The sequence below is a fragment of the Halobacteriovorax sp. JY17 genome (assembly GCF_002753895.1).
Classification (GTDB): domain Bacteria; phylum Bdellovibrionota; class Bacteriovoracia; order Bacteriovoracales; family Bacteriovoracaceae; genus Halobacteriovorax.
Window position 1 is genome coordinate 403,699 of record NZ_NJER01000002.1, and the last position, 57,671, is coordinate 461,369.

The 57,671-nt window shown below is 35.0% G+C and carries 50 protein-coding genes (2 of these 50 only partly in view); 28 read left to right on the forward strand and 22 right to left on the reverse strand.

Annotated features, from left to right (window positions below; all coding sequences use genetic code 11):
• The 3 genes from CES88_RS10230 to CES88_RS10240 form a co-directional block, all read left to right on the forward strand.
• Positions 1-397: the end of an MBOAT family O-acyltransferase gene (locus CES88_RS10230; RefSeq protein WP_290733998.1), read on the forward strand. 1,070 nt of this gene lie to the left of the window's left edge; the window shows 397 of its 1,467 coding nt (coding positions 1,071-1,467); the start codon falls outside the window, past its left edge; it ends in the stop codon at positions 395-397.
• 8 nt (positions 398-405) lie between these two features.
• Complete coding sequence (locus CES88_RS10235; protein ID WP_290734000.1) at positions 406-1,506, forward strand: hypothetical protein; 1,101 nt, start codon at positions 406-408, stop codon at positions 1,504-1,506.
• Positions 1,507-1,906: 400 nt separating this feature from the next.
• Positions 1,907-2,992 (forward strand): glycosyltransferase family 39 protein, encoded by a 1,086-nt coding sequence (locus CES88_RS10240; RefSeq protein ID WP_290734002.1) that lies wholly within the window; start codon positions 1,907-1,909, stop codon positions 2,990-2,992.
• Here CES88_RS10240 and rfbG read toward each other — a convergent pair.
• Genes rfbG through rfbH form a run of 3 tightly spaced genes read right to left on the reverse strand, consistent with a single transcriptional unit; the run spans position 2,989 to position 6,159 of the window.
• Positions 2,989-4,095: a CDP-glucose 4,6-dehydratase gene (rfbG, locus tag CES88_RS10245; RefSeq protein ID WP_290734004.1), complete on the reverse strand. Its 1,107-nt coding sequence runs from the start codon at positions 4,093-4,095 to the stop codon at positions 2,989-2,991. The two genes, CES88_RS10240 and rfbG, sit on opposite strands and share 4 nt — an antisense overlap.
• On the reverse strand, positions 4,080-4,856 hold the full coding sequence (rfbF, locus tag CES88_RS10250; protein ID WP_290734006.1) for a glucose-1-phosphate cytidylyltransferase: 777 nt from the start codon (positions 4,854-4,856) through the stop codon (positions 4,080-4,082). The genes rfbG and rfbF overlap by 16 nt, the downstream gene beginning before the upstream one ends.
• A gap of 13 nt (positions 4,857-4,869) precedes the next feature.
• On the reverse strand, positions 4,870-6,159 hold the full coding sequence (rfbH, locus tag CES88_RS10255) for a lipopolysaccharide biosynthesis protein RfbH (protein WP_290734008.1): 1,290 nt from the start codon (positions 6,157-6,159) through the stop codon (positions 4,870-4,872).
• A gap of 100 nt (positions 6,160-6,259) precedes the next feature.
• Between rfbH and CES88_RS10260 the strand changes: the two genes are divergently transcribed.
• Together CES88_RS10260 and CES88_RS10265 are read left to right on the forward strand one after the other, a co-directional pair.
• Positions 6,260-7,663, forward strand: a complete 1,404-nt coding sequence (locus CES88_RS10260; RefSeq protein ID WP_290734010.1) for an undecaprenyl-phosphate glucose phosphotransferase — start codon at positions 6,260-6,262, stop codon at positions 7,661-7,663.
• Positions 7,647-8,885 (forward strand): O-antigen ligase family protein, encoded by a 1,239-nt coding sequence (locus CES88_RS10265; RefSeq protein WP_290734012.1) that lies wholly within the window; start codon positions 7,647-7,649, stop codon positions 8,883-8,885. Before CES88_RS10260 ends, CES88_RS10265 begins: the two co-directional genes overlap by 17 nt.
• Here CES88_RS10265 and CES88_RS10270 read toward each other — a convergent pair.
• The 4 genes from CES88_RS10270 to CES88_RS10285 are packed head-to-tail and all read right to left on the reverse strand — an operon-like array spanning position 8,882 to position 13,050.
• Complete coding sequence (locus tag CES88_RS10270) at positions 8,882-10,339, reverse strand: oligosaccharide flippase family protein (RefSeq protein ID WP_290734014.1); 1,458 nt, start codon at positions 10,337-10,339, stop codon at positions 8,882-8,884. The genes CES88_RS10265 and CES88_RS10270 overlap by 4 nt on opposite strands.
• Positions 10,311-11,345, reverse strand: a complete 1,035-nt coding sequence (locus CES88_RS10275; protein ID WP_290734017.1) for an NAD(P)-dependent oxidoreductase — start codon at positions 11,343-11,345, stop codon at positions 10,311-10,313. The genes CES88_RS10270 and CES88_RS10275 overlap by 29 nt, the downstream gene beginning before the upstream one ends.
• Positions 11,342-12,238, reverse strand: coding sequence for a hypothetical protein (locus CES88_RS10280; protein WP_290734018.1), 897 nt, complete (start codon positions 12,236-12,238; stop codon positions 11,342-11,344). Before CES88_RS10280 ends, CES88_RS10275 begins: the two co-directional genes overlap by 4 nt.
• On the reverse strand, positions 12,238-13,050 hold the full coding sequence (locus CES88_RS10285) for a transketolase (RefSeq protein WP_290734020.1): 813 nt from the start codon (positions 13,048-13,050) through the stop codon (positions 12,238-12,240). Before CES88_RS10285 ends, CES88_RS10280 begins: the two co-directional genes overlap by 1 nt.
• A 91-nt stretch (positions 13,051-13,141) precedes the next feature.
• On the opposite strand from CES88_RS10285, the gene CES88_RS10290 reads away from it, so the two are divergent.
• The 3 genes from CES88_RS10290 to CES88_RS10300 are packed head-to-tail and all read left to right on the forward strand — an operon-like array spanning position 13,142 to position 17,149.
• A complete protein-coding gene (locus CES88_RS10290; protein ID WP_290734022.1) occupies positions 13,142-14,272 on the forward strand; it encodes a glycosyltransferase in 1,131 nt (376 codons plus the stop codon).
• Positions 14,256-15,950 carry a hypothetical protein gene (locus CES88_RS10295; protein WP_290734024.1) on the forward strand — a complete coding sequence of 565 codons (1,695 nt, stop codon included), beginning with the start codon at positions 14,256-14,258 and terminating at the stop codon, positions 15,948-15,950. The genes CES88_RS10290 and CES88_RS10295 overlap by 17 nt, the downstream gene beginning before the upstream one ends.
• Entirely contained in the window at positions 15,947-17,149 is a 1,203-nt protein-coding gene (locus CES88_RS10300) for a hypothetical protein (RefSeq protein WP_290734026.1), read from the forward strand. Before CES88_RS10295 ends, CES88_RS10300 begins: the two co-directional genes overlap by 4 nt.
• Here the strand turns inward: CES88_RS10300 and CES88_RS10305 are convergent.
• Positions 17,139-18,074, reverse strand: a complete 936-nt coding sequence (locus tag CES88_RS10305; protein WP_290734028.1) for a glycosyltransferase family 2 protein — start codon at positions 18,072-18,074, stop codon at positions 17,139-17,141. The two genes, CES88_RS10300 and CES88_RS10305, sit on opposite strands and share 11 nt — an antisense overlap.
• A 149-nt stretch (positions 18,075-18,223) precedes the next feature.
• Here CES88_RS10305 and CES88_RS10310 point away from each other — a divergent pair, with 149 nt between their 5' ends.
• The 6 genes from CES88_RS10310 (at position 18,224) to CES88_RS10335 (ending at position 24,446) form a co-directional block, all read left to right on the forward strand.
• Positions 18,224-19,168 (forward strand): glycosyltransferase, encoded by a 945-nt coding sequence (locus CES88_RS10310; protein ID WP_290734030.1) that lies wholly within the window; start codon positions 18,224-18,226, stop codon positions 19,166-19,168.
• A 61-nt stretch (positions 19,169-19,229) separates the two neighbouring features.
• Complete coding sequence (gene gmd, locus CES88_RS10315; protein WP_290734032.1) at positions 19,230-20,342, forward strand: GDP-mannose 4,6-dehydratase; 1,113 nt, start codon at positions 19,230-19,232, stop codon at positions 20,340-20,342.
• Between the two features lie 3 nt (positions 20,343-20,345).
• On the forward strand, positions 20,346-21,269 hold the full coding sequence (locus CES88_RS10320; RefSeq protein WP_290734034.1) for a GDP-L-fucose synthase: 924 nt from the start codon (positions 20,346-20,348) through the stop codon (positions 21,267-21,269).
• On the forward strand, positions 21,259-22,452 hold the full coding sequence (locus CES88_RS10325) for a DegT/DnrJ/EryC1/StrS family aminotransferase (RefSeq protein ID WP_290734036.1): 1,194 nt from the start codon (positions 21,259-21,261) through the stop codon (positions 22,450-22,452). Before CES88_RS10320 ends, CES88_RS10325 begins: the two co-directional genes overlap by 11 nt.
• Positions 22,453-23,442 (forward strand): glycosyltransferase, encoded by a 990-nt coding sequence (locus CES88_RS10330; protein ID WP_290734038.1) that lies wholly within the window; start codon positions 22,453-22,455, stop codon positions 23,440-23,442.
• The gene (locus CES88_RS10335; protein ID WP_290734040.1) at positions 23,439-24,446 is read left to right on the forward strand and encodes a glycosyltransferase family 10; all 1,008 of its coding nucleotides are present in this window, start codon (positions 23,439-23,441) and stop codon (positions 24,444-24,446) included. Before CES88_RS10330 ends, CES88_RS10335 begins: the two co-directional genes overlap by 4 nt.
• On the opposite strand, the gene CES88_RS10340 is transcribed toward CES88_RS10335, so the two are convergent.
• Genes CES88_RS10340 through CES88_RS10380 form a run of 9 tightly spaced genes read right to left on the reverse strand, consistent with a single transcriptional unit; the run spans position 24,436 to position 33,716 of the window.
• A complete protein-coding gene (locus CES88_RS10340; protein WP_290734042.1) occupies positions 24,436-26,349 on the reverse strand; it encodes a hypothetical protein in 1,914 nt (637 codons plus the stop codon). The genes CES88_RS10335 and CES88_RS10340 overlap by 11 nt on opposite strands.
• 13 nt (positions 26,350-26,362) lie before the next feature.
• Positions 26,363-27,373 carry a dTDP-glucose 4,6-dehydratase gene (gene rfbB, locus CES88_RS10345; RefSeq protein ID WP_290734044.1) on the reverse strand — a complete coding sequence of 337 codons (1,011 nt, stop codon included), beginning with the start codon at positions 27,371-27,373 and terminating at the stop codon, positions 26,363-26,365.
• Positions 27,366-28,214 (reverse strand): dTDP-4-dehydrorhamnose reductase, encoded by an 849-nt coding sequence (gene rfbD, locus CES88_RS10350; RefSeq protein WP_290734046.1) that lies wholly within the window; start codon positions 28,212-28,214, stop codon positions 27,366-27,368. Before rfbD ends, rfbB begins: the two co-directional genes overlap by 8 nt.
• Positions 28,211-28,756, reverse strand: coding sequence for a dTDP-4-dehydrorhamnose 3,5-epimerase (gene rfbC, locus CES88_RS10355; RefSeq protein ID WP_290734048.1), 546 nt, complete (start codon positions 28,754-28,756; stop codon positions 28,211-28,213). The genes rfbD and rfbC overlap by 4 nt, the downstream gene beginning before the upstream one ends.
• On the reverse strand, positions 28,753-29,625 hold the full coding sequence (rfbA, locus tag CES88_RS10360) for a glucose-1-phosphate thymidylyltransferase RfbA (protein ID WP_290734050.1): 873 nt from the start codon (positions 29,623-29,625) through the stop codon (positions 28,753-28,755). Before rfbA ends, rfbC begins: the two co-directional genes overlap by 4 nt.
• Positions 29,622-30,674 carry a hypothetical protein gene (locus tag CES88_RS10365; protein ID WP_290734053.1) on the reverse strand — a complete coding sequence of 351 codons (1,053 nt, stop codon included), beginning with the start codon at positions 30,672-30,674 and terminating at the stop codon, positions 29,622-29,624. The genes rfbA and CES88_RS10365 overlap by 4 nt, the downstream gene beginning before the upstream one ends.
• A gap of 58 nt (positions 30,675-30,732) precedes the next feature.
• Positions 30,733-31,932 (reverse strand): glycosyltransferase family 39 protein, encoded by a 1,200-nt coding sequence (locus CES88_RS10370; RefSeq protein WP_290734055.1) that lies wholly within the window; start codon positions 31,930-31,932, stop codon positions 30,733-30,735.
• A 3-nt stretch (positions 31,933-31,935) separates the two neighbouring features.
• A complete protein-coding gene (locus tag CES88_RS10375) occupies positions 31,936-32,907 on the reverse strand; it encodes a glycosyltransferase (protein WP_290734057.1) in 972 nt (323 codons plus the stop codon).
• Between the two features lie 44 nt (positions 32,908-32,951).
• Positions 32,952-33,716, reverse strand: coding sequence for a glycosyltransferase family 2 protein (locus CES88_RS10380; RefSeq protein WP_290734059.1), 765 nt, complete (start codon positions 33,714-33,716; stop codon positions 32,952-32,954).
• Positions 33,717-33,927: 211 nt separating this feature from the next.
• Between CES88_RS10380 and CES88_RS10385 the strand changes: the two genes are divergently transcribed.
• From CES88_RS10385 to CES88_RS10420, 8 genes are all read left to right on the forward strand, one after another.
• Positions 33,928-34,284 (forward strand): hypothetical protein, encoded by a 357-nt coding sequence (locus CES88_RS10385; protein ID WP_290734061.1) that lies wholly within the window; start codon positions 33,928-33,930, stop codon positions 34,282-34,284.
• A 17-nt stretch (positions 34,285-34,301) separates the two neighbouring features.
• The gene (locus CES88_RS10390) at positions 34,302-34,703 is read left to right on the forward strand and encodes a hypothetical protein (protein ID WP_290734063.1); all 402 of its coding nucleotides are present in this window, start codon (positions 34,302-34,304) and stop codon (positions 34,701-34,703) included.
• Positions 34,704-34,912: 209 nt separating this feature from the next.
• Positions 34,913-35,173: a hypothetical protein gene (locus CES88_RS10395; protein ID WP_290734065.1), complete on the forward strand. Its 261-nt coding sequence runs from the start codon at positions 34,913-34,915 to the stop codon at positions 35,171-35,173.
• Positions 35,170-35,400 (forward strand): hypothetical protein, encoded by a 231-nt coding sequence (locus CES88_RS10400; protein ID WP_290734067.1) that lies wholly within the window; start codon positions 35,170-35,172, stop codon positions 35,398-35,400. The genes CES88_RS10395 and CES88_RS10400 overlap by 4 nt, the downstream gene beginning before the upstream one ends.
• Positions 35,401-35,560: 160 nt before the next feature.
• Positions 35,561-36,196, forward strand: coding sequence for a hypothetical protein (locus CES88_RS10405; protein WP_290734069.1), 636 nt, complete (start codon positions 35,561-35,563; stop codon positions 36,194-36,196).
• Positions 36,193-37,029 (forward strand): nucleotidyl transferase AbiEii/AbiGii toxin family protein, encoded by an 837-nt coding sequence (locus CES88_RS10410; protein ID WP_290734071.1) that lies wholly within the window; start codon positions 36,193-36,195, stop codon positions 37,027-37,029. Before CES88_RS10405 ends, CES88_RS10410 begins: the two co-directional genes overlap by 4 nt.
• Before the next feature lie 40 nt (positions 37,030-37,069).
• The gene (locus tag CES88_RS10415) at positions 37,070-38,080 is read left to right on the forward strand and encodes a glycosyltransferase family 9 protein (protein WP_290734073.1); all 1,011 of its coding nucleotides are present in this window, start codon (positions 37,070-37,072) and stop codon (positions 38,078-38,080) included.
• Positions 38,073-38,957: a hypothetical protein gene (locus CES88_RS10420; RefSeq protein WP_290734075.1), complete on the forward strand. Its 885-nt coding sequence runs from the start codon at positions 38,073-38,075 to the stop codon at positions 38,955-38,957. Before CES88_RS10415 ends, CES88_RS10420 begins: the two co-directional genes overlap by 8 nt.
• A gap of 38 nt (positions 38,958-38,995) precedes the next feature.
• Here the strand turns inward: CES88_RS10420 and CES88_RS10425 are convergent, their stop codons facing one another.
• Positions 38,996-40,441 carry a Fic family protein gene (locus CES88_RS10425; protein WP_290734077.1) on the reverse strand — a complete coding sequence of 482 codons (1,446 nt, stop codon included), beginning with the start codon at positions 40,439-40,441 and terminating at the stop codon, positions 38,996-38,998.
• A 367-nt stretch (positions 40,442-40,808) separates the two neighbouring features.
• Between CES88_RS10425 and CES88_RS10430 the strand changes: the two genes are divergently transcribed.
• Positions 40,809-41,420: a transposase gene (locus CES88_RS10430; protein ID WP_290734080.1), complete on the forward strand. Its 612-nt coding sequence runs from the start codon at positions 40,809-40,811 to the stop codon at positions 41,418-41,420.
• A gap of 43 nt (positions 41,421-41,463) precedes the next feature.
• On the opposite strand, the gene CES88_RS10435 is transcribed toward CES88_RS10430, so the two are convergent.
• Positions 41,464-44,613 carry a DEAD/DEAH box helicase gene (locus tag CES88_RS10435; protein ID WP_290734082.1) on the reverse strand — a complete coding sequence of 1,050 codons (3,150 nt, stop codon included), beginning with the start codon at positions 44,611-44,613 and terminating at the stop codon, positions 41,464-41,466.
• 324 nt (positions 44,614-44,937) lie between these two features.
• Here CES88_RS10435 and CES88_RS10440 point away from each other — a divergent pair, with 324 nt between their 5' ends.
• From CES88_RS10440 to CES88_RS10445, 3 genes are all read left to right on the forward strand, one after another.
• Positions 44,938-45,618, forward strand: a complete 681-nt coding sequence (locus CES88_RS10440; RefSeq protein WP_290734084.1) for a response regulator transcription factor — start codon at positions 44,938-44,940, stop codon at positions 45,616-45,618.
• Positions 45,619-45,888: 270 nt separating this feature from the next.
• The gene (locus tag CES88_RS16650; protein WP_365992941.1) at positions 45,889-46,182 is read left to right on the forward strand and encodes a type II toxin-antitoxin system RelE/ParE family toxin; all 294 of its coding nucleotides are present in this window, start codon (positions 45,889-45,891) and stop codon (positions 46,180-46,182) included.
• A gap of 8 nt (positions 46,183-46,190) precedes the next feature.
• Positions 46,191-46,451: a HigA family addiction module antitoxin gene (locus CES88_RS10445; protein WP_290734086.1), complete on the forward strand. Its 261-nt coding sequence runs from the start codon at positions 46,191-46,193 to the stop codon at positions 46,449-46,451.
• 70 nt (positions 46,452-46,521) lie between these two features.
• Here CES88_RS10445 and rpoD read toward each other — a convergent pair whose 3' ends face one another.
• From rpoD to trmB, 3 genes are read right to left on the reverse strand one after another with little or no spacing between them, the layout of a single operon-like run.
• Positions 46,522-48,270, reverse strand: a complete 1,749-nt coding sequence (rpoD, locus tag CES88_RS10450) for an RNA polymerase sigma factor RpoD (RefSeq protein WP_290734088.1) — start codon at positions 48,268-48,270, stop codon at positions 46,522-46,524.
• Positions 48,271-50,193: a DNA primase gene (dnaG, locus tag CES88_RS10455; protein ID WP_290734090.1), complete on the reverse strand. Its 1,923-nt coding sequence runs from the start codon at positions 50,191-50,193 to the stop codon at positions 48,271-48,273.
• A gap of 6 nt (positions 50,194-50,199) precedes the next feature.
• A complete protein-coding gene (gene trmB / locus CES88_RS10460; protein WP_290734092.1) occupies positions 50,200-50,895 on the reverse strand; it encodes a tRNA (guanosine(46)-N7)-methyltransferase TrmB in 696 nt (231 codons plus the stop codon).
• Positions 50,896-51,167: 272 nt separating this feature from the next.
• Between trmB and CES88_RS10465 the strand changes: the two genes are divergently transcribed.
• Positions 51,168-56,642 (forward strand): VCBS repeat-containing protein, encoded by a 5,475-nt coding sequence (locus CES88_RS10465; protein ID WP_290734094.1) that lies wholly within the window; start codon positions 51,168-51,170, stop codon positions 56,640-56,642.
• Between the two features lie 712 nt (positions 56,643-57,354).
• Positions 57,355-57,671: the 5' portion of a hypothetical protein gene (locus tag CES88_RS10470; protein WP_290734096.1), read on the forward strand. 322 nt of this gene lie beyond the right edge of the window; 317 of the gene's 639 nt are visible here — the first part of the coding sequence; it begins with the start codon at positions 57,355-57,357; its stop codon lies off the right edge, out of view.

Consider the following 57,671-nt stretch of genomic DNA (forward strand, 5'->3'; position numbering starts at 1 on the left):
AGTATGGTCATGGTTGTCCTGGTTGATTACTTTTAACTTTATAAATATTGCTTGGGTGTTCTTTAGAGCAAAGAAGTGGGATGATGCCATTGATATTCTAGGCTCTATGTTTAGTTTGCAAAATGTTGTATTGCCAGAATTTTTGGCATCAAAGTTAGCATTTTTGTTAAATGATCATATTACGTTTGGAGACTCTTTGTTGAACTTGTCTACAGGAGTAGATTTAATTGTTTGGTTAGTTGCTGGATTTATTTTAATTATGTCTTTTGACAATTCTGTGAAAATGATTGATTCATTTAGAGTCAATAAATACAATATTGTGTTTACTATTATCCTCTTCTATATCAGCTTTTTTCATATTCAAAGATATTCAGAGTTTATATACTTTCAGTTTTAGGGGACAGAATGTTTAAGAATTCAGGCAATATGAGTTATTATTTCTTTGTAATATGTGTGATTAGCACAGCAGCTGTATTGATCACACTGTCTATATTTTTTATTATTAATGAAACATTCTCTAGTAATGATCCCTCTATATTTGAAGAGGCATTTGTATGGCAAGAAAAACATAAAGGTGTTGTAGGAATCACTGCAAATATAGCAAATCTTTATAAGCAGAAAATGACAGATAGAGTAATTGAGAAGAATAGCATTGATATTGTGATTTTAGGCTCATCAACACTTATGGGGATAAAATCAGACATGTTTGATAATTATAAAGTTTTTAATGGTGCAAAGAATGGGAATCCTTTAAGCGATTCAATAGCTAAAGCAAAATACTACGCTAAAGTTTCAGATAGTATAAAATATGTGATTATTGGTTTTGATTGGACCCTTAATTTAGTCAATAGAGAATACAAAGATATTAGTTACAAACCGGAAGGTGTTAAGCAAGAAAGAGTTGATTTTGTTGTTAAAATTAAAGATGCTGTTAGCTATCAGCGAATTAAAATTATACTGTCTGTCATATACGATAATATACTTAACGCTTCAAAGGTATACCAGTGTCCAACTGAGGATGGTATTGGTACAGATCAATTTTTCAAAGCTGATCGACCAAGGAGATGTCACGGTTTTAGATATGATGGTAGCTCTACGTTTGAAAATTATTCATCACTAACTATTAAAAAATGGGAAATATTACTTAAGGATAGTTTAAGTAAGTATAGAGAAGAATTATTTTCTTCAAAAGGCAAGGTGGAGTCAAGATACCTAGCAGATTTAAATGAAATAGATAAAGCTTTAAAAAGAAGAGGGGGCAAGTTAGTTATACTGGTGCCCCCACTGATGCCTGGTGCTACTCGCTTGATCTATGGATCAAGCGAGGGAGTATATTTAACAAAAATAATTGATAAATTATTGAAATATACAAAGAGAAATAATATTTTTACTTTTGATGCTTCTAGGTCTGAAGAATTTGGTTGCATTCCTGAAGATTTTTTGGATGAGCATCACTCATTTCCGTCTTGTTATGAGAAGATAGTCAAAGCTTTAAGCATTGACTAGTTGTCTCGGAATACCTAAGAAGTTTTACTTCATAACAGAATGTGGTCAATTTTTTCAGAGCAGGACGACTATTAACTAAGGGGTTGGGCAGTTGGTAAAACTATCCAGAACTTGAAAGGAGAGAAGGATTTATAATTGAAAGTCTTAGTATAAGTCAGTATTATTAAGTTCTTAATATACTGGACGATTCTAGGAAATTTATTTGCATCGAGTTAAGAATATTGATTTTATAATTTTGGGGATTTTGACACTCCTATATTCTTATGTTGTTGCAGCATCGACTACTTTTTATCAGCATACTGTAACGGTGCTATTTTCAGGGGTATTGTGCTTTTTTTTTGTGAGAGAGATCTTTTATAGGGAGTCTTGTGAGAAGTCCCTGCAGAGAGTATATCTTTTTATGATCGCTTTGTTTGTAGGCATTTTTTCGGGGTATTATTTCTCTGGAGCAAGTGCTGATCTTATATGGGCTGCTGATTCATATGCAGCTCACCTTCCAAAGTCTGATGAAGTTGCCGAAGCTATACGGTCTTTCTCTTTAGAGGGGTTAAGAAAGCCATTTGTTGGATACTATAGAACCATTCACATATTTACGGGGCTTGCTTTTACTGTTCTTAGAAACCCTATTGTCACTGGATTTGTGTTACTAATTTTTAAGATTATTGCACTATGGTCTATAATTAGACTTTCTCGTAAACTATTTGATGAAAAGGTCGCTTTAGTTAGTGCTTATCTTTACACCTTTGCTCCGTGTGTCTTATTCTTTAGTATAAACTTCTATAAAGAAATGTTTGTTCAGGCTTGGCTGGCTCTTTCTTTCTTATTTTTTTATGAAATTTTTGAAGAGGGTAAATATAAAAAAATTCCTTTTTTTGTATTTACTTTCTTTTTTCTCTCGATGGAAAGATCGTATGTGGCAATCTCAGTGTTGCCTGGTATGGCTTTCTATTTTCTTTCAATGGAGAAATTTAAAAAGAGTCATAAATTAGTTTTGGCGGGGGGCGTTGTTTTGATTACTTATACAATTAGAACCCTTTATTTTCCATACTTAGGTTTTGAGAATGTTTTTGCTTTCTTTAGAGAGAAGAGGGCTTCGTGGCATAATTATGACTATTTCGATCAAAGATATAATCTGGAACTAAACTATTTTCTATCTTGGATTAAACTATACTTTACACCGATCTTCACCCTTCAGAAATTTGAGCTGTTCTTTAACTATAGTATCCTTCTCACTTGGGGCTCATTTATTCATCAAGCTACTATGGCTCTTTTTTCAGTAGGTATATATAATCAGATTAAAACACACACAAAGAGAACACTTTTTTATGTAATCCCGTTCTTTGTTTATATGTGTGCATTTGCATACATCGGCTCATTCAGTGGAAGAACGAGAGATAGTTACTATCCCATAATTGTCATGTTTGCAGGCTATGGTCTGGTGAACAAGGTCGTACCTTTCCTTAAGAGACGAATGAGAAGAAGCTAAGTCCACGACAGTTTCTTCTTTTTAGCGATACGAATGTATAAATTTAGATCATTCTCTGTTGCGCACTGACCTTTTTCATAAAATTCTTTATACCAATCAATAGTCATCTCAAGAGTTTTCCTCGCATCAATTGCTGAACTCCAATTTAAAAGAGTAAGCGCTTTCGTACAATCGAGTTTCAGTAAAGAAGCTTCATGAAGCTTTTCTTTGGGCTCTTTGATAATGTAGTCGATGACACCCCAGTGCTCTTTTAATATTTCGACAACATTTTTCACGGAGAGGTCTTCACTTAGTGGTGGTCCAAAGTTAAATGCTTGTGCAAACTCTTGTCTTCTTTCAATGAGCTTTTGTCCTAGCAGTAAGTATCCTGAAAGTGGCTCTAGTACGTGTTGCCAAGGTCTAGTGGAGTGAGGACTTCTAATTTCGACAGGTTCTTTTCTTAGTGATGCCTTGATAATATCGGGAATAAGTCTGTCTTGGGCCCAGTCTCCACCGCCAATGACATTTCCAGCGCGAACTGTAGCAACAAGCATATTATGTTCAGAGAAATTATCTGGGTGAAAGTAGGAGTGAATATAAGAGCTGGTTAGAATTTCCATGGCAGCTTTTGAAGAACTGTAAGGATCCTTTCCGCCGAGTCTATCGTTTTCTCTATAGCCCCAAAGCCATTCATTATTCTCATACACTTTATCAGTTGTAATTGAGACAATACTTTGAACAGATGAGCACTTTCTACAAGCTTCATAGACTTTTAAGCTTCCGATGACATTTGTTTCATAAGTTTCGATTGGATCTTTGTAAGATAATCTTACAAGCGGTTGAGCTGCTAGATGAAAGACGATTTCTGGCTTGAACTCTTCAAAAGTCTTCTCTAGGAGTTCTTGATTTCGAATATCACCAATAACACTTTTAATTTTTAAATTAAGTAGATCGATGTGAGCGGGCTCGCTGGGGGCTTCAGTTGAGTAACCACAAACAATGGCGCCCATCTTCTCTAGCCAAAGAGCAAGCCAAGAACCTTTGAAGCCTGTGTGCCCAGTAATAAGGACTCTCTTGTCTTTGTAGATTCCTGAAAATAAACTCTTCTCTACCAAGTTTTCCACTTAGCCTCTCCTGAATTCCAAATATCAACTAATGTTTGCTTATCCGCTAATGTGTCCATACATTTCCAGAAGCCACGATGCTTATAGCAATTAACCTGATTTTCTCTTGTTAGTGTTTGAAGAGGAGTTCTTTCAAAAATTGTTTTATCACCTTCATTTAGATAATTCATAACTTCTGGTTGGCAAACAAAGAAGCCGGCGTTGATCCATCCAGCTTCTCCATCAGGCTTTTCGATAAAGTCCACTAGCTGATCTGTCTTGTCATCAAATTCTAAAACACCAAAACGACCACCAGGCTTAACCGCCGTCATTGTACACAGTCTTCCAGATTTCTTATGGCTTTCCACGGTCGCAGTTACGTCTACATCTGAGACACCATCACCATAAGTTAAAAGAAAAGGCTCATTTCCAATAAGTTCTTGGGCCTTCTTGATTCTTCCCCCGGTAAGAGTTCCGTCACCAGTTTCGAGACAAGTTACTTTCCAGGGCTCTACGTTTGAGCTAATAATTTCCATGGAATTATTTGTCATGTCAAAAGTCATACTACTTTGATTTAAAAAATAATCTGAAAAGTATTTCTTAATATAATTACCTTTATAACCACATAGAATAACAAATTCATTAAATCCATGAGAAGAGTAATGCTTCATGATGTGCCATAGTATAGGCATTTCACCAATCTCAACCATAGGCTTTGGACGAACTCCAGTTTCTTCACTTAAACGAGTTCCATAGCCACCAGCTAGAATTAATACTTTCATCGTTATTCCTTTTTTATAGTAATTTCTCTTTAAGTTTTGCGGCGATATAATCAAGATGTTCTGTATCAAGTCCAGGCCAAATACCAACCCAGAATGTATTATTCATAATGAAGTCTGTATTTGTTAATTCTCCAACAACTCTATAATTTGAACCTCTGTAGAGAGGTTGTTTAAGTAGGTTTCCTGCAAAGAGTTGGCGAGTAGCGATTTTATTTTCTTCTAGAAATTCAACTAATTCTTGTTTTGTTACTTTTGAATCTTCTCTAACGCTTATATTAAATCCAAACCAACTCGGCTCACAGCCTTTTGTGGCCTCAGGTAAGATTAGGACATTATCAAGTTCTAGAATTTGAGACTTTAGATAATTAAAATTGTCATTTCTCTTTTTAATAAATTTACTCAGCTTCTTTAATTGTGAAAGACCTAGTGCCGCTTGCATATCAGTCACTTTTAAATTGTAACCAACATGAGAGTAGATATACTTGTGATCATAACCGTGAGGAAGATCTCCAAGTTGCTTATCAAATCTCTTTCCACAAGTGTCATCTTTACCAGGAGGGCACCAGCAGTCTCTTCCCCAGTCTCTCATTGATTCTGCAATTTTCTTAAGACGTGGATTATTTGTTAGAACAGCTCCACCTTCACCCATAGTCATATGGTGAGCAGGGTAAAAGGAAACTGTCGCAATATCTCCAAACGTTCCGGCCATTTGTCCGTTGAACTTTGCTCCTGAAGCATCACAACAGTCTTCAACTAGCCAGAGGTTGTGCTTATCACAAAACTCTTTTACCGCTTGGACGTCAAACATATTTCCAAGAGTGTGGGCCATCATAACCGCTTTCGTTTTATCGCTTAGAGCCTTTTCAAGAAGACTGATATCGGCTTCATAAGTACCAAGTTCTACATCGATAAAGACTGGGACACATCCGTGTTGGATAATTGGATTTACAGTAGTTGGAAAACCTGCAGCAACAGTAATAACTTCATCGCCCGGTTTAAGTTGTCTATCCCCTAGGGCCGGAGAAGTAAGTGCAGCAAAGGCAACTAGATTCGCGGAAGATCCGGAGTTTACAAGAAGACAGAACTTCTGTTCCATATACGAGGCAAATTCTTTTTCAAATTGTTTATGGTATCTTCCGGCTGTGAGCCACATATCTAGAGACGCATCAATAAGATAGGCCATATCATCTTCATCCATGACTTTTCCAGATGCTGGAATATAGTTTTCACCAGGGATGATTTTCTTTTTGTCTAATTCTGCTTTAAAGAACTCTTTTGATTTCTCAATAATCTCATTACGCATTGTGCTGCCTTAAAATTTTAGGGTATATAGAAATGCTAATTTAGCAAAAGAATGCTAGTATTTTAAGCAAAATAAAGAAAAATGAGTATAAAGATAGAATATGAATAGTAGCTCAAGAAATGCCCTTTCAAATGGGATAAATTATATTGCACAATTTTTAGATATCGCAGGTCTGTCATTAATTTCAGTATTAGTGCACTGGTGGTACCTTGGTGGTACTAAATTAAGTAATGACTACACTTATTCAATTATTTTCACATCTTTTCTCGTCTTTTTAATTTTTCAAAATTTTGGTATTTATAGTTCTTGGCGTGGACGCAGTAAGTTAAAGCGGGTTCAGGTGATTACTGGAGGATGGTTTCTCTGTCTTGTCATTCTAGTCTTATTTACCGCTCTTTTAAAAAGTACTGCGAATTACTCGAGGGTTTGGTTCGTCACCTGGTCTGTTGGAACGCTACTTTATTTAAATCTCTACCGTTTTATTTTGGATTTACTTCTCAGGTATTCGAGGAGGAAGGGATGGAATCACAAGAATATTGTGATTTTTGGCGCAGGAGAGTTGGGGCAAAATGTTGCGGAACGAATCTCGAATGCAGATTGGATCGGCTTTAAAATTAAAGCTTTCTTTGATGATGATACTTTAAAAATTGGAAAAAAACTTTGTGGAGCTGAAGTACTTGATTCAAAGAAATTAGAGAGCTTTTTAAGAGAAGAAGACATAAAAGAGCTTTGGATTGCTCTACCTTTTAGAGATGAAGAAAGAGTTAAAGAACTACTATTTGAGCTGAGACATATGTCCATATCTATAAAGTTTATCCCAGATATTTTTGGCTTTAGATTATTAAACCAAAAGATTTCAGAAGTTGCAGGAATTCCTGTGTTACAAATTAATGGAACGCCCATTCAAGGATTTAATAGAGTATTAAAAGAATTGGAAGACCGCATTCTCTCTTTCTTTATTCTTATCGCTATTTCTCCGTTCTTATTCATTATTGCGATTGCAATAAAGCTAGAAAGTAGGGGACCGATACTTTTTAAGCAAATTAGAAATGGCTGGGATGGAAAAACCATAAAGGTTTATAAATTTAGAAGTATGAAAGTTGAAGACTCGGGTCTTGAGAAGCTTACACAAGCTACAAAGAATGATTCAAGGGTCACAAAAGTAGGCTCTTTTATAAGAAGAACAAGTCTGGATGAGCTACCACAATTTATCAATGTTCTTCAGGGGCGTATGTCGATTGTTGGTCCAAGGCCTCATGTTGTTTCACAAAATGAAGAGTACAAAGATCAAGTGAATCATTATATGCAAAGACATAGAGTGAAGCCTGGAATAACGGGGTGGGCGCAAATTAACGGTTTTCGCGGAGAGACGGATACTCTTGAAAAAATGTCTAAGAGAGTTGAGTATGATCTCTACTATATAGAAAATTGGTCTCTTGGCCTTGACTTAAAAATTATATTGCTGACTATTTTTAAAGGTTTTATCAATGAAAATGCTTACTAGTGAAAACACTCTCTTTAAAATGACTTACGCCTCAGTGTGGGCAATTGTTCTTTTTTCGTTTGTCTCTTTAAGTGCATCAGCTTTAAGTCATATACTGATTTTTATTCCAGCTCTCTATTTTACTTTTAAAACGTACAAAGAGGAAGGTCTCAATCTTTCAAAGAGTAATATTGCACTTCTTCTAACTATTCTTTTTGCCATTATCTCGATTATCTTTGCTCCCGACATTGCTAGAAAATTTAAGCAAGTGACAAAGCTTAAGTATATGCTCATTGGAGTTCTTGCAATCTATCCATTCATAGAACTCTTTAAGAAAATTACTAGAGATCAAGTTAGAAAAATGTTTAATACTTTTCTTGTTCTTCTTGCTGTCGGAAACTTGGCGGGAGTATATGCATTATTTAGTGGATATCATCCACTTAGAATGAAAGAGGCTTCTGACGGACTTAGAGCTGCGGGAATGTATGGAATGGCCATTACTTATGGCTATGGAATAGAGTTGATTCTAATTCTAATGCTCGCGATTACTTTTCTCTATAGGAAGAAGATCTCAAATATTGCTAATCCTGCGATCTTTTATATTTCAATGGGAACAACTCTGATCGGTTTCTATTTTGCTTTTGCTAGAGGGGCGCTGCTTGCTCTCATTATATCAATTCCTTTTATTTTCATTAGAAGAAATAGGAAAATCTTCTTGGGGCTGCTTACTGCTGGAGTCACCTTCATTGGGATTATCACTGCAATTGTTTTTACGACTAATGAAGATGGCGGTGGAAATAGATTCTTACTTAAAGCAAAAACTACTTCAAATATGATTAGATTATCTCAATATGAAGCGGCCTATAAAGGTTTTCTTGAAAAACCTTTAACTGGATGGGGTTATAGAAATTTTGAGCCCAATGCTTATGATATTAAAAAGAGAAATGGAATTGATTACGCTGAATTTTATGGGCACGCTCATAATAATTACTTAGAGTTTCTCGCTTCTACCGGAGTATTTGGTTTTATAAGCTTTTGTCTCTTTGTTCTTTTTTGGATCGTTGAAGCCTTTAAAAGAGGGGATGAGTTTTCAAATATTTTATTTCCATTTATTATTTCGTTTTCAATTTCAGGCTTATTTCAAAATACAATAAATGACGGTGAAAATATGTTTGTGATTATGTTCTTATACTCTCTAACTTATTCTCTTAGACCAGGACTAAAAATATTTGAAAGAGATTAAGGCCCTAGGACTTTATTTCTCTTGAAGAAGAAGAGTTGAGTTAGAATAAAGTAGACACCAAAGGCAGCAGTTATTCCAATGGAAAATAGAAGATCTGAATTTTGTCCGTAGAAGAGTGTTGCAAGATAATAAATTGATCCAAATATAATTGGAATGAAAATATCTCCTACTTTGATTGAGATTTTTAGAATTTTATTCATTTGAAAAATCATTGAAATCATCCCTAGAAAAGCTCCCGCAATTAATGAGATCGGAACTAAGTAGAAGTACGCATCATTGAATACATTTAATTGCACAAGTCCAACGCTAGATATCGCAGAAATAAACCCAGGAATAATAAGAGACTTAGTCTTATATTCTGTATGGGCAATGAGCGCGACATGATTAGTGATCATTCGAATTAAGTTTAAGACGGCTCCAAATATGAGAAAAACCCAAGCATTATAGAACTCCTCGCCAGAAAGAATTCGAATAAGAAAAGGGGAGAGGAATGCCATAAATATAGTTACAGAAATATACGAGGGGAGAGAGGCCCTAAAGAATGAATTCCATGCCAGTTCTCTAATATTTTGGTCATGTGTGTTGATTGAGTCAAAGAATGCTGGATGTAGTAATTGATGAAGTAGAGTTTCTACAGCAGTTGAAACTTTCGTCGATATGGCAATTCCTACAGCGAGAAAACCTAAGTATTCTAATGAAAGAAATCTCTCAATTATAAATCGATAAGACTCATTTGTGGCCCATAGAAAGAAAGTTGCAATAGCAAGAGGAAGAGTGAAACTTAGGACCGGTTTAATATCATTTTTATTAAAGCTAAATACTTTTGTGGGGCTTCTCTCTTCTTTGATTTTAGAAAAGAAGTAAACTCCAGAAATAAGGGTAAAGAGTATTTGTGAGAGGATTTGTCCAGAGAACCACCAAAGGCCACTCGTTTCAAATAGATTTATAAGTAAAATAGAAAAAATAATATTAAAGAGAAGCGTTAAATTACTAAAGACAACAAAAGATATTCTAAAGTTAAAGAGGTTAAGTGTTGGGGCAAAGAAAGTATTTAAAGTTGTAAAGTAGATCCCAAAACCTATGACTAGGATGAGATGGAGAGTATTTAGATTGGTTAGTATTCCCAAATATTTAGTACATATATAGACAATAGGAATGGAGAGGATAGAAATACCTATCAAATAAGCATTATATTTTAAAAAATTCTCAAATACTTTTCCTTCGCTTCTCCACTTATGCACATTTCTATTTATATAATTTCCAATTGGGCCAATTAAAGTTAATCCAAAATAAGAGAGTAGAGAAGTAAGTAAGTAGAATACACCCATCTCGCTACTACCTAAGTAAGTTGTAGAGACTTTTATCACAACAATCGACAGGAGAATCTGAATCACTCTTCCAATGGAGATGATGAGTAGGCTAGAGTTAATGTTTACTTCCCTTGTAGAATTCAATTGTTCTCTTGATGGCATCATTAAAATCAACTGAGGCTTCAATTCCGAATAGATCTTTTGCTTTATCTGTATTTGGTGCGTACTTATTAAAGTATTCACTTTTATTTTTAACTTTAATATTTACACTTGTTTTAGGATTGTACTTTGCTATCTCTCTAGCAAGACTTTCAATATTGATATTTTCACTTGAGCCAATATTTACAGTTTGATTCATCGTTGGGTTTGTGGAGAGATTGAGAATAGAGTTACATAAATCAGTCATATACATAAATGATCTAATCGCTTGTCCGTCGCTATTTACGATAATCTCTTCGCTTTTGAGCATATTTCTTATGAAGTTTCCTGCTGCAAAAGATCCTTCTAGTGGAATATATCCACCTAGAAAAGCAAAGCATCTGGCAATATTGAACTCAATATTTTCTTTGAGGCAGAAGTTTCTTATGATCTCTTCACTTTCTCTCTTCGCGCTACCGTAGGGAGTAAGTTCTGAGTTTGGATGAAAAACCTCATCAATATTTGGATCTAGGCTTGAACACGCCCCATAGACTGCGCCTGAACTTGTATAGACGATTCTCTTTATCTTATTTTCTTTGCAGAATTTTAATACAGCATGAGTATTTCTAAGCTCTAGGTCTTGATAGGACTCTTTATCGGTACAACTAGAAGTGATGACGTTAGCTGCACAGTGAATAAATATATCCGCAGGTTGGTTAAATTCTTTGAGGGACTCAAGATTTCCTTCAAAGAATTTCACACTAGGGTCTGCCACAATATCAGGAGAGTTCTCTTTGAGCTTTTCTATATTTCTTGTGATGGAGAGAATGGTGATTTTCTCTTTAAGAAATTGATTGGCATAGATTATGGAATAGATAATCCATTTTCCGAAAAACCCAGTCCCTCCTGTGAGAAAGATGGTTCTTCCTTCTAAGAGAGAGAACCATTCTTTAGACTTCAAATAAATTTCTTCAAGATCACTATCTGCAATCTTTAGGGAGTTTAAACTCATAAGATTTCAGTAAGCCTTGCTTTCATTTGTTCAATAGATATTCCATGTTCTGAGAGCGCATATTGATAAGTTCCCGCCTTTTCTATAAATGAACTATTTAGGCAGAAGTAGTCAATCTTTGGAAGTGGCTGATTGTGATCGACAGCTAAGTCTGTCACGGCACTGACTAGCCCACCTTTTCTTGTATGTTCTTCAAAGAAAATAATATGATCAAAGTCTTTAATCATTTCTAATAGATTTATTGAAAGAGGTTTTAACTTCATTACAGAAATATGTGAAATACCTCTCTCTTTTGCAAAGCTATGAACTGTTCCAAGCATTGCTCCTGAGGAGATAAAGCATACTTTCTCGTCGCTCTTATGTGTAAAGTAGGGAGCTGTAGAGCTTAATTCTTCTGTATTTACATTTGGATTGTCACATTTTCCAACTCTCAAATATGCAGGCATGTTTGAAGAGTAGAACTCATTGTAACAAATCCTCATTTCTTCTTTATCACCAGGAGCATAAATCTCAATATGTGGAAGAGGCATGAGAGCACCGATATCTTCAGCGCATAAGTGAGAATTTCCTAAGTGAGTATAGATTAGTCCAGCGCCATCTCCAATGAGTTTTATTGGAAGCTTTGGCAGGCAAATATCAAACTTGATTTGTTCTAATACTCGAATTGGTACAAAAGAAGCGAGTCCATAACACATAGGCTTGAATCCAACTTTTGCAAGACCCGCGGACATACTGACTAGTCCTTGCTCCATAATTCCTACATTTACAAATTGTTCTGGTCTACTCTTTCTTAATTCATCAAAGAGCGCATAGCCGTGATCTCCAGAGAGAAGGAGGAAGTTTTCATCGTTGACTGCAGCAGAAGAAATTAAGTTTGATAAAATAGTTCTCATTATTTAACTTCCTTTGAAGAGAGATCTTTAATTGCAAGAGTCTCTTCTTCTTTGGTCATTTTCTTGTAATGCCAAATATTTTCATTTTCCATATAAGAAATTCCGGCACCTTTAATTGTATTGGCGATAATAACTGTAGGTCTTTTTGAGTCGTTAACTTTTTTGAAACTATTTCTTATTTCATCCAGAGAATGTCCATCAACTGAGAAGGAGTCAAAACCAAATGAGTTGAATTTATCTTCAAGAGAATTTAAGTCAATAATATCTTCAGTAAGACCCATCGCTTGATATTTATTTGCGTCAACAATGACACAGAGGTTATCTAGTTTGTGATGTCCTGCAAATAAAATGGCCTCCCACATACTTCCTTCGTTTAGTTCTCCGTCTCCAACAATACAGAAAACTCTTCTCTTAGAATTTCTTCTTTGAAATCCGTATGCCATCCCAGTTGCCACAGGCAGGCCATGACCAAGACTTCCACCTGAAATTTCTATACCAGAAATATGATCTTCAGATAAACCAAAGAGTTCGGTTCCATCTTTTAAATAATTATCTACTTGATTATCATTGATCCATCCAAGCTGATAAAAAGCTGCATAGATTGCCATGACTCCATGGCCTTTAGAAAGAGCGAGGATATCTCTATTTTCATCTCGAGGATTTTCTTGATTATAATTAAGCTCCCCATCATAGAGGGCACTGATGATTTCAATAAGTGAAAGTGCACAGCCCAAGTGTCCAGACTTTGAGTCTTTTGAGAGATTAATGACATTCTTTCTAAGAGTATTGGGGGATAAATCTAATTTAGACATAAAAACCTTTTTTGATCTATAATTGTGTAGCATCATTCTATTAAATTAAATGTTATGAATCTAGTGTTATCTAGCTATTGCTGGGAAGAATATGAAAAGAAGGGTAGTTCAAATTGTTCGATCTCCTGTTGGGGGAATCAGAAAGCATATTCTTTCAATTATCGAAGGTCTAGGTGATGAATTTGAAATGTTCCTGATCACAGATATTTCGGATGCTGATAAGAGATATTTTGAAGATATAGAAAGAAAAAGTAATAAGTGTTTAAAAGTATTCAATTTAAAAATTCTGGATCAGCCTGGATTTAGAGATTTATTAAATATTTACAAAATATTGCAGATTGTTAAGCTGATTTCACCAAATGTCCTCCATGGCCATGGAGCTAAAGGAGGACTTTATGCGAGAGTGGTAGGTTTTCTTTTAGGGGTAAAGGTGATCTACACAGCTCACGGTGGATCTATTCATGATATGCATGGAAAAATAAAAAATAGAATTTATTCTATTGTCGAGAGAATTCTATATAAGTTTACAGATTTACTCGTTTTTGAGTCTAAGTATACGATGAAGCAATACTCTTCTAAAATTGGCCGAGAAACAACTGATGAGAAGTTTTGCTTAAACTATAATGCAATTGATTTTAAGGAAAATGTCTTAGAACTACAGTGTAGAGAGATTAATCCTGAGAAACTTATTGTTATTGGTGCATTTGGACTCTTACGCTTCATTAAAGGACATGACTTATTAATAATGGCAGTCTCTTCTTTAATAGAAAAAGGCTATAAGATTCAATTAAATATTTTTGGCTCGGGGGAGGAAGAGAAAAGCCTACTTGATCTCGCCAAGAGCTGTGGGATGTCTGATTTCTTTAAAATATTTAGAGAAGCAGATTCTGTTAATGTTGAAATGAGTAAATGTCACATCGTGGTCCATCCATCTAGATTCGAGTCCTTTGGCTACGTACCACTGGAAGCCCTTGTTAATGGTGCCACTGTTGTTAGTTCTCTTGAGGGGGGGCTTTTTGAAGTTATGGATGAAGGAAGATCTGGTTTTTGTGTAAAAGATTTAAGTGAGAATACGCTATCTAAGCAAATTGAAATGGCAATCTTAAACAAGTCAGAGAGAGAGAAGAAATTTAATCATGCTATTACTTACCTTTCAGAAATGTTTTCAACAACTATATTTTTTAAAAGGTTAGGAGAGATATATAATGATTGTAAAAAATAAGAAAATAGAAGTTACCTATGTTCTATTAGTTTCTATACTTTTATTTTTACCTTATTACATTAATTTAGATTTAGAGATTAAAAAGGATTGGGATTTGTGTAACTCTTGGTCCTTGTTGTTGAAGTCTATTGTCCTCGAATATAAGACTTTCCCTTTTATTGATCCATGGACAGGAGGAGGGAGTAGTCTACTCTCTAATCCAAACCTTTGGTTTTTTTCTCCTAATTTCTTATTAAATCTCATCTTACCTATAAACTTATCTAATATTATATCTTTAAATATTATGACAATTTTAGGTTATTTTGCTGCTAAGAAATATTTCTATTCCAAAGGAGTCAAAGGAGATGTTCTATGTCTTGTCTCTACTTTATTCATTTCTTGTAGTTGGTTTGGACTACACTTTGCTGAAGGTCATGTTCCATTTCGAGGATTTTTGTTATTTCCTTTGGTTTTATATTATTTGGAAAACTTAAATCCAAGGAACTTTTTCTTTCTATCTCTCTTGGAAGCCTTTTTTTTCTTAGATGGGGGAATGTATCCATTTATCTTTTCAATTGTGATCACTGGATTATATGTGATTTTTGGAATAGTTAATTTAAAAGAAACTCTAAACCTTTTTAAGAAAAATATACAATTAGTTATCTACTCATTTATTTCATTCTTTTTATTAGTATCTCCTAAACTAGTACCAATGCTTATAGATTTTGGAGATCGAGAGCCGCACTTCATTAGACCAATGATGACTTTAAAAGATATTATGAAATCTTATTTCTGGCCCTTACAGGTAATTAGCGATCCAGTTGAAAAGTCTTGGATGTTATTTCATGAATTTGGCAGTTATATCGGAATTCTCTCTCTCATCATAATTTTAGTTAGTTATTTAAAAAATAAGAAAATAATAGTGTTGAATAAGAGATTTCTATTACTTGGATTTTTACTAGTTTTAATGGGAACTGGTGCTTTTAAAGATGGGAATCCATATACTCTCTTAGAGCTAATTCCCTTAATCAATAATGCACATGTACCTACAAGGTACTTAGTTATTCTTATGATTTTTTACTTTTGGTTATTAGGCTTCTTTCTTCAGAAGATTTCTTTAAAGAAAGTACGCTACTTCTTAATGGCAATACTCCTGCTAGAGTCTATTTTCGTTAGAAGCTACACAACGATAAAAGCGTTTGAAATGGAATCTACAGAGGCACGAATTAATAAGTTGATAACAAAAACAGGTTTAAATAAGACAATTGAATATGGATATAAGCCAGATATATATTATATGAAGAATACATCTTCTAAAGATTATTATGATCCTGCTAAGCAGGAAAAATTTATTTATTCTAATCAGGATGGAGCTTATTTTGGTGGAATTAAGAAAAATAAAGATCAAGGGCAAGTGGAAATAATTAAATATGTTCCAAATCAAATAGTGTTTAAGTATCAGGGCTTGAATTCTGATAAAGTAACAATTAATGCAAACTTTAGTAAATACTGGTCGATAAGAAACTCTGACCAGGAGCTCCGCGAGAGTAATGGCCTATTATCAGTAGAGAATATTTCTGGGACAGGATTTGTAATATTAGAATATTCTCAGAGGTATATTTACTTTCTGATCTCTTTATATTTTTTAGGACTCTTTCTATATCTAAAAGAAATCTTCTATTATAAAAGGAAAATATGAACGAAAAGAAATTTAATCAAATAGCTTTAGTTGTATATATGTTGCTTGCTCTCATTTTTGTTCAAAAGCTTTCCTTAGTAATTCTAAGTATTGAGTGGGTTGATTATTTCAAACTAGAAAACTTTTCAACAATAGACGATATGAAGAACTTCTACATTAATCTTAGAACAGGGGTCTCTCCTGTTTTAAGTTTCTTTGAGATCTCAGAGTTTCTTCTAACTGGAAAGAATGACTTTATTCGATTTTATTTTAGTAGAGCTGTAATCATTTTGAACTTTATATTCGCGGCCTACCTATTTGGTAGCACTAAGTCCAAAAGTTATAGACTTATTATTAGTATACCAATTGTTTATGGAGTATCTCTGATTGGAGGTATGAACTACGATTGGTATTGGCCATTTTTCACACTTCTCTTTTTATTTTTTCTTAAGATTAGTGAAAATAAAAATCGGTATGTCGGGGTGATTATTTTCTTTTCCGGGGCATTCTTATCTTTTGCAGAACTTTCAAGACCGTTTGTAATTCTTACCCTGCCATTTTTTATTCTCTATGCGCACAAGAAGCTAAGAGCTAAAAACAAAAAAAAGCTTTTTATAATTTTCTTGTTGCCGATTTTTATTTTCAGTGGTGGGTGGAGAGTTAAGCTTTTCTCATATAACTCACCTCAGATTATTTGGTCAGACTATGGTGGTTGTAACCTTTTTGAAGCTTGGCCTGGTGTAGGGTATAAAGTTCCGTATTCGTATATAAATACAGATGAGGGAGCAAAGCTTTGCAAGGAAGGTAAAGAAAAAGTTTTAAAACATATGATAAGCAATCCTGGAGAAACAGTAATTGTTTCATTTAAGAAAATATGGAGTTTCATGAAGTCTAAGGCAAATTGGCATGGAATGAAGGAGGGAGTTAAGGTGAACTTCCTTTATAGATTAATTTTAAAAATACTTTTCTTTATTTTTGTAATTTCAGGTTTTCAATTACTTTATAAACTCTTAAGAAATCCTAAGCTGTTTTTGAGAGAGGATAGCTTAATTAAAGTACCAATATATATGTATTTCTTATTTCTTGCTATTCTTAATGATGGGTCAGAAAGAGCAAGATTTATTGTCTCTTTTTCACCGTTCCTTATTATGTTAAGTAATTTTGAGACATTTGAAGGGATATTTGAAAAAGTTAAATCTAAGATGAGGCTTAAAAGTTAATTCTCTCCCTTTCTATAACAAGAGGTCTTTTCTTAGTATTGGTTAGAGTCACTCCAATATATTCTCCAATAACTCCAAGGAAAATAAGTTGGATTGAAGAAATTAGGAAGAGACCAATTGTTATCGGGGCAAGACCGAGGGGGAATTTATCCCAGTAAATTAATTTATATACAAAGTAGATAATAGCCGCGAGAAAGCTTAGTGCCGCGGTTACGCCGCCAATTAAGGTCGCGAGCCTGAGGGGAACTTTAGAATGATTTACGAAGCCTAGAATAGCAAGGTCATAAAGTGTAAACCAATTATTTTTTGTAATACCTCTCTTACGAACTGGTTGATGGTATTCAATTATATCCCTCTTAAATCCAAGTTCAGCAATTAGACCTCTAAGATATGGATAAGGATCATTAACATCGCGTAGTTCATTCATAACTCTTCGATCATATAGACCAAAGCCCGTGAAGTTTTTTACTTGTTGAACATCTGAAAACTTATCTAATAGATTATAGTAGAGTGTTCTTAGTTGGTACATGATCCAACTTTCAGCGCTTGAAGTCTTAACTCCAACAACCAGAGGATTTCCATTTTCCCACGAGGAGATAAAGTTTTTAATTAATGCAGGAGGATCTTGAAGGTCGCAAACAAATAATATTACAGCATCTCCATTTGCTTGTAACATTCCATAGAATGGGGATCTTACATGGCCAAAGTTTCGCTCGTTAATAATAACTTTTAAGTCATGATTCACTCTCGCCATTTCTCGTAAAATTGCAATTGTTGTATCGGTTGAGTCGTTATCGATAAAAATATGCTCAAACTCATAGTTAGAAATTTTTGAAGTGACTTCTTTAACTTGCTTATATACTTCAGCTACATTCAATTCTTCGTTATAGCATGGTGTAACTATTGATATTAACTTCTTACTCATGATTGACCTTGTCACACTTGGTGATCTAAGAATAGGGTTCGTTTCATATATATTATAGTTAAATATACGTTAAATAAACATTTAGGCTCTAGTATTTATAAGAGCTAAGTTATTTCCTTAAACCCCTTTTTTAATATATTATTACAACAATGAATAAGCTAGTAACAGTTTGCGTCCCAACATTTAACTCAGAGGCTTCGATTTTCGATACTTTGGAATCGATCAGCAAGCAAACATACTCTAATATTAGAGTTATTATTTTTGATAATTGCTCATCTGATAATACTCTTACAATTGCTGAGAGTTTTACAAAGAAAATTAAAAATTTTGAAATACGAATGTCTTCTGAGAATTTAGGTGCAGAGGGAAATTTTACAAGATGTCTACAGGTTGCGGATTCTGATTTTACTGCGATTTATCACGCTGACGATATATACGCAGAAAATATAGTTGAGAGACAAGTACAGGCATTCATTGATACTCCGAAGCTTCTGGCCGTTAGTACTCATGCGAATGAAATTGATCATAGTGGAAAGAAAATAGGAGAAAGGTTTCTTCCTGAAGAATTAAGAAAGAGTGAGTTAACAGTCCTAGGGTTCAAGGAGCTTTTAGAGCTTACTTTAAAATATGGAAATATTGTTACTTGCCCCAGTGTTATGGTTAAAACTTCTATTTATAACCAAGATATTAAAACCTGGAATGGTTCAAGATATAAGAGTTCGGCTGACCTTGATATTTGGTTGCGAATTGCTAAGCTTGGGTGCTTCGCAGTTATAAATCAGCCTTTAATTGATTACCGTGTTGCAGATATAAGTACAAGTTATAGAATGAAGAAGAATAGAGTCGTGCGTCATGATATGTTTCTTGTTATTGATGAGTACTTTGACAAGGCTGAAAACGAGAGGCTTTCGGACTTTTATGACTTTCTGTGTCTGAAAGATCTTGCTCTTAGGGTTTTGAATGGATCAAAAGAGCGTTTGAGTCCTCTAGGGGTTAAATATTTTCGAGTAGCGCTGTCTAGTTATTGGCACAGTTCCTTTTATTTGAAGATTCTTGTTATTTGGATAGCGCGTATTCTAAGGTTAGTTAAATAGTTTTTTATTTCTATTATCAAGAGAAAACGTTATATTATACGCTCATAAAAAAGGATATCTCATGAGTAAAATAGCGTTGATTACAGGTGTCACAGGACAAGATGGCGCCTACCTTTCAGAATTTCTATTGAAAAAAGGTTACACAGTTCACGGAATTAAGAGAAGAAGTTCTCAGTTTAATACTGATAGAGTTGATCATATCTTTGAAGACGTTCACTCTGAAAGTTCGAAGTTTCACTTGCACTATGGTGATATGACGGACTCAATGAATATTACTAGAATTATTCAAGAAACTCAGCCTGATGAAATTTATAATTTAGCGGCGATGTCTCATGTTCAAGTTTCTTTTGAAACACCTGAGTATACAGCAAATACGGATGCTCTAGGACCTTTGAGGATTCTTGAGGCTGTACGACTTTTGGGAATGACAAAGAAGACTAAAATTTATCAAGCCAGTACTTCTGAATTATATGGACTTGTTCAAGAGGTTCCTCAGAGAGAAACGACACCCTTCTATCCAAGGTCTCCATATGGAGTCGCAAAACTTTATGGCTATTGGATAACAGTAAACTATAGGGAGGCCTATGAGATGTTTGCTTGTAATGGAATTCTCTTTAACCATGAGAGTCCAATTCGTGGAGAGACATTTGTAACGAGAAAGATTACAAGGGCCGCTGCCAAAATAGCACTTGGCTTGGACAAGAAATTATATATGGGTAATCTAGATGCAAAGAGAGATTGGGGACATGCAAAAGATTATATCGAAGGTATGTATTTGATGCTTCAACAAGATACTCCAGAGGATTTTGTTCTTGCCACAGGTATCACTACGACAATTCGAGACTTTATCCACAAGGCTTTTGGGGAGCTTGGAATTGAACTTGAGTTTGAAGGATCAGGTGTGGAAGAAGTTGGTAAGGTGAGGAAATGTACAGGTGATTTTAAATTAGAAGTTGGAGCCGAGGTTGTGCACGTTGACCCTAGATACTTTAGACCAACTGAAGTTGAACTTCTTATAGGAGATCCTACAAAGGCCCAGAAAAAGCTTGGTTGGAAGCCAAAGTACGATCTAGATTCTCTCGTAAAAGAGATGGTTCAGAGTGATTTAAAATTGATGCAAAAAGATCGCTACCTTCAAGAGGGTGGTTATGAAATAAAAAGATATTTTGAGTAACGTATGAAGCTTTTAATTACTGGTGGATCAGGAATGGTGGGTCGCAACCTTCTTGAAAATACCAAGATACAAGAAAATGAAGTTCTCTCTCCAAAGAGTTCCGAATTAAATCTATTAGATATTGATAGCGTTAAGAGTTATTTAGATAAGAATAAACCTGATGTTATTATTCATTGTGCAGGTAGAGTTGGTGGAATACAAGCTAACATAAAAAATCCCGTAAGCTTCTTGGTTGAAAATATGGATATGGGTAGAAATCTTGTCATTGCGGCAAGAGATGCGAAAATTAAGAAGTTGATTAACTTAGGTAGCTCTTGTATGTACCCTCGCGAAGCCTCTAATCCCCTGAATGAAGATCTTATTCTAAAGGGAGAGTTGGAGCCAACAAATGAAGGCTATGCATTAGCAAAAATAGTTGTAGCAAGATTATGTGAGTATATCAGTAAAGAAGATAGTAGTTATCAGTATAAAACAATTATTCCATGTAACCTATTTGGTAGCTACGATAAATTTGACCCTGAAAACTCTCATATGATTCCAGCGGTTATAAGAAAAATTCACGAAGCAAAATTAAATAAAGAGTCAAGAGTTGAGATATGGGGAGATGGAAAAGCCCGAAGAGAATTTATGTTGGCCTCTGAGCTCGCAGATTTTATCTCATTTGCATTAGAAAATTTTGAAAAAGTCCCAAATTATTTAAATGTAGGTTTAGGTTATGACTACTCTATAAATGAGTATTATGAGGCAATAGCAAGCATAATCGGTTGGAATGGTGAATTTTTTCATAACTTAGATAGGCCAGTTGGAATGAAGCAAAAAGTTGTAGATATACAGCGCCTCACAGATCTTGGATGGAAATCTAAGGTAAGTCTAAAGTTGGGCGTAACCAAAACATATGAGTTTTTTATGGAGAATTATGGAAACTGAAAATAGCTTCCCGCTGGCACTGTCGAGCTGGGATCATGAAGAAATTGACGCCATTAATGCAGTTATTAAGTCTGATAGATATAGCATGGGTCAATATGTTGAGCAATTTGAAGAAGATTTTTCAAAGTATATTGGAGCTAAATATTGCGTGATGGTTAATTCTGGATCGACGTCAAATTTAATTGCAATTGCAAGTTTATTTTATAGAAAAGAGAATCCACTGAAAAAAGGGGATGAAGTTATTGTTCCTGCCGTTTCATGGTCGACAACTTATACTCCTTTGCAACAGTACGGTCTAAAGGTTAAATTTGTAGATATTGATAAAGACACACTTAATTACGATTTAGATGCATTAAGCACTGCTATAAGTGACAATACTAAATTAATTGTCGCTGTTAATTTACTCGGAAACTCAAATGATTTCGATAGAATTAATGAAATCATTGCTAATAAAGACATTATTATTTACGAAGATAACTGTGAATCATTAGGGGCAAAGTTTAATGGTAAAATGGCCGGAACTTTTGGATTACTAGGTGGATACTCGACATTTTTTAGTCATCATATGTCTACTATGGAAGGTGGTTTAATAACTACTGATGATGAAGAACTCTATCATATTATGCTGTCTCTTAGATCACATGGTTGGACGAGACATTTGCCAAAGGAAAATTTAGTAACAGGAACGAAATCAGATAACCCATTTGAGGAATCATTTAAATTTGTTCTACCTGGTTATAATGTAAGGCCAGTCGAAATGAGTGGTGCTATTGGAATTGCTCAGCTCAAAAAATTGCCAAAATTTATTGAAGAACGCAGAGAGAATGCTAATTACTTTAAAGAGCAGTTTTCAAGTTCGAAGTATTTTCATATTCAAGCTGAAGTCGGGGAGTCCAGTTGGTTTGGATTTGCTCTTACACTTAAGGATGATACTCCTTTTGAGAGAAGTGAATTAATAGCATTTCTTGAGAAGAATAAAATAGAGTGTCGTCCAGTTGTAACGGGGAACTTTACAAAGAATGAGGTAATTAAATATTTTGATTACGAAATTCATGGTGAATTAAAGAATGCTGATAGAGTAGATACAAAAAGCTTCTTTGTTGGAAATCATCATGTTGACATGAAAAAAGCAATTGATCTACTACAAGCGAAAGTAGAAGAATTTGTAAATTTAAAGTTATAAATGAAGATATTATTTGTAGATATTGAATATGATTATGGAATTAAGTCTCGTGGTAAGAACTGTATCGGGCAAGATGGTTTTAAGAAGACGTTAGAGAATCTTGGTCATGAAGTCATTCCTTTTTATTATGATAAATATCTTAATAATACGAAACCTCTACAGGAGGCTCTTTTAAAAAAAGCAGATCAGGTTAAACCTGATCTTATCTTTTTTATAATTTTCAGGGATCACTTTGAAGTAAGTACGTTAAAGAATTTAAAAGAAAAGTATACTACAGTTAATTGGTTTGGGGATGATTCTTGGCGTTTTGATAACTATACTTATAAGTATGCTAAGAGCTTTAGCTGGTGCATAACAACAGATAAGTTCTCGATACCAAAATATAAAAAGCTTGGAGTGGAGAATGTGTTTATGAGTCAATGGGCCGCTATTGATCAAAACAAACTACCTGAGTTCACTGGTTATAAGTATGATGCTACTTTTGTTGGAGCTAAGCATCCATATAGAAAATGGTTTACTGATCAATTGAGAAAGCGTGGCATAGATATTCAATGCTTTGGGTTTGGCTGGGAGAATGGTTCCTTGACTAGCGAGCAAATGAATCAGATGTTTATTGAATCCAAAATTAACTTAAATCTCTCTAATAGTAATAGTTTTGATCTTAAATATCTTTTAGCAAATCCTCTAAATATTGCTCATACTATAAAATCAAAAAAAAGCATGAGTCAGATGAAAGCAAGAAATTTTGAAATAAATTTCTTTGGAGGATTTCAATTAACTAATTATGCTCCAGGGATAGAAGACTATTACGATATAGGTCGAGAAGTCGCTTGTTTCAGCGATTTAGATGAGGCTGAAATGCTAATAAAGTACTACCTTTCTAATGATTCTTTAAGAGAGAAGATTAAAGAGGTTGGCCATTTGAAAGCAAAGAATGAGCATGGCTATATAAATAGATTGAGAGATTTTTTTGAGGAGCTTTCAAGGTGAAGAAGGCTACAATTGTTGTCTCCGCTCCCTATATGGGTAATAGACTTTTTGATTTAGGTAATAAATCTCTCAACAGAGACGACTGTCTAAGGGCCTTCTTTCTTTTAAAAGAAGAGTTTAAGCTAAAGGGTTATGACTTATCTACTCAGGATGTAAATTCAGAGATTGAGTCAGAAGTTGTCATTTATAATGAAATGCCAAAAGACTTTTCAAATGTAGTTAAAGAGAAGTCATATCTATTGATTTTTGAATCAGATATTATTAGACCAGATAATTGGGATCTAAGGAAGCACGATCAATTCAAGAAAATTTTCACCTGGAATGATGATTATGTAGATAATGTGAAGTATTTTAAAATGAATTTTCCTAATACATTTCATTATACTAATCCTGAGAAGTGCCTTAGAGAGAAGTTTGCTGCTCTCATATCAGGAAATAAAACATCTAGGCATGAAAGAGAGCTTTATTCTGAAAGATTAAAAACTATTCATTGGTTTGAGAAGAATCATTCTTATGATTTTGATTATTATGGATTTGGATGGGATCAGTATAATTTTGGTTCCCAAGTTATTGGTAAGATATTGAAAAAATTGGGAGCTTATAAGTTTTTACCAAAGAGAACAACTTGTTCATACAAAGGTCTAGTAGATAGTAAATTCGAAACCTTAAGAAGATATCAATTTAATATATGTTATGAGAATGGATACGATATAACAGGGTATATAACAGAGAAAATTTTTGATGCACTATTCGCGGGCTGTATTCCTATTTATTGGGGAGCTCAAAATATTAGAGCGTTTGTACCTGAAAACTGTTTTATTGATAGGCGAGTATTTTCAACAAACGAAGCTCTTTACTTACATCTTAAGAGTTTAAAGTATGAGTCGATTCTTAAGTATCAAGAAAATATTCTTGCTTATTTAAAGTCAGAAGAAGCAAAGTTCTTTTCTAGTGAGTACTTTGCAAAAAACTTGTCAAAAAAAATACTTTGTCTTAAAAGTTAGATTTTTTTTGATAAAAGTGAAGAAGAGATAATATCGATAAGTAAAAAACTATTAAAATAACTCCTGTCTTTGGAAGATAAGTGAGTTTGATCACATACTTTCCTGGAGTGTTAAGAAGTAGGCCTTGAAATATGTGATTCATTTTATAAATTTTAGATTCCTTTCCATCTACTAAAGCGCTCCATCCACTTTTGTTATTTTGATTGATGATGATCATTCCTTTAGACATGGTTTCAATAGTAAAGAGGAGAGAGTTTGGTGATAGCGAAAAATTACTTATTTTGTAATTAGATTCGGCGCACTTGGTTATGCTACTTTCATTATTTGTTAAGAATGATTCTTTCGAAGGATTTATTTGAGAAATTTTAGCATCCACAAAATCATTATCTGATTTGAAATCTTTTCTTTGAATATTGCTCTCTAGGTTTATGTTGCATGAAAATCTTACAATTTTACTGTTGAATGGCATATCTTTCATGCGCCAGTAATATTCAGAGATAGTATTATTATAGCCATGAGAGATCGGTATTTTCTTTGATAGCCAAGAATAGTCATTATACTCGAACTCTGGAGCATTATTTAGAACTCTTGAATTTTCACTGAGTACTGGTGAAGCTTTTAATCGATGCTTTAGCTCTTTAGGAAAATCTTGAATACTCTTTCTTCCACCATTTGACTCTCTCTGTATTCCTAGTTTTAAAGTGATTGAGGTAATAGTAATGAGAATAATGAAAGATGCAATTGCTTCTTTCTTTTTAGAAAGACAGGAGAGAAGTTCTTTTAATCCATAGGAGGATAAAATAATGGTCAAGAATATTGCTATGTGAAGATTATAAAATACCCAGCGAAAAGATGAGATAATTGGAATTCTTGACGTAAAGGCAAGTATCATTTTTTCATTCGAAGAAAAAAGCATTGATACAATAATGGATATAATTAAAAAAAGTATAGTCTTTTTTTCTTTATTAATTCTTCTAAGTGAAATGAGTGTAAGGGGAAGAACTATTAATGAATAGTAGGAGAAGTTAAGAGCGCCCCATGTGGACTCTCGAAAAGAGAAAAAACTTTTTAAAATTGATGATAGGGATAGTCCGTGAGTCACATTACCCGACAGCTGACGCAGTCTTGGCTCCTTAATAATGAGATCTCCTGTAAGTTCACTATATTGTTTAATAAAATCGAGAGTTCCTTCAAGATTTAATATTAAGAAAAAGATAGTCGGAATTAGGAAAAGGGGCATCTTTTGTAAAAGGAAGAATTGGAAAGACTTCTTATTTTTTTTGGTAAAGTAAAGAGCAACGACAAGATTAAATAAAAAGAAAATGGTGATGTAGTAAAAGTATCCCTTTACTGTTAAAGAGGCGATTATACATGCTTGTAATAGTACTTTGAAGAAAGTTTTTCTTTGCTGGTCTAGATTAAAATAAGTAAGCCAAACGAGGAGGGCCAAGGAGTAGATGAAGCTGATTTGTCCAACAACTGGAGGAATCATAACTAAAGTGCTCATTAATCCTATATAGTTGGAAATATTCTTAGAGAAATTTAGGTTTTGAAATAAGAGTTTTGAACCATAGAAGAATAAGAATGCACCAATTATAATATTCACTTCAGCTAGGTAAACAGGAGAAATGAAGAGACTTAGCAGGAGTAAGCACAGGTCAATTGGTGAGTATAAAGAATTTGTAAAAAAGCTACTTGCTAATAGAGGAGTTCCTGACAATACAAAAGGATTCCAGAAGGCAAGGATGCCACTCTTTAATGAATCGGAGAGGTATATAAAGTTTGTGGTGATAACATCAAACGTATCCCAGTGCGTATAACTCTTTCCCACTATGACACTAAGAAAGCTGATGAGAATCAGAATTAAACAGACTGGTGTTGAGAAATACTTTAACTTATTCATCTTGGGCCAATAGTTAATCTAGATACCAATCAATTGAAAGAGTTATCCCTTTGTTGAAAGAGTGTTGGAAGCTCCATTCTAGATGTGACTTTATTTTAGTTGCATCAATAGCATAACGTTTGTCATGGCCAGCTCGATCTTTTACAAAAGTTACGAGCTCTTCGTATTTCATACCACTTTCTCGTGGTTTTAACTGATCAAGCCTAGCACATATCTCACCTACAACCTCAAGGTTAGTTTTCTCGGCGTCGCCTCCAATATTGTAAGTCTCTCCAGATCTTCCTTTGTGAAAAACTAGATCAATTGCTGAACAGTGATCATCAACATAGAGCCAGTCCCTGACATTCTTTCCATCTCCGTAGATTGGAATTGGTTCTTCAGCTAAGGCCTTTCTTATAATTGTAGGAATGAGTTTTTCACCGTGTTGTCTTGGGCCATAGTTGTTAGAGCAATTAGTGGTGACAACATTCATACCATAGGTATGAAAATAGCTTCTAACAATCATATCTGATGAAGCTTTAGAAGCTGAGTATGGAGAGTTCGGGGCGTAAGGGGTCTCTTCTGTAAAGTAGCCCGTTTCTCCTAGAGTTCCATAGACTTCGTCTGTAGAAATATGATGAAAGCGAGACTGCTCATGGCCAGGCTTAATTTCAAAGGGTGCGCTCATCCAATACTTTCTCGCCACATCTAAAAGTGTAAAAGTACCATTTATATTTGTTCTAATGAAAGCATCGGGACCTGTAATTGAGTTGTCCACATGAGACTCTGCTGCAAAGTGGATAACTCCGTTTATATGATACTTATTAAAAATATCTTCAATAAGTGGACGATCACAAATATCACCTTTTATAAAAGTGTAATTAGGATTACTTTCAACTTCTTTTAAATTATTTAAGTCAGCGGCGTAGGTTAATAGATCGAGGTTAATAACTTTGTAATCACTATATTTATTCAAGAAATTGATAATGAAATTTGAGCCAATAAATCCAGCTCCACCTGTTATTAAAATAGATTTTTCAGTCATTTTTTAATTCCTTAATACAGCTTGCTAGAGCTTCTTTCCAATTTCTAATTCTAATGCCTTTTGACTCTATCTTACTTACATTTAAAAGTGAATATGCTGGTCTTTTGGCCGGTGTTGGATAGCCTGAGGTTGGAGTTGGAAGTATTTTCGTTTTAGCATCAATGGATTCCATTATGGCCTTTGAGAACTCAAACCAGCTACACTTTCCACTATTTGAAAAATGGTAAACTTCATTCTTACACTGATCAAAGTCTTGAATACATTCTATTATCGCTGATGCTAAGTCTGGAGCGTAAGTGGGAGAGCCTATTTGATCTGAGACAACAGTGAGTTGATCTCTATCAGATAAATTGATCATAGTTTTTAGAAAATTAGACCCAAACTCTGAAAAGACCCATGAAGTTCGAATGATTATATACTTACAGCCAGAGGATAAAATACCTCTTTCTCCCTCTAATTTAGAAGCTCCGTAGGTATTAATAGGGTTTGGTTCTTGGTCTTCTTTAATTGGAGTATTGCTAATTCCATCAAAAATATAGTCAGTAGAAATATGGATAAGATTGATGTCATTTTCTTTACATAGTTGGGCAATTTTCTTAGGCGCATGAGCATTAATTAAAAATGCTCTGTCTTTTTCTTTTTCAGCGTTATCAACGGCAGTGTAGGCGGCGCAATTAATAATAAAGTCATTCTTATGGCAAGACTTAAAAAAATCTTGAAGACTGCTTTCATCTGTAATATCTAAATCACTTGAAGTTAGAAACCTTGTCTCTATATTTCTAGGAATAACTTTTTTAATTGATTGACCGAGTTGTCCATTGGCCCCAAAGATATAAATCATAATCTCTCTTTAAGGCCATTAAAACTTGGCAGAATTTGATCTTTTTCTGATAAGGAAATATCAGATTCTGGAATCAACCAATCGATAGCAATACTTGGATCATTAAAAATAAAACCAGCTTCACTTTCTTTATTATAGTAGTTATCAACTTTATATTGAAAGATTGCCTCTTTAGATAGAACTACAAAGCCGTGGGCAAATCCTCTTGGAATAAAAATTTGCTTGTGATTTTCTTCGGAGAGCTTCACTGATAGATACTTTCCAAAAGTGGCAGAATCTGGTCTTAAGTCAACTGCTACGTCTAAAACCTCTCCCTTAGTGACACGGACAAGCTTTGCCTGAGCGTGATCTCCCCGTTGGAGGTGCATACCTCTTAAAGTTCCATAGGTAGAGAAAGATTGATTATCTTGTACAAATTTAGTGGTAATTCCATTTTCTAGAAAAGATTTTTCATTATAGCTTTCAAAGAAATGACCTCTCTCATCTTCAAAAACTCTTGGAGTGAAAATCACAAGATCCTTTATAAAAGTAGTCTCGATCATTTGCTCTCCTTTAAAACTCTTAGTAAGTGTTGACCATAATCACTCTTTGATAATTGCTGGGCCATACTTTCAACAGCTTCGGCAGTTATCCAACCCTTTTTAAAAGCAATTTCTTCAAGACAGGCAATTTTTAGTCCCTGCCTCTTCTCAATTGTTTGAATGAAGTTAGAGGCTTCAAGCAGTGAAGAGTGTGTTCCAGTATCGAGCCATGCGATCCCTCTTCCTAGAAGCTCCATCTCTAAATCACCTCTTTCAAGATAGGCTTGATTAACAGAAGTTATTTCAAGCTCTCCTCTTTTTGACGGCTTAACATTTTTTGCAATTTCAATAACATCGTTGTCATAGAAGTAGAGTCCAGTGACAGCGTAATTTGATTTAGGCTCTAATGGCTTTTCCTCAATGGAAATAACTTTCCTTTCTTTATTAAACTCAGCAACGCCATATCTCTCTGGATCATTTACATAGTAACCAAATATTTTAGCTCCCTTAGTTAACGTAGAAGCATTTTCAAGTTTTGTCGTTAATCCATGGCCATAGTAAATATTGTCACCAAGGATTAAGCAAACTTCATCATTTCCAATAAAGTCTTCTCCAATGATAAAAGCCTGTGCTAATCCATCAGGGGAGGATTGCTCGGCGTAGGATAAATTAAGTCCTATATTAGATCCATCTCCTAAGAGATTTTTAAAGTTTGGAAGATCTCTCGGTGTCGAGATGATTAAAATATCTTGAATTCCAGAAAGCATTAAAACTGAAAGTGGATAGTAGATCATCGGTTTGTCATATACGGGAATTATCTGCTTTGAAATAGATAGTGTTGCTGGATGGAGACGAGTGCCAGAGCCTCCTGCTAGAATGATTCCTTTCACTTAATCTCCTTTTGTGAGCAATCTTTCTCTGAGATTCTAAAGAGTAGCTCCATTTCTGGTGACCATTCTTTTGCTAGAGGAGATTCCATTTTTACTGATTTTGGTTGTTTGAAAATGATCTGTTCGCCAAAACTTGGTCTTACTATGATCATGTCTTTCTTTCTCTTATTCTTTGGAACAGTCTCTCTCGAGTCATGCCAAGTAATACTTTTTACATTTAAAGAATTTAAGAATTTAGTGCTATAGTTTTTTTTATTTCCAACAATGTGCAATTCTTCTTTTTCAGGAAGATCAAAATTATCTCCAAGTCTTTCTATTCTGTCTCTCATGAATTCTGGATGCTTGCAGAAAATTGTTAGCATCTTTGTTTTTGCAAAAGCCTTCTTTTCTCTATTCCAGTACTTGTTAAATTTTTCAGCAGGACGAATTCTTCTCATGATTTCTTCTTGCTTGAGTTTATGTTGCTCCGCTGGGCGAACGTGACCGTAGTGGAATAAATTTACATCACTATCAATTTGTTTTGTAAATTTATCAAAGCCTTGAGCGTCTCCGTAGCAGACAATAGGTGACTTAAGTTTAAAGAGTCTAATTTCAGCCGGCTGCCATCTCTTATTTGCAGCAATATGGTAGTGATCTTTCCAAAAGTGCAAAAACCTTAACCTGATAGCATCGGCACCTTCAGCGATGGCCTTCTTGAGATCTTCTTGGAGTTGTTGATACTCAGCTGGGTGAATAATTTCATCACAGTGAAGAAATAGTGCCCAAGCATCATCTTCTTCTCCGTGAACTTCTCTCAACCTATCAAGAGCGACATTGGCCTGTTGGGAAAAGATCTTCCCCCCGTCTCCCATGTACTTATCTTCCCAAGTCGTATCAATGACCTCTACATTTGGAAGAGTTCTTACATTTTTGCCAGTATTATCATCAGAGTCCCCAAGAGCAAGGTATATCTTCTCTGTGAGGTTTCCCATAGATTCAAGCATTTCCATATAGGGGTAATCTAATCGATCGACCCCGCGCATAAATGTAAAACCATATATTTTAGTCATAAACACCTTATTTCTATTTTTATTTATACTATCTCATTCAAAATAAGTTGTTAATTTATTAATGAGGATAGAGGGCCTCATTGCCAATAGCTTTAAAAATACTAATAGACGTTAGTATGAGAAAAGTTATGGCAGAAATAATATGAAATCTTGTCTCTTTCGCACTTAGTTTTTCTTTGAAGTTATTTAGTATGAACATGATACAAACTGAAGAGACAAGAAAGTAGGATGGATAAATATATCTACTTGCTGTTCTACTAGAAATTGAAAAAGTAAGAACGTAAATTAATGCAGCAGAAAGAAGCGAGTAGTAAAAGTTTCTTTCTCGTTTTGTGATACTAAGAGAGAACTTATTCTTTACCATTATAATAATGGCCACTAGTGACCATGGAAGAGAGTAGCTTAACAGTCTAGAAAAGTAGTATCCAAATGCTTTTATATTTCCAAGTAGCGGGATGGAACTACTTTCTTCGCTAAATGATCTACCGAGAAGTTGAACTTTTATATATTGCTCAAAGAAACTTACATGAGTTAATTTTTTAAAGACAAGTTCATAGACTAGGGCGGTTAGTAAAACTGAAGAGCTTATGAGTACTAGTGTGCTACATTGTGAAATCTTAATCGGTCTATTTGTAAGAAAGTAAATTGCAAAGATAACAGGAATGATCGGAAGAAAAGCGATTCCTTTTATAAGAAAACAAAATTGAATGCTAAAGAGAATAAGTAAGAGGTATTTCTTATTTTCGTTGAGCTTTACTACTCCGTATATTGCCATTAAAACCAGGAGTAGAAGGGCCGGTTCGTGATTTGCTCTCATTTGATAATTTAAGGAGACTGGAGTTATCTGGACGAGAATGGTCATCAGTGCCGAAATATTTCGAGGAAAGTATTTACAGGCAATAAGAAAAATAAAAAATAGTGATAGAGCTTTATAGAATGAATTTACAAAGTAGATCGAATGTTTTTCAGAGTATCCCAGTTTTGCGAGTAGTACGGGAAGGATGAACTGTCCTGTTAGATGATCTCTTACATAAGGGGTTTCTGTTTCAGCGTACCAAGAGTAGTCCCTCCATTCTAGGGCAAGGAATTGACTAAGTGGTTTTGAGTTGAGTTGTGCAGTAAATCTACTATAAAGTCTAGAGTCATTTTCTCTGGCAACATAATTTGCTTTTACAATGAAAATAGAAATGAGCAGTAGTGATAGTGTCCACGCAATAAGTGGTTTGTTATTTCTTAGATTTATTTTACTAAAATTCATTTTCTAATACTCTAGTAATGTTTCTGGACTTTGATTCAATTGCCAAGTCGGGTTTGACTCATGTAGGTTTTCGCCACTCAAAATTCTTTCATAGAGCTTTAAGTACTCATCAGTTAATTTTTGAATGGAGAAATTTTCTTCAACATACTTTCTAATGGCATCTCTATCAAAGTTATTCGTTTTAGTTCCAACCGCTTCTAGTAGTTCTTTCTTATTGTGACAAATTGTTCCACTCACTTGCGTAATGATCTCTGGGAGAGATCCATACGGACTCCCAAAGACTGGCATTCCCATGGCCATGGCCTCGATGATAGCGATACCAAATGGCTCATGCCATCTAACGGGAAAAAGAAAAGCGTCACACTTTCTCATGATTTCAAGTTTTTCAACTCCTCCGACCATGCCGTGGGAGTGAATATATCTAGAAGGGAGGAGAGATCTACCTCCGGCGATATGAAGGTGCTTCTTTGATTTCTTGCACACACTTATGCAGTGTTTGAGATTTTTTACACTCCACGACCCTTTGGCAAGAAAGAGAAAGTTTTCAAATCCTTTTTCTTTTGCTTCGTAAGGATATTCTGTGAAGTCTAGAGCATTGTGGATAAATACACTTGATCCATGATTTTCTGCATGCTTCTTAGAGACAAAGACAGAGTTCTTCGAGAACTTCTCTCCAATTTGACCATTGCATTGCATATTTATAATTGTAGGAATTTTTGATTTTGGTTCGTAGTTATAAGTTAGGTGAATGAGGTCGTAGTCACTTTCTTTTAGTGAGTCGAGCATCTCTTTTGGATCTCCCTCGCAGGTGATGAGTTTGATTCCATATTCTTCAACTTGTGATTCAGGATGCCCGATGAGCGTAACTTCATGACCACGCTTGGCCAGCTCTTTCATATGCCAAAAGAGAATTCTCTCAATACCACCATACTTCTTAACAGGAAGAATTCCCTTATGTTCAAAAACTATCTTCATCTTTTCCCGCAAGGTACCACGTACCTAATGTTATGAGTTGTGCGTTAATTTATTCTCTTACCATCCTGCAGATCTTTAAGTTTAGAGTACTTAAGAAGTGCGGAGAGAGAATTGATACAGCAAATGACAAAACCGTACTTTCCGTCGAGAAAACCTCGCTTTAAAAAGTAATCTTTAAAAAACTTCAAAAGAGGACGAGTCATAATCTTAAAATTATTAGACCTCTTTCCATTCTTATAAGCTGCCATGGCCGCAATTGTTGTAAATTTATTTGTCTGATTCACATGATCTGTAATTGAATCGTAGCTATAGTGAAGAAGGTTGCCTTGGAGCTTTTTGATATTTGCACCTTCGTTCATCGAAATAATATCGTGAGGATTTGTCCCGCTCCACTGTCCCTTGGTTCTATCTAGAAGTCTTAGCTTACTATCAGGATACCAACCACATCTGTAAATCCATTGATCGACATAGTGGGTAAGTCTATTGAAGTAATAACCATCGGCTTCAAAATTATTCTTAATCGCCGTTATTTGCTCTCTAAGTTCGTCGTCCAGCGCTTCATCTGCATCAAGAGAGAGAATATGATCGTAGGTCGCACTCTTTAAGGCAAAATTCTTTTGTTCAATATGACCAAGAAACTTATTTTGAATCCACTTTACGTTAAACTCTTTGCAGATCTCTTCCGTCTTATCCGTTGAAAACGAATCCACGACAATAATCTCATCGACGACACCGCCGAGGGATTCAAGGCACCTTCTGATATTATGCTCTTCGTTTAATGTGATGATAACTGCTGATAACTTAACCATATGTAATTACTATATCAAAAGAGGAGTCATTGTTCTTTATAAATATTTGATCAATTGGCATGTAAAAATTGAAAAGCCAATGCCCAAGCTCATGAATTTTTAAATAGTTGGCTTGAGTCGTGATGGTTCTTAATTGTACTCGTGGTGTTTATTGAGTTTCTTATATGTTTGCAGTTATGCAAACTCGTGTTAGTATGTTAAGGATTACATTTTGAAAGAAATAAATACGATTATAAGAGAGTTGGAGAAAAGGGTAATAATTGACGGTAATAGAATTACAAGGATTGCTTTTGATCTTAAGCATATTAACTTCGGGTGGGATAAAAATAGAAGAGATTACAAGACTAAGCAGAGAAGTTTTTTAACGGATATAGACGTTTTATATTTTATAATTCATTTAAATAACTATGAGATTGATAAGGAAGGGCTTAATAGAATTTTACTTCCTAGTGGTGTTTTAAGATACATCTTTAAGGTATGGGATGAGGAAGTTAGTTATCGAATGGTAATTGATATACGAAAAGTGAGCAATGAACTGGCAACAATCGTAACAATATATAGAAAGTGAATCATAGAGAGTCAAAAATGAAAGATAAAAAGAAAGAATTATTAAATGATATTGAATTCGAGGCCGTGAATTCTTTTGATGAGGAGGAGTGTGAGAGAGAAGTCTTTGAAGGAAAGCTTATACCTTCTGAGGTTCATATTTCAGATGATCTTTCAGTTAACTATAAAGTTGCATTATGTAAAACGGTAATTTCATTTAAGAATAGGCACTCTCTAAGTCAGAAAAATTTATGCGATATTCTGAGTAGTGATAAGTCTACAATTAGTCTCGTTTGTTCCTACCAAATAAGAGGGAGACTATCTGAAACTAGGCTCTTTAAGCTCGTGCAAAAAGTTGTTGCTTATGAAAATAGCTATACGGCCTTCGATGAATTGAATGAAAACTTAAAGGAAGCAACACCTCTACATAAAGTTGGATAGCTCTATATGATGTAACTGAAGACTTCAAAAGCATTAAACATTAAATTCGAGATATCTTGTTAACTTATTTTCTATAGTAATTGTAAAAATCTGACTTCCTTGACTGAAAAGTATAATGTTTTTAGCCGGTTGCTGGTCTATAATGTGTTGAAAATATGAAGATGTTTTACTTAGGTATTTACTAGTTTTGAGATATGTGAGACAATGAGATGAAGAGGGTTTGGATAGTATATTGTGAAGAAAAGAATAGATTATTAAAATCTAAGAAAGAGAGAAGAGCTAGCTTTAAGAATGTGATTGAACAAGTTGAGGCCGGTGATTTTCTCGTTGTTGCTAATACAAGCAAGAATCATCCGAATCAAGAATGTTTCTTAGTGTTAATTGAAGATTATCCATTCATAGCTCCATTTTGCCAAAGGGCTGACGTCATTCAATTGATTACATTATTTCCTGATAGGAGATTCAAATGAACAAGAAAAAGATAAATAGTTTAAGAGAACATGCAGAGGGAAATAGTTATAAAGTCTTAGAGGATAGAACTATAGATCTTAGAGATGCTCTTGCTGACGATACTGTCACTATCAGGCTTCCTAGAGAGCTTAAGCAACTCTTAAAAGATAGGGCCGCAAATCTTCGTATGCCTTATCAGCGGTATATAAAGTCTGTTTTGATTGACGCCCTTAAGAAGAGCTCATGAACTCTGTCAATCACTTAAATGTTTGAATTTATATTGAAATATTGGCTCATACTAACTTAAAGTGTCACTAGGTGACACTTTAAATTGACTTTAACACTGTGTCTGATATTCTAGTATCTATATATAGTGTCACTTATTGACACTTTGTTATGGAGCTGGAATGAGTGTTCTTAGTGAAGTTTATAAAAAATTAGAAACAAATATTCTTCCATTGAGTGTTATTAACTCAGCACTAAGTCATAAAACCACTGATGCTAGGAAATCATTATTAAAACGAGCATGCCAAAAAGGTGATCTTATTCGAGTTCGAAAAGGACTATACTTGCTTGGAGAAGAAAAGGAGCTTTATTGCTCATCTGTGATTGCGAATTATCTAGTTGATCCGTCCTATGTGAGTCTGGAGTCTGCCCTCTCTTTTTATGGATTAATTCCGGAAGCAGTTTATACAACAACGTCAGTTACAACGAAATCTTCCTCTTCTATTAAGACTCCTGTTGGGCAGTATTCATTTTCACACTTAAAAACTAGTTACTTTAACTTTGGCTTCTACCGAGTTAGAGATGGTGAGTATAAGTATCTTGTAGCAACGCCTTTAAAGGCATTGATGGATTATATTGTCCTAATGAAGAAAAAATACTCTAGTGTTGAAGGTCTTGTTGAAGACCTGCGTTTTGATTTTGATGAGTTTTTAACTTATAAGAAATTTGTCAATAAAGAAAAAGTAAACGAAATGTTGAAAGTATATAGGAGTTATCGACTCCAGGTCATTCTTAAAGATATTAGGAGTAGACTATGAATGAAATAGTTACTGAAAGATTGAGTGAGTATAATATTAGATCTGCAGAAGAAGAGCAGAATGCGATTAAAGAAATTACTCAAGAGATTATACTTTTTGCACTTTCAAAAACGAGCTTTTTTGATAGGGTCCATTTCTGTGGGGGAACTGCACTTCGAATTATTCATGGGTTAAATCGCTTTTCAGAGGATCTTGATTTTACTATGAGTTCCAATGACTCTGGTTTTCAATTTAATGACTATATGGATGAGGTTCTACTTACTTTGAAGCAGTATGGGCTTGATATGATGGTTAAAAAGGCCAATGATGATAACTTTGTTAAGTCTAGAGAACTCAAGGAAGACTCTGATAAGTGGATGATATCTTTTCCGGAAAATAAGAGACTTAAGAAGATTATTATTAAGCTTGGGATAGACACAAATCCTCCGGCCGGATCAGAGGAGGTTAAGTCTTATCTTGATTTCCCAATCTTACATCAAATCAATACAGGCTCTATGGAAACATTATTTTCAGGGAAAATTCATGCACTCCTTTGCCGAAGATATGTAAAGGGAAGGGATTGGTATGACTTGCTTTGGTATATTAAAAAGAAGGTCGATATTAATTATGAGCTGTTGAAGAATGCTCTTTTCCAGTCAGGTCCTTATCAAGAGAGCAGTTTGGTGAAAGTTGATAGGAATTTTGTTGTAAGAGAGTTAGGTCAAAAAATTAAAACATTAGATTGGAAAGAAGTTAGAAGTGACGTTGAAAGATTCTTGAAGCCTGAAGAGCTTGATTCTCTCAACCTTTGGAGTGAGGACTTATTTTTGAGCAAAATTCAAAAAATTATTTAAAGCATTAACACAAGTAGGCTAATTGATTATACTTAAGAATATGACATATCGAACAATTCTCGTTGTGAAGAATAGGGCCATGGGGGATTCCATTATGGGTCTTTCAGCACTTCAATATATTAGAGAACTTTATCCAGAGGCAAAGATTATCTACGCGATTCCTTCGTGGATAACTCCGTTATATAAGAATGTCGATATTGAATGCGATCAAGTTATAAGCTGTGATTTAAAAAATGCTAAAGACTGGGTCGCTCTCTTTAAGAAAATGAGAGCTTTAAAACCCGATGTTATTTTTGAAATGCATCTGGCCGGAAGAACATTCAAATTTTTTAATACTTATTCAAAACTATTTAGAACTCCATACTTCTTTCACGACCATCACTCCAAAAAGTACCACGTACCTAATGGTATATTAGACCAAGGAGTCATTAAGCCAGTGATTCAAAGAGATTTGGACGGAGTTTATTCCTGCTTGAGTAAGAAAGAAGAAATTCCAAATTTCTTAAATTACACTCCAATCATAAGTGCCGAGAAGGCTAAGAAGAAAAGGCTGGTTCTCGGAGTAGTGGCAACAAGAGCAACAAAGATGTGGCCCTTGGATTACTATGTTGAACTTGCAAAAATTTGTTCAAAGAGTTTCCCAAACTTAAGTATAAAAATTCCTCTTTCAAAATCAGAGGGTGATCTTGAAATTAAAGAGAGACTCGAAGAATTAAATATTAATGACTACGCAGAAATTGTACATATCCCGCTCTCACAATTACCAAGGTTTATTGGAAACTCAAAACTCTATGTTGGAAATGATACTGGGCTTAAACATTTGGCAATTGCAACAGGCGTAAAATCTTATACTCTCTTTGGGCCAGAGCCTCCAAATGAGTGGCATCCATACGATGAAAAAGCGCACCCTTATTTTTATAAAGACCCACTTGAGTGCAGGACTCGTACGGCGCACTACTGCGGGCTTTCAAATTGCTCGAGTATGATTTGCCTAAATGAGTTTATGCCAAGAGATGTATTTGCAAGAATTGAAAAGGATTTAAATGACTAAGCTCATATCAGGAATAACCTTTATTAAGAACGGCTTAACACTAGGTTATCCAATTAAGGAATCCATCGAAAGTATTGACCCTATCTGCGACGAAGTCATTATAAATGTTGGTTTCAATAATAAAGAATTAACTGATGATGACGGAACTTGGGATTACCTTACAGGGCATTTTAAGGGTGAGAAATATATCTTCTTAAAAAGCTATTGGGATCCGGCCATGACTTCAAAAGGCCTTATTCTTTCTGAGCAAACGAATATCGCTCTCGCCAAAGCAACGGGGAAGTATTGTCAGTATATCCAAGGCGATGAGTGTCTTCATGAAAAAGATCTGGCGCTCATAAAAGACGAAGTGGATAAAATGGAGAAAGATCTTAGTTATGATGGACTCGTTTTTAATTATATTCACTTCTATGGAAATGTTAATGTTCAAAAAGTAACGAAGAAAACTTACCGACGCGAACTTCGCTTAATTCGAAACGGTAAAGGAATTAAGTCTTGGTTAGATGCACAGGGCTTTAGAAATGCAGATAATTCTAAAGTTATTTGCAAGCAAGTAGATGCCTCTGTTTATCACTACGGTTGGGCGAGAGCAGAGCAGGTCATGCAGGCCAAAACAGTTGCTTTTGATAAGCTTTATCATGGTGATAAGAAGAAAGATCAATCTTTCAACTATGAAAGAGTTTGGGGGCTTCGGCCTTTTACAAAGTCTCATCCAGAAGTGATGCAAGAGTGGATTGAAAAGAATAAGAACGATCTTGATATTCTGTCTCTTCCGTATAAATTCCACATCAAAGATTTAAGGCTTATGCTCAGTGATCAATTTGAATACTTAACAGGCATTAGACTTGGCGAGTTCAAAAACTTTAAACTCAAATAACTAAAAGGTACCACGTACCTAACGTTATGAGATTTGCGTTAAGTGATTATTTTTCCTTCCTGTGGTTCAATAAACCAATTCTTATTTTGAAGCTCTTTTTTAATTTCTTGATAATTGCTAAAATCGAGATTTGAAAAATGAAGAGCTCTAAGAAACATATTGCAAATAGGTGAAGTTCTTCCTTTTCGAGATAAAGTTCTAAGTGCGCCAATATAATCCTCCCTGTAGACGGTAGGTATAATTAAGGAAGGATAGTTATTTGAAAGAAGCTCTCTATTTAGAATTATGCGAGAAGTCCTCCCATTACCGTCGTTGAATGGATGAATTTCACTAACAATGAAACTGAGAAATACAGCTCTTGAAATTGGCTCTAATATTGTTTGATATATTTCAAAGGCCCGTCTGAGCGTACCCTCAACGTAATCAGGCGCAACAAAATATGTATTCCCTGCTTTGTTTGGCTTTACTTTAAAATCTCCAGGGCTCTTATCATCCCTCGTAGACAATATTCTTCTATTAACCGTCTGTAGATCATTTATAAAGTCACTAGAATTGTCAGGAGAGGATTTCATGAAGTTCATATCAGAGCAAACTTCAAAAGTACCAAGGATATCGTGTGAGTCTTGGACTCTGTTTTCGATCTCTTTCTTATCAAAAATAATTTCCTCAGCCTCCTCAATTAAAAACTCTGTACCTTCTATATAATTTGAAAAGTAGCTCTCAAAGAAAGATTTATTTTCGATGTGTTCAATACTCGTAAATTGATGAGATATTTTAGGATAGGTCAATGTCTCCATGTGCGAGGCTAAATTCATAAAAAGAGCGATTCTATCAGTGTCTATTGGAAGACCTTTTGCTCTACTTATTGCTTTCGGACTTTTGAGGTCTGTAGTATTTGAGCCAAGTAGAGAACCTATGATTTTATCAAGCTTTTTAAAAGATTGAGAAAGGTTTAGCTCTACTGAAATTTCCTTTGCCTTATCCCTAAATTCATTCAATCCATTTTCACCTGTTTGCTTTAATAGTTCTTCGAGTTTTTCTTCTATATTTTTTTGATCAAGATAGCGATCATCTTCTGGCATTGATCTCGAAGTAATAAGTAGCTCCAAAAAAGCTCTTTCTTTACACGCAATATTTGCTCCCATTAAAGAATTTCTATTACCTGAAGATTCGACAACACCACGAATATGTTTGAATTTTATGCCACCAATTTCTATTAATTTTGTATTCTTTGAAACTAAGAAAATGTAACCTTCTGGAGAAGGTTTAAACTCTATAGCTGTTCTGTAACTGACCACGGATGATTTAAAACAATTTGAAACTATAATGGGCCAAGAATATCTCATTTTTTCTTTGAGTAATTGATCGTTCATAACACTAGTGTAGAGGCCTGTGTATATCTTTCGAATTTTACCTTCTGAGGATAACTTTCTTCTAAGAGTAGACGAACCAAAGTAAAAATCTTCCAACACAAAAATAGACATAAAAAACCTTTTCACATAAATATAGACTCATAGTAGCACTTATTCATAAATTCATACATATAAAAGTAAAAAGTACCACGTACCTAACGTTATGAGATTTGCGTCAGTAACGGTAAGTCGTTGTAATTACTTGAGGGGCGCCTGTCAAAAATCCTGACGGCCATTGAAGAACTTACAAGAAAGGTCTTGGGAGTAGCTTATTCTGCTATATTTAATACATCGAAAGGTTGATGCCTTTTGAATCTCTCCCCCTATTAAAAAGCAGACCTAACGGTCTGCTTTTTTGTTTTCGTTTCACCAATGAAAAACTCTTCATTAAATCGGCGGAATTTAAGACAGAAAAAATAATTCGAATTATATCCTTCAAATGCCTCGTAAGAAGATCATCCGAACACATCTTTTTCCCTACCATGTAACCATCCGAACGAATAATAAGGAGTGGTTCAAAATTCCTTTACCTGAAGTTTGGAAGATTACTCAAATTGCACTTGATAAGTGCTGTCAAAAAGTCCCAGTAGATGTTCATGCTTTTGTTCTAATGAATAATCATTACCACATGATTTTATCTACTCCTAGTTCGGACCTTGATCTTTTTATGAGGCACTTCAATCGAATGATTTCAGATATGATCAGTCGCCGAACTGGAGTTATCAACAGAAAGTTTGGTGGTCCATATAGATGGACAATTATTGATAATAGAAAATACGCTTTCAATGTTTTCCGCTACGTTTATAGAAATCCTGTGAGAGCAGGGCTTTGCAAGAGGGTGGAAGACTATCCCTTTAGCTCTTTGAATGACGATAGAGATTTTTCTTATACGACTTTTCTTGATGAGCAGCGAGAGAGTCTGATCAATTTCTTTAATAAGAATGCAAGAGAAGAAAGAGTTGAAGATATACGCAATGCTCTTCGAAAGACTTATTTTAAGCCGGCCTTGGACAAAAATACGTTAAGACCCAAGAAGATTTTAGAATATTAACGCAAGTCTCATAACATTAGGTACGTGGTACCTTTTAGGCCTTTTAGGAGAAAAGGTCTTCGAAATCTTTCATGGAGAGTTTTCCTGTAAAGAGATCTTCGTCGTCGTCGGGTAGAAGATCTTTGAAGAGTTGTTTTTTCATCTCTTGGAGTTTTAAAACTTTCTCTTCTACAGAGTCTTTAATGATAGGTCTATAAACAGTGAGTGTGTTTTGCTGACCAATTCTGTGGGCCCTATCAATCGCTTGTGATTCAACGGCCGGGTTCCACCAAGGATCCATTATAAAAACATAGCTTGCTGCAGTTAGGTTGAGTCCAACACCACCGGCCTTAAGTGATATTAGAAATACGTCACTCTTTCCACTTTGAAATTCATCAACTTGCTGTTGTCTCTTTTTGATAGACTGACTTCCATCGATTCTTGAAAGTCTCCAATGTCTATCTTTTAAAGTATTCTGAATAAGGTCTAAGTAAGTTGTAAATTGACTAAAGACAATCGTCTGATGCCCTTCTTCAATAATTTGCTCTAATTGTTCAACTAGAAATTCAATTTTTGTAGAAGCGATAGACTTGTAATTTAGATTCACAGTAGGTGATTGCCACAAGCAACTCTGCCTTAACTGGAGTAATCCTTTTAAAATTTCGCCATACTTCTTTCTGGAAGGAGAGGTCGTAATTCTTTGCTTAATTGAAACAAGATTGTTTAAATATGTCTTTCTTTCGTCTTCATCAAAATTTAAGTAAACATTATTCTCTATTTTGGGAGGTAAATCTGTTAGAACTTGATCCTTTGTTCTTCTGAGAATAAAAGGAGCCGCCGTCTTTCTAGCTGTTAGACGAGACTTTTGATTTGAAGTTGTTCTGATAAACTCAAGATCACCCCAGATACCAGGAACTGAAAGATCAATAATATTGTAGAATTCTGCAAGATCATTCTCAACAGGAGTACCTGTTAGACAAATTCTATAATCTGCTTTTATTTTTCTTGCAGCGTAAGCTCCAAGGGAGCGAATATTTTTTAAATGCTGAACTTCATCGAGAATGAGAACGTCAAAGTGCTTATCGGCGAAAGTTTCATCGATCTCTCTTTTCATTACTCCATAACTTGTAAGGATAATTTTAGTTTCCTCAGGGAAAGTTCTCTCGCCACCATGATAGATATGAATTTTCATTTTCGAAAATTTCTCTATTTCTTTTTCCCAGTTAAGTAGAATTGAAACAGGGCAAACAACTAAAACACGGTCGATTTGGTCGTGAATACTTTGAATGAAAGCAATTGTCTGCAATGTCTTACCAAGACCCATATCGTCAGCGAGACATGCACCTAATTTATTTTCATGTAAGAACTTAAGCCAGTTGTAACCTGTCTTTTGGTAAGGTCTAAGTGTTGCATCAAGATTTTCTGGAAGATCATACTCTGGAACTTCTTCTAATGTTGAAAGCCTTTCGCAAAGTCTTTCTTCTTCTGGCGTAAGAGCACCTTCGATTCCAAGTTTCTTTAACTCGAAGAGTTCAAAGATTCTCGCTCTATTAAACGGCAGAAGGAATTTCTTAAATGGTGTTTCTGCTTGCGCTTCTTCATTTCCATCTTCGACCTGAGTTCCTTCAAATTTAGTATACTTTCTCATGAACTTCATGAGGTCTTTTTGTTCTTTATTTAATAAGACAAGTCCCTTGTTAGTTAATACGAGACCCGTGTCCATATCAGCTTGCTTTATAATTTCTAAATCATCTTTAGATATATAGAGCTCGAGATCAAACCACTTTGTAGATGAAGCCCTTCTTTCAAAACGAATTTTAGAATTCCAATTCGCAAGCTCTGACTTCTCATAGAAAATAGTGACACCATAAGGGGTTACTTTATCATGGAAAGCTGAGAGTCCTTGGAAGATTGAGCTCATTGAAGCTTGGAAGAATAAAGTTTTAGATTCACTTCTGTACTCGGCGTATCTAAAAAATAATTCACCAAAATTTCTATATAAAGAAGCGATTAAGAGAGTTAAAAATTGATTATTAAAGTCGCAAATTTCTTTCTCTTCCGGATCGTAGATAAACGTCTTCTCATTACTCATAGTGTAGTTGATTAGCTCAACCCATTTATCTTTTCGGCTACTAGAATGAAGTGATTTCTTGTAATCAAAAACTTCATCTTCAATATGACTTGTGAATTGTTCAATGAATTCATAGGCATCTTTTTTCTTTTTAAAATTGGAAAGGTATCCACCTTCAAAAGAGAATGATGTTAAGAAATCTGGAGGAGAAATAATCTTCTCATTATCATCATGAAAATTAACTTCTACTTCGACGAGACCTTTTCTCGAACCTGGAGAGAGAGTGACTCTACAGCCTGCATTGATTTCTCTTACCTGATCCAGAGGAATACCATCAATAACGACTTCACACTTTTCAGAAAGCTCTTTATGCATGGCCATCTTAATAAGATCATTTGTCGTAAGATTTGTTCCTCTTATTTTAACTTTTTGAATGAGTGTTTTTAAATCACTCGTTAAGTGAAAGGCCTCACCACTAGTCCAGTCAAAGAGGTAGAGATTTTCAAATAGTGAAACCTCATCAATTATGGACTCGTCATCTCTCTTATGTTGAAACTTAAGTCTAGGATAGCTTCTCTCTTCATTTGGACTAAAAATATTTAAAATCAACTTACCTTGGAAATTTTCAGGTAGTGGGAAATTCACAACTTTCTTATTATGTAGCAGATATTGAAGTGAAGAGTAAGTCGCAGTAGTAGAAGCGCCCTGCAGTTCTCCAGGAGCTTTTAGAATTGTTCCGTACTCTAAAACGTTAACACCATTTAGTCCAAAATTTGGAATCGGCGGTGAAGATTCATCTTTTGGTTTTTCGCCTTCAAGTTGAAGATGATAGCCTAAATAGAGAGCCGCTGTATGGCAGCAATGGCCTTCTGCACTCCAATCATGACAATCACAATTAGACGATAGAGGACCTTCTTCTGTTCCCTCGAGTCTTTTCTTGTAGACGATTTTACATTCGTGGGTTCTATCGTGCTTCACAATTCCAGAGACAATGTAATACGTTTCCGGACTGCCTTTTATAAAAGATAGGTTTACCTTTGAGAGGCTTAGAAACTTCTTAGCGTTTGAAATATCTATTTCTTTGAAAAAGCTGCGAGCAGAGTTTTCTAGATATTCAGGAAGAATGAAAATATCTTGAAGCATATTATAAGTTCCTAATTTTTAAAGCCTATATTGTATCGTGAATCCTCCTAAAAATATACCTCGGCATATAAGTTAATGAGATAGTTGACTAAAACAGTCTTTATTTTGAAAAGTTTGTTTAAGAAGAATTGCCTTATATCAGCTCGTTAGCTTATTGAAGCCTTTATTCATTAAGAATTAAAAAACTATCAAGAATCACTATCAAATGAAATTTAGTTTGCGTAACTTTTTTAAGTAAGAAGTTTTACTTTATTATCGCTTATAGTGGATCATTCTTATTTAGGAAGACTTCTGTTTTTTTTAATCATGATGTATTATTACCATATGAATAAAATTTTATATATAGACGACTCAAAAGAAAATTTAGAAAGATTCCACTATAAGCTTAATGACCTCTTTGAACTTACTTTGTGTGAGTGTCCTTTGGAAGGTTTTGAACTTGCAAGAGAAAATGATTACGACCTCATCTTAGCAGATATATTAATGCCTAAAATGAATGGACTTCAATTCTATAGAGAAGTGACGAGAGCTCCGTGGTACGCAAGTACACCAATTGTTTTAAAGTCCCTCAGTCAAGATGAATCAATAAAATTAGAGGCCTTAGAAATTACTAAAACTGATTTTCTAACTCATGGAATGAGCTTTGAAGAAATTGGTCTTCGCTTACAAAATCAAATTCACAGACATAGAAGTAATAAGAGAGTCAGCCTTGGGTTTTCTCTAATCCTTGATGTTGATAATATTCAGGCCCTCTTTGAAAACGAATGTCTGGGGTTAACAAAGCAAGAATTTAAAATTCTAAAAACGCTTTCGGCAAAGAAGCTTAGAAGTAAGAGGGATTTGGTTGAATCTGTCTGGGGTGAGGGGTGCTCTGTTGATGATAATAATATCAACACACATTTAGTAAATCTTAGAAAGAAGCTAGAGGTGACTCCGCATAGAGTTGTGAATATTAGAAATAAAGGATTTCTTCTCTCTGTTGATAATCAAGAGAATCTAAAATAGAAAGACGCTCAAGCGAGCGTCTTTTTCTGCTGTTTTCATATCACTTTTCTTTAGCGCATTTACGAGGCGAAAGTGCTACGCCTGCGGTACTAAATTCTTAGTACTCCTTAATTATATAGATTTTATTGGTTAATTAGCAGTTAAGTTGTAGTTAACTAAGTGAAGTTTAGAGGTCAATAAAGTTAATTTTGTTAAGAATATTAAGGAAGTGAGATTACGTCTTGATGCTTATTACATTATGTGGTATAGTGTAACTCTGGGGTCGTTGTAATGATAGTTAGTTTTCAGGGAAAAATAGCAAATGATATATGGACTACTAATCGTTCGAAGTCTTTACCAAAGGACTTCTGGGTAAGAGCTAAGGCAATATTAACGATTATGCATTCAACTAGTACAATTGAAGATTTAAAAATAAAAGGACAACCTCCAAATATCCGTCTACACAAATTACAAGGTGATAGGAGTGAGTTTTGGAGTGTCACTATAAAATTGCCTTGGTGTATCACGTTCAAATTTAAAAATGGAGAGTTCTCGGAGGTAAGAATTGAAAACTATCACAAGTGAGGTTATTTATGATTTCTAATCCATTGCCAATGCATCCAGGAGAAGTTCTTTCATCTGTGTATATGGTTGAGTTGGGCCTAAACCAAACATCACTTGCTGAGTTGTGTGGATGCGCTCCTCGTAAGATAAATGAAATTGTTAATAAAAAAAGAAGCATTTCACCGGCCTTTGCTATTATTCTTGAAAAAAAGCTCGGAACAAGTGCTGAGATGTGGGTTCGTATGCAAGCAGACTACGACCTATGGGATGCAAGGCAGAAGGTCGCTTAGTTTTTTGAAACTCTTAAAATAACAAAGCCCCTAAAAAGGGGCCCTGATATTAAATAATTTGATAAGTCTTCTATTCTTTGTCTACGTATGACTTAAGCATCTTAGCTCTAGACGGGTGTCTAAGTTTTCTAAGGGCCTTAGCCTCGATCTGACGAATACGCTCTCTTGTAACGAAGAAATCTTGACCAACTTCTTCAAGAGTGTGATCTGACTTTTCACCGATACCAAAACGCATTCTAAGAACTTTCTCTTCTCTTGGTGTAAGAGTTGAAAGAACAGAACGAGTTTGTTCAGAAAGAGTCACACTCATAACAGCGTCAGCTGGAGAGATGATCTTCTTATCTTCGATGAAGTCACCAAGTGAGCTATCTTCTTCTTCACCAATTGGTGTTTCAAGAGAGATTGGCTCTTTGGAAATCTTTTGAACTTTCTTAACTTTATCAACTGGAAGTTCCATTCTCTCAGCAATTTCTTCTGGAGTAGGCTCACGTCCAAGCTCTTGAATCAGTTGTCTAGAAGTTCTAACCATCTTGTTGATTGTCTCAATCATGTGAACTGGGATACGAATAGTTCTTGCTTGGTCAGCAATCGCTCTTGTAATCGCCTGACGAATCCACCAAGTGGCATAAGTCGAGAATTTATAACCACGACGATACTCGAATTTATCAACGGCCTTCATTAGACCGATATTTCCTTCTTGAATAAGATCAAGGAATTGTAATCCTCTGTTTGTATATTTCTTAGCGATAGAAACAACGAGTCTTAGGTTGGCCTCAACAAGTTGAGACTTGGCAACGTCGGCCTTTGTTTCACCCTTAAGAATGATGTTATAAACGTCTTCGATATCAGTGAATTCCATTCCTGCATCTAGACTTAGTCTACGAAGTTTTCTGATAACGTCTTCTTGATTTCTAATTAACTGCTCAATCTTAGCGTCAGTAGTGTAGAGATCTTTTGCAAGACGTCTCTTGAAAGCATCGTCTTCAAGAACTTTTTCGTAGAGAACTTTGTAATCGTCAGCACCTTCAACTTCTAGGAATTTAAAAATACGATCTTGTTGTTCGTATAATTCCTTAAATTGTAGGAAGTATTTCTTTACTGGTTCAACAAAGCTATTGATAATTTTTCTGTTGAAAGTAAGGTCAGCAAGACGAAGAGCAAGCCCATCCATCTTCTTCTTTTCTTCCTGAGTGTATTCTTTAATTGTACCGTCTTCATTTTCAACTCTATTTAATAGAGAGTCTAGTCCGTTACAAACAGAGTAAATCTCTTCACGAACTTTTGCGATATCAGCGTTAGATGATTCGTCATCAAGACCACGAACTAATTCTTTGACGAACTCATTTTGATTCTCTTGAGTTTCGACTCTTTCTTTTAGTTTGATGATCTCTTTAATTGCGTGAGTTGACTTTACTGCTGAAAGAATAATTTCTCTTTCACCTTCTTCGATTTCTTTTGCAATAACAACCTCTCCTTCACGTGTAAGGAGGGCTACAGATCCCATTCTCTTAAGATATAACTTAACTGGATCTGTTGAAGCAGACTTGAGCTCAGCTCTTTCTTCTTTTGAAAGTGTCTCTTCGATAATTTCTGTACCGTCTAAGCGGATACCTTCATCTTCTTCCTCAGAGGTTTCATCCTGAATATCAATACGCATTTCTTGAATTTTAAGCATAATTTCGTCGATGGCCTCTGGCTCGACAATGCTTGCTGGAATTGCGTCATTAATTTCTTCAGCTGTTAGGTAAGACTGGTCTTTCCCTTTGATGAGTAACTTTGAGAAATCTTTTGAATTAATAAATACGGTAACAATCGACATTTATTTTCCCCCGGGGGTTTTATGTTTTAAAGCTTTCACTTTAATAATTTCTTTTTCTATAATTAGCAGCTCATTCATAAGCTCATTAATTTCTTCATTCGTCGTACAAGACTTCTTTCTCATTTTAACTTCATCTTTTTTCAAAGTGAGTTTCGTGATTTCAAGTTTCTTTCTAATATCAAAAATTATTTTAGAAACAGCTTTATCATCATGAGAAATTGCACGATAATTTTTTAATGCCGTTGCAATCACTTCTTTTAATGCACTAGAGAAAGTTCCATTCTTAGTGAAATTAGAAACGATGGGAACAAATTCACTCTCGTCAATTTCATAAAATAATTCTTTAAGTCTAGTAATGTATTTTTGTACCTCATTTGAGGACACATAATCAAGTAATTCCCCGATTTTATCGCTAGTTAGGCACTCTGGGTGCTTGATTAGTTCAGAGAGAAAAGTGGTCTCAATTTTGCTTAAAGCAGGTGCTTCAATTGTTTCGAGTTCACCTGTTAGGTATTGCATCTCTTCAAAAGAAATTTCTTCGTGAAAAGATTCAGTGATAAGCCCTTCTGGTTCGTCCATTGGGGGCGGGGCGAAGTTGGTAGGCGCTTGATTTCCAGAGAGAAATTCTTTGTAGTTACTAATAATTTGAGTAGCTTCAGACTTCAGGCCAATAGTTCTTGCTGCTTGTGCGGCGCGCTCTGTTGCCGCAAGACTGGCCTTCAAAGGTGAGAGGATAGAGAAGACTTGGTTTAAAATTGCTAACTGAGCATCGAGAAGCTCAGGAACTCTATCTGGAATGACTCTTTCAATTTGAACATCAATGAAGGCCTTGGCCTGATCGATTCTCTTTTGCAGTTCAACAGATCCTTCAGCATTTAAGAAGTCATCTGGGTCTTTATGAGGGGCGAGGTCGACAAACTTAGCAGTAATGCCTACATCGAGGCATTGCTTATTAATTCTCTCGGCCGCATTCCAACCTGCATTGTCGTTATCGAGAGCTAGATAAATATTCTTTGTGAGCGCCTTCAGTTTAACAAGCGAGCTATCACCCATGGCAATTCCTTGAATCCCCACTGAGTTTGTAAATCCTTTGTTAAATAGCGCGATTTGGTCCATATTTCCTTCAACTAAGACGACAGCATCCTTGCTTCTGATACTACTCTTTGCAAGGTGTAGTCCATAAAGGATGTGCTTCTTCTTAAAGATGAAAGACTCTAGGGAATTCATGTACTTAGCTTTCTGATAATCAAAAACTGCACGACTAGTGTAACCGACAACTTGGCCGTATTGGTCCCAGATAGGGAAGATAATTCGGTCTCTAAAAGTGTCATAGTGGGACTTAGAGTCATTCTTGTCGACTCTGATAAGGCCTAGCTCTTTAGCGATAGTGAGAGCGAAGTCGCGCTCTTTTTGGTCTGGAATAGAAGAGAGATAGCTTGTGAGCTTACTATCTTTTGGGGCGTAGCCAAGGTTATAGGTTTTGGCGATATCGGTAGAGAGACCACGGTTTTTAATAAATTTCTGATACTCTTCGAAGCGTCCTGACTCGGCAATTCTCTGGTAGAGTTGGCTACTCTTTGTCAGAATTTTTTCGGCCATTAGAACTTTTGGTGGTTTTGCTTTTTGTTGATTGTAATCATCAAAATTAATTCCGTGATTCGTACAAATTTCTTTAAGGGCCTCAATAAAATCTAAGTTCTTATAGTTGATAACGAAGTCGATAGCATTGCCACCAGCTTCACAAGCAAAGCATTTATAACGACCACGGGAATCGGTCACATTCATTGAGGGTTTGTGGTCATTGTGAAAAGGACAAACAGAAAGTGCGGTAGTACCTTTTTTAGTTACAGTTATATAGTCTCCGACGATTGCGGAGATGGGAATTTCTGTAACAATTCTTTCTTTAAGGTCCTTAAGGGACATGGGCCTCTAGTCCTTTTTCTTAGATACTAATTCAAATGCTTTAATTTTAATTCCTTTCTTAAGAAAGATATTTTCAAATTTAGTAGTAAAGCTCGCCAAGAAGTGTTCAGGTATTTCTTCGCGTAGATTATCAGTAGACATGACAACTTCAAATTGTTCATTGGCATTCATGACTTCTTTCATAAATTCAGCGTAACCATCGTGATCAGTCTTGATTAAAATTCTACCACCAGGTTTTAGAACTTTATAGGCTTGATTGAGAAATGGCTCTTGAAAGAGTCTCTTCTTTTGATGTCTAGTCTTAGGCCATGGGTCAGGAAAGAAATAGAAGATTTGATCAAGTTCATTCTCTTCAAAGAGAAAGTGAATCCTCTCGCCCTTGCCTCTTAGGTATTTAAAATTCTTTGTCGGGTGAGCGGCCAGTTTTCTTGCGAGAGAAAAACTTCTCTTAAATCTATAATCAAGACCAATGAAATTTACATCAGGATTCTTTTCAGAAAATTCCATCATGAAATGACCAAAGCCAGTTCCAATTTCTAAATAAAGAGGAGCTTCTCTTTTGAAAGCTTCTTTATTCCACTTTCCTTTCATCAATTCAGCTTCATGGTCTCTGTAAACAAAGTCCTTAAACTCATCGAGCTTGTCGCTGTATGGATTTTTAGTAGTGTATTTGAACTCATCACTATAAGTGAGATCGACCATATATTCCCCAAAATGTCTGAATTTTCCAGTGTTTCTAACTAGCACGCAAGGGGTCGAAGATCAAGATGAACTCCTTGAATAAAGTAATGTAATTAATACAGCCCTAGGGTCTTCGTGGGATTCTCTATTTACGAAATATTAGCCTGTTAAGGGAGAAGTTCAAGAAAACTATTACGTCACGGTGGGTTGATTTTGTCCCACCGTCAAATTGTATTGAGAGGATTATGCTTTCCATTTAAAAGAAGGAAAATTTAAATTAAACAGGGCGTTAGATGAAGATTTCATATGTGTTTACTTTATTACTATTGCTTTCAGTCTCCAGTCATGGGTTTGAAAGAGAGGTTAGAGTACCCGGGGGAGGTGGGAGTTCTACAGTCACGCCGACAGTTTCAATACCTAAGTTTGAAGTCAATACATTACAGAGCATGAATAAGGCAGAGTCTACTTCAAAAGAGGTTGAACAGCTATCTAAGTCAAATATTAAAAAACTTGCGTTTGATCCACTTCTTAGAGTGGTAGGAAATAAAGGAGGTTTCACGACCTCATTTAAAATGGACCTTCCACCATTCTTTCTATCTTTAAAAGAAATAGAGTTTTCTTACTTTACTCAATATAGAGACTTTTCATTTCTTGGAAATGGCTGGAGATGGAATATTCCAAAGATGTCCAATAGAGAGTCAGTGAATTATCTACCTCATACAGCGGAAGGGATACTTGGAGATGGGGATCTTAAAGAAGTTGATTTCTCTAAAGATGATATTAGAGATCATGTTGAAAGTATTCTAAGAGATGAAAATCAAAACTTCGAAAACTTAGACTTTAATATTTTTCAAATAAATTACAGTAGCAATGAGAATTACTTTATTAGACTTAATAATCACTACCTTGGTTGGATCGTTCTAATTCCAAATGGAGAGAGGTGGATTTTCAACAAAAACGGAGACCCTATAAAAGTCTTTGATAAGTATGGTCATAGCATCACAATGAAATGGAATGGGAAATATTTATCGAAGATTTCTTACTCAAATAATACGCAGGTTCACTTTGAATATACCAGTGGAAATTTAACTCTGATTAAGCAGGAGAACTCTAGTGAAGAGAGATCTTTTGAAATTCGATATGATGAAAACCGTTTAAAGTATGCCTCCTATATCGGTGGCGTAATGCCAAAATTTCAAGGTGAGTACCGAGACCTTTATCAAGAGATTGAAGTTAGCGATAAAGTCCTTGAAGTAAATGACTACAAATCAGCTAGAGGTGTTAAAGCTTCGGAAGGTTTTGAGGATTTTATAAAATTTGAGTTTGAAAAATATGAAAATTCAATAAACTCTATAATCAATGGACAAAGGTATTATAATAATTGGCATGGTGGGTACTACGAGCACTTTGTAAATGATGAGCACAGACCACCACATATAAATAGCAAGCTTGATTCTGTTCCTTTCACTGTTTCTAATCAAGTTATTCCTGCAGAATTTAAGCCTTACACCATAAAAGTGACAATGTCAGATACGTGGGATGAAAAGAAAAAACTTCACGTCATACAAAATCATTTCAATGTCATAAATAAAAGGGCGCTTTTCTTGGTTGATATGAATAATGATGGGGAAAAGGATCTTGTCTCTTGTCCTGTGAAAGAGATCTCAGGAAACTTTGCTAAAAACATTCTCAAGTCTTTAAAAAGGGAGTCTTTACAAAACAGTCTAGGGAAGGGCCTCGTTGGATACTCATCATGGAGGGGACAAGGATTCAAATTATTGAGTAAAGAAAGAGGAGAGTTTAGCTGTAATGAAAATACTTTCTTTTTAGATTGGAATAGAGATGGGCGAATTGATGTACTTAATTTATCTGAACTATATTTGAACCAAAGAGATGGTTTTAAAAAGGAAGTTGTTGAGTTAAGTGAGTTAAGAAAGAGATTTGTTTCTTTTGTGAACGATAATTCTAAGAAAGAGGACTTAGTCATTAGAGATTTAGATAGAGATGGAATCTTTGAAATTTATGATGCTGAGAAAATGAAGAATAAGTCAGTGCAGTTAAAACAGAATATTGGTCTGCTTTCATCTCTCTACAGTCCATTTGGTGGGAGAGTCGATATTAAATATCAAATTTATCAAAAGAATTCTCTTCTTCCTGTCGAATTTAAATATATTGGTGATGAAAGAGTTGAGACGGAGAGCGTTTATTATCGTTCACCAAAAGAGGATAGTGCTTTTGAAGAAATTGTTCATGTGAGAAGAAATGGCAAGGAAACAATCTCCGTGAATAGAAAGATTTACTGTGATGTTACAAATAGTGGAGAAATAGAGTCGATAAAAACACGAAACACGCTTTGCCTTTCAATAAATTATGATTCAATTACTTCATATAATTACTTTAAAGATAGAGAGAGTGATTATAAAGAAGAGCAAGATGAATTTTACAATGACATAAATTTTTCGAGACAACTTGTAAGACCAGCTAACTTTGATGTTAGACCAAATATTAATATTCCCTTTATAAATCCAGGACGGCCATTTAATCTAAGTACTATAGATAGAGGATTTTCCTCCGGAAGAAGAAAGGGAAAGGGGAGAGATGATATAGGACTATCAAACTATGATCCAAGTAAAGTTGAATTGAAATCAGAGCGTTTGGAATTGACTATTGGTAACGGCGTTACTCCACATGGTGTAAGCTTTAATAAGATGTATAAGTCTATTGATGGACGAAAAGTCTTAGTGAGAAATAATAAGAGCAAGTTCTATGAAGAATATATATCTGGGAAAAAGAATATATTTTTAAAGAGCTCAACTTTACTTTCTTATAAAAAGGGAGTCATCGTTAAAACTACTTCAAGTAAAAAGGGGCATAGAAAAGATCTTGTTTTTAATGTGAATTATGACCATTTTGAAAAAGGGATCGACAAGGTTGTAAATAATTCTCTGTACAAGTCTGGAGCGACTCAAAGACTCTCTGTGAAAAAGTATGAGTATGAAATTGATCTCTTAAGGCCCGTTGGTATAAGAACATTTTTAAATAATGAAGCTATAACTCCTATCAATATTGAAAGTATTAATTATGACAAAGAGGGACGAGTTGTAAGAAAGGGTGTGTTTAATAATGTTCTTTCTGAATACTCTTACAGAGATCAGTCTCCACTTCTAATTTCTAAGATTGAAAATGGAAAGACTTTAAAATACTCATATGGACAAGTCACAGGTTTCTTAAAGAATTCTGAAATTGATGGTGTGGTAAAGAGTTATAGCTACTCTAGTGATGGATTTCTTTTACAGATTAATGCAGATGATACAAGTATCTATACTTTTACTTCTCCGGAAATGACGAGTACAAGATTTCCCGTTAGGTTTAGCAGACACTTTCATGAGATAAAGAATGATGTAAGCTTCTCGCATGAATTAGATTCCATGGGAAGAGTTAAAAAGTCCCAGAAAAATGGGAGCGAGGTAGTCAAAAGATTTGAATACTCTCTTTTTGGAAACCTCTTATCTCATGATAACGGAAGAGTCCAAACTAGATATTATAATAGTTCATCTTGTTCTTCGGAGAGTCAGATGTCTTCTCGCTCGGGAGATGTACTGTCTAGCAGTAAAAGATGCCAAAAAGGCTTGAGCGAGTCTTCGAAAGTAAATGGAGTTTTAGGTCATATAAAGTATGCGGACAACGATGTCTCAGAATCAAAATATGGATCAATGCTTATTAATCCTATATTTAATGAGAGAAGAGAGCTTACTGAATTTGAACAACTTCCATTTCATTGGGGAAGAAATGTTGAAGGCGAATCTATTGAGCAAATATTTAAATTTAGTGAAAACTCAAATATTCTTCGTCGTAAATATCATAATAGAGAGAAGAAACTTGTTGACGAGTATGGTAGCTCTTTTAAATTTAATAAATATGATCAAATAGTAGAAGCTAATTCTAATAGAGATGGTAATCATATCCTAAATGAATCTTATCTTTATGATAGCGGTGCTCTTAATTCGGCTAGACTTGGTGAAATATTTTTTAACTATAACTATCAAAGTGGATTGGTTAATAGTGTGACATTTTTAACTGATAAAATTGAATTTAAGTATGATGATTATTTTAGACCTATTGAAAAGAGATGGGGAGCACACTTAGAAGGTCGTTCTTATGAGAATGGCCTAGTTTCTAGGATTGATCCATTTGTTGTTAATGTAGAGAGAGGAGCGCTTCAAGAAGTTGAGAGATTAACTTTCTCTAATGGAGTGAGTCTTAAGTATAAGATTGATGAGCTTGGTCGAAGTCTTGGTGTTGAAATAGAAAATAAAGGACATACTATTTATGAGTCAAATATTACTTACACATCTTTTTCAAAGATCTCTCAAGTGAAGCAAGAGTTCTTCTCAAGAGGAACGAAAAAAGAATATCAATATAAGAAAGATATAGTTAGCGAAGTGGTTCATAACAATCTTTATAGACCAGATCTTGCTCAAATTTCTGTAAAGAAAGATATTACTCAAGATTATAGATTAACAATAGATCATCCAGAAAAGCTTGCTCGGAATGAAACTCTTCAAGCAGAGAGTGTTGGAAAGTATAAAGTTGAATATATTAATGATATGCCTGTTAAAATCTCTCATGAAGATAAAGTCATTCATCAATTCTTTACAGCATCAGGAGAAATGAAGGGAAGTTGTCTTGGTTTAGATAAGTTAGACCCAGAATCTAGTCATTGTTGGATGAAAATTGATAATGACCATTTTAAAGTTATGGGTGATAACTTATCTCTTGTTCGCGTAGAGGGAAGGCCTATAGGTGTTTCTTTTAATGAGAAATTTTTCCCAGGAATCTTTAGTTATAGAGGGAGTTTACTAGGTCTTTTAGATAGTGAGTCTGGAGAACTTTTATTTGTAAGAGAGTTTTCAGATTATGGTGTAAAGAGAGTTGAGTTTAATCCAAGTTTAGGTAGAATAGAGCTAAAGAAGGTAAGAGAACTTGAGTCAAAACTCGTTTGGAGTTTTGCTCACCTTTTTGAAAATCCATTCTTATCAGGTGAAGGATTATACTTTTCTAGTTCTAGAACATTGAGCTCTCATCACGGTGAGTGGCTAACTTTTGATCCGATGTTAAAATGGAGTCCAGAGAACTTAATCAAGAATCCAACAGATATGAATGGGCTAAAATATGTAAATGGAGATCCCGTTAACCTTGTTGATCCGAGTGGGCATTTTGCTATATCAGCAACAGCTCTTGGAGCAGGTATGTTCATTGGAGGTGCATTTGGTGGAATTTCTGCTTACATGGTATCAAACGGTAATATTTCAACAGCCCAATTAGTTCAGGCGACATTGATTGGTGCTGGAGCTGGAGCAGCTGGAGTTGTTGCTGGTGCTTCTAGCTTGGGAGCATTGGCCCTAAGTGGTGTTAATGGTTTGATAGGTGGTGCTACAAATATTGCATCTCAATTATCAAGTGGAACTTCGTTTGTTGACTTAAATGTAAACCATGCTGCCATTTCAGCTGGAATTGGGCTGACATCAGGCTTAATTGGGATGGGAATAGGAAATCGTGCCTTTTTGAATACACCAGTAATTGGCAATACTTTAGGAAGTATAAATTCTCTGACTAATGGACAAGCTGCAGGAGTCATGGCAGGAAGCATCTCTGGTGGTGTAATGAGTTCGTTTTCAGATAATTATTTTAGTGGAGATACAAATTATGGTAATTCTTCAAGTGGGTTAAACCCTGACAATTACAGCTTTGGTAATTATACTTTTTAAATATGGAGTCATGATGGAATCAAATATTTTAGGAATCATATTTTTCGCTTTGTTAATTCTATGTACTAATATATCAGTGTTCATATTTTTGAGAAATGTGAAAAAAGGCCTATATACAAATAAATTTACTAAAAGAGGGCTTCGTACTGTTTATTTCTTTTTTGGCATTGGCTTTTTAGCCGAAGCATTTATTATCTTTGCTATTCTATACAAGTATAGTTACTCATTATGACTAAAGAACAATTAGATATTTACGTTGGTTATTTCTTAATATTGCTATTCCCAATGTTAGAATTAGTTCTGTTTAATATTATCAAAAAAACATGGAGTAACTTTAAACTTAGATCAAGGAACTATTTGTTTATTTTTTGTATGGTTGTTGGGGTTGCATCATGGGTTGTAATCGTCATTTCACAACTTTATAAAGTTGGATACCTAGCCTAAAAGACTAGTTTAAGGGCTCACCATTTCAACATCACTGGCTTGAATCTGCCCATAGTAATTTACCGTCATAGTAATGCTTTTATGTCCTAGAAGGGCCTGCAGAGCTTACTTAATTATTTTTTAGAGAGTTGAGTTTAATCCAAGTTTAGGTAGAATAGATCTTAAGAAAGCAAAAGAACTTGAGTCAAAACTACTTTGGAGTTTTGCTCACCTTTTTGAAAATCCATTCTTATCAGGTGAAGGATTATACTTTTCTAACTCTAGAACATTGAGCTCTCATCACGGTGAGTGGCTAACTTTTGATCCGATGTTAAAATGGAGTCCAGAAAACTTAATCAAGAACCCAACAGATATGAATGGGTTAAAATATGTTAATGGAGATCCCGTTAATCTTGTTGATCCGAGTGGGTATGCTAGCTATGCCGCTAATCTTGAAAGAAGAAGGCAAGCAAGTCGTAGCATGGTTAATAAGGGGGTTAAGTTTGCGACCAGTCTTGCAATCGGTAGTGAGTTTGTAAGAAATGTATCAAAAGTCGGCCTTGGGGTTACCTTTGGAGAGTTGATTAAAAGTAGTGGTAATGTGGC

What these genes read in the sequence shown, in the direction of transcription:
- CES88_RS10235 (WP_290734000.1), top strand. Translation starts at nt 406, where the DNA reads ATGTTTAAGAATTCAGGCAATATGAGTTATTATTTCTTTGTAATATGT.
- CES88_RS10240 (WP_290734002.1), top strand. Translation starts at nt 1,907, where the DNA reads ATGATCGCTTTGTTTGTAGGCATTTTTTCGGGGTATTATTTCTCTGGA.
- rfbF (WP_290734006.1), bottom strand. Translation starts at nt 4,856, where the DNA reads ATGAAAGTATTAATTCTAGCTGGTGGCTATGGAACTCGTTTAAGTGAA.
- rfbH (WP_290734008.1), bottom strand. Translation starts at nt 6,159, where the DNA reads ATGCGTAATGAGATTATTGAGAAATCAAAAGAGTTCTTTAAAGCAGAA.
- CES88_RS10260 (WP_290734010.1), top strand. Translation starts at nt 6,260, where the DNA reads ATGAATAGTAGCTCAAGAAATGCCCTTTCAAATGGGATAAATTATATT.
- CES88_RS10265 (WP_290734012.1), top strand. Translation starts at nt 7,647, where the DNA reads ATGAAAATGCTTACTAGTGAAAACACTCTCTTTAAAATGACTTACGCC.
- CES88_RS10275 (WP_290734017.1), bottom strand. Translation starts at nt 11,345, where the DNA reads ATGAGTTTAAACTCCCTAAAGATTGCAGATAGTGATCTTGAAGAAATT.
- CES88_RS10280 (WP_290734018.1), bottom strand. Translation starts at nt 12,238, where the DNA reads ATGAGAACTATTTTATCAAACTTAATTTCTTCTGCTGCAGTCAACGAT.
- CES88_RS10285 (WP_290734020.1), bottom strand. Translation starts at nt 13,050, where the DNA reads ATGTCTAAATTAGATTTATCCCCCAATACTCTTAGAAAGAATGTCATT.
- CES88_RS10290 (WP_290734022.1), top strand. Translation starts at nt 13,142, where the DNA reads ATGAAAAGAAGGGTAGTTCAAATTGTTCGATCTCCTGTTGGGGGAATC.
- CES88_RS10295 (WP_290734024.1), top strand. Translation starts at nt 14,256, where the DNA reads ATGATTGTAAAAAATAAGAAAATAGAAGTTACCTATGTTCTATTAGTT.
- CES88_RS10300 (WP_290734026.1), top strand. Translation starts at nt 15,947, where the DNA reads ATGAACGAAAAGAAATTTAATCAAATAGCTTTAGTTGTATATATGTTG.
- CES88_RS10305 (WP_290734028.1), bottom strand. Translation starts at nt 18,074, where the DNA reads ATGAGTAAGAAGTTAATATCAATAGTTACACCATGCTATAACGAAGAA.
- CES88_RS10310 (WP_290734030.1), top strand. Translation starts at nt 18,224, where the DNA reads ATGAATAAGCTAGTAACAGTTTGCGTCCCAACATTTAACTCAGAGGCT.
- gmd (WP_290734032.1), top strand. Translation starts at nt 19,230, where the DNA reads ATGAGTAAAATAGCGTTGATTACAGGTGTCACAGGACAAGATGGCGCC.
- CES88_RS10320 (WP_290734034.1), top strand. Translation starts at nt 20,346, where the DNA reads ATGAAGCTTTTAATTACTGGTGGATCAGGAATGGTGGGTCGCAACCTT.
- CES88_RS10325 (WP_290734036.1), top strand. Translation starts at nt 21,259, where the DNA reads ATGGAAACTGAAAATAGCTTCCCGCTGGCACTGTCGAGCTGGGATCAT.
- CES88_RS10330 (WP_290734038.1), top strand. Translation starts at nt 22,453, where the DNA reads ATGAAGATATTATTTGTAGATATTGAATATGATTATGGAATTAAGTCT.
- CES88_RS10340 (WP_290734042.1), bottom strand. Translation starts at nt 26,349, where the DNA reads ATGAATAAGTTAAAGTATTTCTCAACACCAGTCTGTTTAATTCTGATT.
- rfbB (WP_290734044.1), bottom strand. Translation starts at nt 27,373, where the DNA reads ATGACTGAAAAATCTATTTTAATAACAGGTGGAGCTGGATTTATTGGC.
- rfbD (WP_290734046.1), bottom strand. Translation starts at nt 28,214, where the DNA reads ATGATTTATATCTTTGGGGCCAATGGACAACTCGGTCAATCAATTAAA.
- rfbC (WP_290734048.1), bottom strand. Translation starts at nt 28,756, where the DNA reads ATGATCGAGACTACTTTTATAAAGGATCTTGTGATTTTCACTCCAAGA.
- CES88_RS10365 (WP_290734053.1), bottom strand. Translation starts at nt 30,674, where the DNA reads ATGACTAAAATATATGGTTTTACATTTATGCGCGGGGTCGATCGATTA.
- CES88_RS10370 (WP_290734055.1), bottom strand. Translation starts at nt 31,932, where the DNA reads ATGAATTTTAGTAAAATAAATCTAAGAAATAACAAACCACTTATTGCG.
- CES88_RS10375 (WP_290734057.1), bottom strand. Translation starts at nt 32,907, where the DNA reads ATGAAGATAGTTTTTGAACATAAGGGAATTCTTCCTGTTAAGAAGTAT.
- CES88_RS10380 (WP_290734059.1), bottom strand. Translation starts at nt 33,716, where the DNA reads ATGGTTAAGTTATCAGCAGTTATCATCACATTAAACGAAGAGCATAAT.
- CES88_RS10390 (WP_290734063.1), top strand. Translation starts at nt 34,302, where the DNA reads ATGAAAGATAAAAAGAAAGAATTATTAAATGATATTGAATTCGAGGCC.
- CES88_RS10395 (WP_290734065.1), top strand. Translation starts at nt 34,913, where the DNA reads ATGAAGAGGGTTTGGATAGTATATTGTGAAGAAAAGAATAGATTATTA.
- CES88_RS10400 (WP_290734067.1), top strand. Translation starts at nt 35,170, where the DNA reads ATGAACAAGAAAAAGATAAATAGTTTAAGAGAACATGCAGAGGGAAAT.
- CES88_RS10405 (WP_290734069.1), top strand. Translation starts at nt 35,561, where the DNA reads ATGAGTGTTCTTAGTGAAGTTTATAAAAAATTAGAAACAAATATTCTT.
- CES88_RS10410 (WP_290734071.1), top strand. Translation starts at nt 36,193, where the DNA reads ATGAATGAAATAGTTACTGAAAGATTGAGTGAGTATAATATTAGATCT.
- CES88_RS10415 (WP_290734073.1), top strand. Translation starts at nt 37,070, where the DNA reads ATGACATATCGAACAATTCTCGTTGTGAAGAATAGGGCCATGGGGGAT.
- CES88_RS10420 (WP_290734075.1), top strand. Translation starts at nt 38,073, where the DNA reads ATGACTAAGCTCATATCAGGAATAACCTTTATTAAGAACGGCTTAACA.
- CES88_RS10425 (WP_290734077.1), bottom strand. Translation starts at nt 40,441, where the DNA reads ATGTCTATTTTTGTGTTGGAAGATTTTTACTTTGGTTCGTCTACTCTT.
- CES88_RS10430 (WP_290734080.1), top strand. Translation starts at nt 40,809, where the DNA reads ATGCCTCGTAAGAAGATCATCCGAACACATCTTTTTCCCTACCATGTA.
- CES88_RS10435 (WP_290734082.1), bottom strand. Translation starts at nt 44,613, where the DNA reads ATGCTTCAAGATATTTTCATTCTTCCTGAATATCTAGAAAACTCTGCT.
- CES88_RS10440 (WP_290734084.1), top strand. Translation starts at nt 44,938, where the DNA reads ATGAATAAAATTTTATATATAGACGACTCAAAAGAAAATTTAGAAAGA.
- CES88_RS16650 (WP_365992941.1), top strand. Translation starts at nt 45,889, where the DNA reads ATGATAGTTAGTTTTCAGGGAAAAATAGCAAATGATATATGGACTACT.
- CES88_RS10445 (WP_290734086.1), top strand. Translation starts at nt 46,191, where the DNA reads ATGATTTCTAATCCATTGCCAATGCATCCAGGAGAAGTTCTTTCATCT.
- rpoD (WP_290734088.1), bottom strand. Translation starts at nt 48,270, where the DNA reads ATGTCGATTGTTACCGTATTTATTAATTCAAAAGATTTCTCAAAGTTA.
- dnaG (WP_290734090.1), bottom strand. Translation starts at nt 50,193, where the DNA reads ATGTCCCTTAAGGACCTTAAAGAAAGAATTGTTACAGAAATTCCCATC.
- trmB (WP_290734092.1), bottom strand. Translation starts at nt 50,895, where the DNA reads ATGGTCGATCTCACTTATAGTGATGAGTTCAAATACACTACTAAAAAT.
- CES88_RS10465 (WP_290734094.1), top strand. Translation starts at nt 51,168, where the DNA reads ATGAAGATTTCATATGTGTTTACTTTATTACTATTGCTTTCAGTCTCC.